Below are 57,671 nucleotides of genomic sequence, written 5' to 3'. Positions count from 1 at the left end.
CTGTCGTTGCGAGCACCTGCACCACATCCTGTGGCACGCCTGCTATCTTAAGCCCTGCATGGATACAGGCAGCGATGGCTTGGTTGGAGTGATACGCCTCAGAACCACCCCGCAAGATGATGGCATTACCCGATTTGATGGCAAGGCTTGCTGCCTCAATGGTGACATTTGGGCGAGATTCATAAATCATCCCGACGACGCCGAGCGGCACTCGCATCTTACCCAGCTGAATGCCTGATGGACGATAGGTCATTTGGCTGATTTCACCCACAGGGTCAGGCAGGACAATCACATCATCCAGCGATGCAATCATGCCATCAAAGCGTGCGTCATTGAGCACCAAACGGTCAAGTAATGACGCCTCAAGCCCATTATCCTGCCCTGCCTTGACATCAATGGTATTGGCATCCAGTACGGCTTGTTTTTGCTCAATCAACGCCTGCTTGATACAGCTTAGGGCGTGATTTTTGGTTTGGGTGTCGGCAGTAGCAAGCACAGCGGCAGCGGCTTTGGCTTGGCTACCGACCAACTTCATATAGCTTGGGACATCGGTGATGGTGGTCATGTCGGCATTTCCTTTGGGATTTTGGTCGTCATTGATAGAAATTATCAGATGCTATGATAGGCATTGTAAGCACTCTTGGGTAAAAATACCACCATTTTTGCGTGATTTATCGGATGTTCCTGTTAAATTTGCCGAATTTTGAATAGATTGTGCTAACTTTTCAGAAGTTTTTATGAAAAACATAGCAAAAAATGTGAAAAATATTTGCCTTTATCTCATTTTTGGGTAAAAATATGCTAGTACAATTTTTTCTGCGACCTATCTAGGACGGATGACAGTAGCAGGCTTTTGATTTGAATAACACAAACAGGATATTTCATGACCGATTCACGCCCCATTGCGCTCGATTTACAAGACATTCATAAAAGCTACGGCTCATTAGAAGTATTAAAAGGCGTTTCTTTGACCGCTCAAGATGGCGATGTCATCAGCATTTTGGGTTCGTCAGGTTCGGGCAAATCAACCTTGCTTCGCTGCATCAACCTGCTTGAGAACCCAACTTCGGGCAAAATCATCATCGGTCAAGAAGAGCTCAAACTCAAAACCAAAAATGGCGAGCTTGTGGCAGCGGATAATCGCCAACTCGAAAAATTGCGCTCAAAGATTGGCTTTGTATTCCAAAGCTTTAATCTATGGCCACACAAAACCATTTTACAAAACATCATCGAAGGCCCAACACAAGTATTAGGCATCAATAAAGATGAAGCCATCAAAGATGCCGAGCAGTTATTGACCAAGGTCGGTCTATTGGACAAAAAAGATGCCTATCCTGACAATCTGTCAGGCGGTCAGCGCCAACGAGTCGCTATCGCTCGTGCTTTGGCGATGAAACCACAGGTACTACTATTCGATGAGCCGACATCAGCTCTCGACCCTGAACTGGTCAATGAAGTGCTGGCTGTCATGCGTGAGCTGGCTGCCGAAGGTCGCACCATGCTGATTGTCACCCATGAGATGCGCTTTGCCCGTGAAGTCTCAAGCAAAGTGGTGTTCTTGCACCAAGGTCGCATCGAAGAGATTGGCACGCCTGAAGAAGTATTCGATCACCCAAAATCAGCCCGTGTGCGTGAGTTTATGGCGTCACATCGTTGATTTTTTTGCCCACCAACAAAAGGAATGTACCATGCTAAATCGTTTCGCCGCTTTCGGAATCATCAGCGCCATCGCACTTGCTGGCTGCAACCAAGACAAAGCCCCAGCAACTGATGCGCCAAAAGCTGACGCTGCCAAAACCGAACAACGCCACCTAAAAATCGCCACCGAAGCAGCCTACCCTCCGTTCAACGACACCGATGCCAGTGGCAAGATCATCGGCTTTGATGTCGATGTCATCAATGCAGTCTGCGCTGAGATGAATGCGCACTGCGAAGTCGTCGCCCAAGATTGGGACGGCCTAATCCCAGGTCTATTGGCAAATAAATACGATGCCATCATCGCTGGTATGTCTATCACGCCAGAACGCCAACAACAAGTGGACTTTAGCGAGCCATATTTTTCAAATACTATGATGTGGCTTGCCAAAAAAGATGGCAGCTTTGATCCAAATAACATCAAAGGTCTGGTTCTTGGCGGTCAGCGTTCTACCACTGGTGCTGACTACATCAGCAAAAACTATGATGGCAAAGACGGCAACACCGTACAGCTATATGACACCTACACCAATGCTTATCTGGACATGAAAGCAGGCCGTAACGCCGCCGTCATGGCAGAAAAAGCTTCAGCTTCTGACTGGCTAAAACAACCAGGTAACGAAGCCTTTGGTCTGGTCGGTAATGAGATTGACAACAATGACAACCTAGGTATCGCCGTGCGTAAAGGCGACGCCCTAAAAGCTGACATCGATGCAGCGCTTGCCAAAGTCAAAGAAAGTGGCAAATTGGCCGAAATCGAAAAAGCGTATTTTTAATCATCGCTTTGATCATCAGATTATTTAAGTTGTTTTTTACTTTGGGGTGGTGACTGCCATCGCCCCATCACACTCATTTTAGGAAGTTGTCATGAAATATACCCTTAAGTTTGCCACTACTCTACTTGCCGCTGCTGTACTGTCTGCGTGTGGTAATGATAAGCCTGAAGCCACAGCACCGACCGCCGCCCCTGAAGCAGGTTCAGCCAGTGCCGAAAAGCAAATTCGCATCGCCACCGAGTCTAACTTTAAGCCATTTAGCTATCTTGACACCCAAGGCAACCTAGCAGGCTTTGAGATTGACCTTGCCAATGCACTGTGCGAAGAGATGAAAGCCAAGTGCGAAATCGTCTCACAAGACTGGGACAGCCTAATCCCAAGCCTACAAGCCAACAAAGTTGATGCCATCATGGCAGGGATGTCAATCACCGAAGAGCGTCTAAAAGTGGTTGATTTTAGCGAGCCGTATTTTGATAATACTTTGGTATTGATCGGTAAAAAAGGCGATCCGACCACCATCAATGACATCGCAGGCAAAACTGTTGCCACACAGCAAGCCACCGTATCAGCCGATTATCTTGCCAAAAATTACCCACAAGCTACTGTCAAAACCTATGACAAGCAAGACAATGCTTATCTGGATTTGACCGCAGGTCGTGCTGAACTCATGCTATCTGACATCATGCCAGTGACCGATTGGCTAACTACCGAGCAAGGTCAAGGCTTTGAAATCAAAGGCGAACCGATCGATATCGGCGATATAGTCGGTATCGCAGTCCGCAAAGATGACGCCGAGCTCAAAGCTTCATTTAACGCCGCCTTGGCAAGCCTAAAAGCCAATGGCAAATATGCCGAAATCGCCGCCAAGCATCTTGGCGATACCGTTAAGGCACAATAAAACTGCAATCACCAACAGAATTCGATCCCATTGGATCATTCTGTTGGTATGATCATAATGTTTCACATGGAACAGGTTGCCGAACACCGTTGCACGACAAGCAACCTGTTCACAATCATATCAAGGAGAAGAGTAATGAAATTGACAAAATTTGGTCTAGCGGCAGCCGTGATTGGTGCGCTGACATTGACTGCGTGCGGTGGCGAAGATAAAGCTGCCAAAACCGAAGGTGAAGTACTGCGTATCGCTACAGAAGGTGCTTATGCGCCATTTAACTTCACCAATCCAGATGGTACTTTGGGCGGTTTTGATGTGGATATCGCCAATGCACTGTGCGACAAAATGCAAGTCAAATGCGAAATCGGCGCACAAGCTTGGGATGGCATTATCCCTGCGCTAAAAGCTGACAAATTTGACGCCATCGTCTCAGCGATGTCAGTCACGCCAGAGCGTAGTGAGCAAGTGGATTTTACTCAGCCGTACTACATCAACAGCCTAGTGTTTGTTGCCAAAAAAGATTCAAGCTTTGACCCAACATCAGCGACCGATATCGAATCAGCCAAAATCGCTGCTCAAGGCTCAACCTTTTCAAGCACTTGGCTGACCCAAACTTATCCAAACAGCAAACCACAGCTGTATGATACTTTGGACAATGCCTTTATCGATTTGGGCAATGGCCGTGCTGATGCGATGATTTCGGATAAGCTACCTGCATTGACTTGGCTAAAAACCGACCTTGGCAAGGATTTCGCCATCAAAGGGGATGACATCCAAAGCGATGACAAGCTAGCGGTTGCAGTCAATAAAGGCAATGCCGAGCTACTCAAGAAGTTTGATGATGCCATCGCCGCCATCAAAGCAGACGGCACTTATAAACAAATCGTCGTCAAGCATTTTGGTGAAGAAGGTATGCCAAAAGGCATGGAATAATCGCCAAAACCTGTGCCAAGATTTTGTTTCTTGATGCAGGCAAATTTGCTAAAATACGCCCGATGACTGTTTTTTGCGGTCATCGGGTGATTGAAAATTCATAAAGGTTTTCTCGTGTTTGAATTACAAGGCTACGGTCCGCTTTTAATCAAAGGCACCATACTTACCGTAAAGCTTGGACTTGCCAGTCTGATTTTTGGACTGATTTTCGGGCTATTGGGTGCGCTTGCCAAACTATCAGGCATTTGGATTTTGGAAAAAATCGCCAATGCCTATACTACGATTGTGCGTGGTATTCCTGAGCTGTTGGTCGTATTCTTTATTTTCTTTGGCGGTAGTGTGATTTTGGCTGCCTTGCTCAAGCAATTTGGCTACACGGGTCGTATCGACATCAGCCAATTTTGGGCAGGTGTGGCGGCATTGTCCATCATGTTTGGGGCATATGCTACCGAAGTCTTTCGCATGGCAATCCAAGACATCCCAAAAGGTCAATGGGAATCCGCCCAAAGTATCGGCATGAGCTCATTGCAGACCTTTCGCCGTATCATCTTGCCACAGATGTGGATGGTGGCACTACCGGGTCTTGGCAACTTAACCTTAGTGCTACTCAAAGATACCGCTTTGGTGTCATTGATCGGCTTACAAGACTTGATGTATTTTTCACAGCGTGCTGCCCAGTCCACTCAGCAGCCGTTTACTTTCTTTTTGGCAGCTGCCTTTATTTACTTGGCATTGACATCCATCATCACTGTCTTGATGATGTGGTTCGAAGATCGTGCCAACCCTGCGGCACGCTATGCCAAAAAACTTCGTAAGCTAGGGGGTAAATCATGAGCTGGAATTGGCAAGCGATTTTTGAGCATTTTCCCGAACTGCTCAAAGCCTCCATCACCACCATTGAGCTTGTGGTATTGAGCTGTGCACTGGGCTTAGTGTTTGGCGTGGCGTTGGGTCTGTGGCGACTATCACCAATTGCGTGGTTACGAGCCATCCCTGCGGCGTATATTTTCTTTTTTCGCGGTACACCGCTACTGGTGCAGATTTTCTTGATTTATTATGGTTTGGGTCAATTTGACGCTGTCAAAAACTCATTCTTGTGGGAACCTGTTTTTAGCAAAAACTACTGGTGCGCCATCATCGCCTTGACGCTCAACACCTCAGCCTATATCGCTGAAATCGTGCGTGGTGCTGTACAAGCCGTACCAAAAGGCGAGCTTGAAGCGGCTGACGCCATCGGTATGTCAAAATCCCAAAAATTAAAACGCATCACCCTGCCTCGTGCCTTTGGTATCATGATTCCTGCGTATAGCAACGAAGTGATTTTTATGCTCAAAGGCAGTGCTTTGGCAGCCTCAATCACTGTGGTTGAGCTGACGCACAAGGCGCGCGATATTATCGCCAAGACCTATCTGAACCTTGAGATGTTCTTTGCTGCTGGTGTGATTTATTTGGTGATTAGCTGGATTTTCTTATTTGGTTTTCGCCAATTTGAACGCCATATCAATCGCCACAAACGCTATGTGCCACCGAGCACCAAATCATAAGCATGGCTTAAATGGCTTAAATGGCTTAACAAAAAATACCGCTCATCATCACGATTGAGCGGTATTTTGTTGGTGAAGTTTAAGCTTGACCTGTCTGCACATCCACGCCAAACAGCGCATCCACCGCTTGATCGTCAAAGTGATATTCTTTGCCACAAAATCCGCAGTCCATCACCAAAGTACCGCCATGTGCCGCAACCAGTTGTTTGGCATCTTCTAGCCCAAGCTGCATGATTGCGCCTTGTGATTTTTCTGCCGAACAAGTGCAAGCAAAGTGCAGTGGCACACTTTCAGGCAGCACCACTTCTTCTTCATGGTATAAGCGGTACAAAATCTCATCAGCAGGCAAATCGGTGATTTCATCCGCTTTTAGCGTATTGGTCAAGACGGTCAAGCGATCCCACAAATCAGGGTCATTTTCTTTATCCGCATCGCTCTGTGGTAGCAGCTGTACAAGCACGCCGCCTGCGGTTTCATCATTGGTCGCAAGCTTGATGATGGTTGGGATTTGTGCTGATTGCTTTTGATAATGCGCCAAGCACTCGCCCAGATTGTCGCTCACTCGCTCGACAATCCCTTGATACGCTTCGCCCTTATCAGGATGGATACTGATAAACAGCACGCCTGCACCAAGCTCGGCAAAAGCTTGATTGCTCGTGGTCAATGACGCCCACAGCGCTTGATTGTCATCACCATCGGCATTAAAGCCTGCCAAAGCACGCACCGCACCTGTATGGTCGCACTCTGCCATTGCCCAATTAAGTTTGGCAGTATCATCCGAGCTTTGTAGCTGAATGGAGAGTTTGCCATCGATTTTGAGTGTACCAATCAATAGGCTTGCTGATACCAGCATCTCGCCAAGCAATGCTTTGATGGCGGTTGGATAGGCTTTTTGGGCGATGACGGTTTGGTAAGCGTCCGTTAGGCGTACCACATCCCCACGCACAACAGAGCCGTCAATAAAAAAGCGCTGGCGGTAATTTTCGGTATAAGTTGTCATAGTTTCATCCAAATCAATAAGATGCCTTTAATATGGGGATGATGGGCGATTTTGCAAATGTTTTGTCTCAAGGCGGTGCAATTTGGCTAAATTTTGCACAAAATTTGCAAATATTTGCAATTTGTCATAAGCATAGTCAAAATAAGCCGTGTGATTGGCGTGATTTTTCCTTATAATACATCAACTTTTATTTGGTTGTCTAATCAACCGACTTATTTATCATTGGAGTTATTATGCGTATTTTTCGTTCATTGATGCCTGTGGTGTTTGGCACTGCCCTACTATCAGCCTGTGGCGGTGATAAGCCAGCAGAACAACCTGCACCAACCGCAGAACCAACCAAAGCCGAAACCAGCGAAGCGCCAAAAACCACCGCAAGCGACCTACTTGAGCGTCTAAACAGTGGCGGCACGATTATCGTCGGCACCGAAGGCACTTATGCGCCATTTAGCTATCATGACGAAACTGGCAAGCTAACTGGCTATGATGTCGAAGTGACCCGTGCCATCGCCGATAAGCTTGGCGTAAAAGTTGAGTTCAAAGAAACTCAATGGGATGCGATGCTAGCAGGTCTGGATGCGGGTCGTTTTGACATGGTGGCAAACCAAGTCAATCTACAATCAGAAGAACGCAAAGCCAAATATGACGGCACAACCAACTACACCTACTCAACCGCTGTCGTACTTGCCAAGCCAGAAACGCAGGTGGCAAGCTGGGAAGACCTAAAAGGCAAAAAATCAGCACAATCATTGACGGTGAATTTTGGTAAAATCGCCGAAAAATACGGTGCGACACTTGAGCCAATCGAAGGTCTATCACAAGCCATCACATTGGTTCAACAAGGCCGTGCTGATGTTACCATCAATGACAAGCTGGCTGTGCTTGAATACTTCAAAGCCAAGCCTGACCACGGTCTAGCCATCAAGCTAGAAGGTGGCAAAGAGTATGAGCAAAGCTCAGGTATCGCCCTGCGTAAAGGCGAAGAAGCAGCCGTTGCCAAGCTCAATGACGCCATCAAACAACTACAAGATGACGGCACTTTGGCACGCCTAGGCGAGCAGTTCTTCGGTCAAGATGTCAGCAAGCCACAACAATAATCGCTGATTATCTCTTGGCATGGCATGGCATCGCCTAGCTGTGCCACGATACTGTTTTTATTCGACAAACCCAAGGCTAGTTGTAGTCTTGGGTGGAGTTTTTCTATGCTCACCACTTTACTGTCTTCGTTGCCGTTCATGACACCCGATCGAGCTCAGATTGTCATCAGCTCATTTTTGCCGATGGTAAAGGGTGCGATTTATTACTCAATCCCTTTGGCGATTGTGTCGTTTTTTCTGGGGCTTGTGATTGCTTTAGTTGTGGCGCTCATTCGCATTGTGCCACGCACCACACCTGTGCATCAGCTACTGTATGGCATGGCTGGCGTCTATATTTCTGCCATTCGTGGCACGCCCTTATTGGTGCAGTTGTTCATCATTTTTTATGGACTGCCAAGTCTTGGACTCAAGCTTGACCCTGTGCCGTCTGCCATCATTGCATTTTCGCTCAATGTCGGTGCTTATGCCGCCGAAACTGTGCGAGCGGCGATTTTGTCCATTCCAAAAGGTCAATGGGAAGCAGGTACAAGCGTCGGTCTTGGCTATATGCAGACCTTTCGCCATGTCATCTTGCCGCAGGCGTTTCGTGTCTCCATTCCGCCCTTATCCAACACCTTTATTAGCCTTGTCAAGGACACATCGCTAGCATCATTGGTGCTTGTGACCGAGCTATTTAAACAAGCGCAAATCATCACCGCGCGCAATTATGAATTTATGCTCGTGTATATCGAAGCTGCGCTCATTTATTGGGTGATTTGTCTTGTGCTCAGCTTTGCACAGACACGCCTTGAGCATCGCTTTGACCGCCATATTGCCAAATAGCCACGGGATTTAGGATTGATATGATACAAGTAACCAATATTCATAAGACATTTGGCGACAATGCCGTGCTAAAAGGGATTGATTTAACCATCAAAAAAGGTCAAGTGGTGGTTATCCTTGGGCCGTCAGGCTCAGGCAAGACGACTTTTTTGCGCTGTCTGAATGGGCTAGAGTTGCCTGACGCGGGGCAAATCCGCTTTGATGATGGCTCATTGACCGTCGATTTTGGCAAAAAATTACCCAAAGCCGACCTGCAAGCCTTGCACAAAAAATCCGGTATGGTGTTTCAGTCTTATAATCTATTCCCCCATAAAACCGCCCTACAAAATCTGATGCTTGGGCCTATCGTCGCCCAAAACCGCCCAAAAAGCGAAGTTGAGCAAGAAGCCTTGGCGCTACTTGCCAAAGTGGGACTGGCGGACAAAGCCAATCTATACCCTTATCAGCTCTCAGGCGGTCAGCAGCAGCGTGTCGGTATCGCAAGGGCACTTGCCATCAAGCCTGAACTGCTATTGTTCGATGAGCCAACATCAGCGCTCGACCCTGAACTGGTGCAAGATGTGCTTGCCACAATGAAACAGCTTGCCCATGATGGCTGGACGATGGTTGTGGTGACGCATGAGATTAATTTTGCCCGTGAAGTGGCGGATGTCGTGGTACTGATGGAAGGCGGACACATCATCGAAGCAGGTAGCCCCAAGCAATTATTCGAAGATTCAACCCATCCCCGCACCCAAAGCTTTTTACAACAAATTCGGCGTTAATCAGCCTATCTGCATTTATAAGCACACTGACAGCAGTGTGCTTTTTATTTGGCAAAATTTACCCAAATGATGAAAAAATTACAATGCGCCCTTAATATGACATGATATAATTAATCGGATTGATATTAGCAGACCGCTTAACGATTTGGGGTGGGATGTTTATGATTAATCTTTTTTGATTTGACATTTTTGATACTAAGGAACAGCTTATGTGCGGTATCGTTGGTGCTATTCGCACCCATCATAATGTGGTTGATTTTTTGACAGACGGGCTAAAACGCCTAGAATATCGCGGCTATGACTCATCAGGCATTGCCGTGCAGACCGAGACAGGGATTCGCCGTGTGCGTCGTGTTGGTCGTGTGGCTTTGATGGAAGAAGCCGCCAAAAACAAAGAAATCTATGGACATACCGGCATCGGTCATACGCGCTGGGCGACACATGGTGGTGTCACCGAGCCAAATGCACACCCACACATTTCAGCAGGGCTAATCTCGGTGGTGCATAATGGTATCATTGAGAATTTTGAAGCCGAACGCAGTCGCCTAGAAGCACTGGGCTATGTGTTTGAATCACAAACTGACACCGAAGTCATCGCCCACAGCGTGCACCACGAATACATCAATAATGGTCATGACCTATACCAAGCAGTACAGTCAGCCACTGCTCGCTTTCATGGTGCTTATGCCATCGCCGTCATCGCCAATGACAAGCCAAATCAAATGGTCGTCGCTCGTATGGGCTGCCCGCTACTGGTGGCGTTCGGTGATGATGAAATCTTTATCGCTTCTGATGTGTCGGCGGTGATTGCCTTTACTCGCCGAGTGACTTATTTAGAAGATGGCGACATTGCCCTACTTCACGCTGATGGTATCACCAAACTACTCGATAAAGACGGCAACGAGTCTGAACGCATCATCAAAATGTCTGAGCTATCACTTGCCTCGCTTGAGCTTGGCCCATACAGCCACTTTATGCAAAAAGAGATTTATGAACAGCCTCGTGCGGTGTCCGATACGGCTGAGATTTTCTTGGAAGGCGGCTTTATTGCTGAGAACTTTGGCGAAGACGCCCCAGACATCTTTGGCAAAATCAACAGCATCAAAATCCTTGCCTGCGGTACTTCGTATTATGCCGCTTTGACCGGCAAATACTGGCTTGAGAGCATCGCCAAAATCCGCTGTGATGTTGAGATTGCCAGCGAATACCGCTATCGTGATGTCATCGGTGATGAAAACGAACTCATCGTCACCATCAGCCAATCAGGCGAGACGCTCGACACGATGGAAGCGCTCAAATACGCCATGACCCAAGGGCATAAATACAGCCTATCGATTTGTAATGTCATGGAATCGGCACTACCACGCAGCTCAACGCTGGCTATCTATACCCGTGCTGGTGCTGAGATTGGTGTGGCAAGTACCAAAGCCTTTACCACACAGCTTGTAGTGCTATTTGGCTTGGCAGTGACATTGGGCAAAATCCGTGGCCATGTCAGCGATGAGACTGCTGAGCAATATGCCGAAGAGCTGCGCCTGCTACCGGGTAGCATTCAGCACGCCTTGAACCTAGAGCCACAGCTTGGTGCATGGGCACAAAAATTCTCCGCCAAACCATCGGCACTATTCTTAGGTCGTGGCATTCATTATCCAATCGCCCTAGAAGGCGCATTGAAATTAAAAGAGCTGACCTATATCCATGCCGAAGCTTATCCAGCCGGTGAGCTCAAGCATGGCCCGTTGGCACTCGTGGATGAGAATATGCCCGTCGTGGTCATCTCGCCAAACGATGGATTGCTTGATAAAGTCAAAGCCAATATGCAAGAAGTCAGCGCCCGTGGTGGTGAGCTATTTGTTCTATCCGACCTAGACAGTGATTTCACCGCTGGTGATGGCATCCATGTCATCCGCACTCCACGCCATGTCGGTGTGCTCTCGCCAATCGTTCATACCATCGGCGTACAGCTACTGTCTTATCATGTCGCCCTAGTGCGTGGCACAGATGTCGATAAACCACGTAACCTTGCCAAATCGGTGACGGTGGAATAGTCAGCTGATTAATAAAATCCAGTGAAGGATGATTCACTGGATTTTTTTGTTTTCATAATCGCTACATAGGGTTATCAGCATCTAAGGCTGCCACTTGATAAAATTGGATAACAGTTTGAGCCCTGCATTGTGGCTTTTTTCGGGGTGGAACTGGGTGATGAACAGATTGTCCCGAATGATGCTTGAGCAAAATTTCTCGCCGTACTCGGTGGTGGCGATGATCAAATCATCATTAGGTGCAGGATCGCAGTAGTAGCTGTGGGTAAAATAAAAATGCTCATGATTACAGCCATCCCACAGCACATGATCGGTATCAGCATCGACACGATTCCAGCCGACATGGGGGATTTTAATTGCATGACCATTTTCGACCCAAGTCTCATCAAACAAGCGCACCGCCCCTTTGATGATGCCAAGACATGGCACGTCGCCTTCTTCAGAATAATCAAACATCGCCTGCATACCGACACAAATCGCCATCACAGGCTTGGTTGCTAGCGCATCTTTGACCGCCACATCAATGCCATGCGCCACCATATTTGCCATCGCATCACGCATCGCACCGACACCGGGCAATAGGATTTTGTCCGCTGATTTGATGACTTTTGGGTCGCTTGTGATGACGACATCGCCACCAGCGACACTTAGGGCGTTTGCCACAGAATATAGGTTGCCCACGCCATAGTCGAGTAGCGCAATCGTTGGAGTAGTCATCATCGCTCCCTTATAGCATCTCTTTGGTTGATGGTAATTGGTTCAAGGCACGCTCATCGTACTCGACCGCCATGCGTAGCGCACGAGCGAGCGCCTTAAAGACACTCTCAATTTGGTGATGGCTGTTTTTGCCTTTTAGATTATCAATGTGTAGCGTGATAAAGGCGTGATTGACCAGCCCATAAAAGAACTCTGAGAACAAGTCCACATCCATCGTGCCGATGTGCGAGCGGGTAAATGGCACATCCATATGTAGCCCCGGGCGACCTGAAATATCCACCACGACACGGCTTAGGCTCTCATCAAGTGGTGCATAAAAATGCCCATAACGGCGAATGCCTTTTTTGTCGCCCAGTGCCGCTTTGAGCGCCTGACCGATGGCGATGCCGACATCTTCGACGCTGTGATGGTCATCGATGTGCGTATCACCCACGCATTTGACATCTAGGTCAATCAAGCCGTGGCGTTTGATCTGATCAAGCATATGATCCAAAAACGGCACGCCCGTATCGAGCACGCCTTGACCTGTGCCATCTAGATTGATGCTGACGCTGATTTGAGTTTCGGCGGTGTTGCGTGTGATGGTGGCGGTGCGAGCACTCATAAGTTACCCTTTGCTGACTTTTTTAAATAAGCCAATATTTTGGCATAAATTACCCACCTTGCCAACTGCTATCTTGATGAATTGATGATTTTATAAAATCAATGATGAAAATTGAGAAAAACTTTGGATAAATCGGTTGGTAATTTGTCATTTTGCCCCCATTTTCGTTATAATAGACGATTCATTTTTGAGACATTTTAAGAAATACAACGAGAAGATTATGGCACTATTACCGATTTTGGCTTATCCTGACCCACGCCTGCGTACCATCGCACAGCCTGTGGCGGTCGTGGATGAGACCATCAAAACCTTGATTGATGATATGTTTGAGACCATGTACGATGCTCGTGGTATTGGTCTTGCGGCGACACAGGTGGATCGCCATGTGCAGGTGATTGTGATGGATCTGGCAAGAGATGGCGAAGAGCCACAGCCACAGGTCTTTATCAATCCTACCATCACCCCACTGACCGATGAGACCAAGCCCTATCAAGAAGGCTGTCTGTCGGTGCCTGAAGTCTATGACGAAGTTGAGCGTCCTGCCCGTGTCAAGATCGATGCGCTTGACCGTGATGGCAAGCCATTTAGCATTGATGCTGATGAGCTATTGGCGGTGTGCATTCAGCATGAGATGGATCATTTAAATGGTAAGCTGTTTGTTGATTATCTATCGACACTCAAGCAATCTCGTGCCCGTGATAAGGTCAAAAAAGTGCTCAAAGCCCGAGAAAAACGCTAATTTTTCTAGTCTTGTAATACACAAAAACCCATCGCTTGATGGGTTTTTGCTTAGGCTGATGAATCAGTGGATTTGTACATAGTCTGAATCAATTTTTACCGTGCCGTTTTTCTTTTTATCCAGCTCGCCGGTGATGGTGATGTTTTTACCGACGATGCTTGCGCCACGCAGATCTTCATCGTCAATCTCTACTTGGATTTTGCCAGTGGCGTCTTGTAGCTCGTACTTTTCACGGCTAAGCTTGCGGGTGATTTGACCTTTGATGCTGACTTTGGTGTCATCATATAGGTTTTTGGCGGTGGCTGCGGTGGTCACTTGTGGCTGATAGTTGCGGTTGTAGTCATCGCCAGCTTGGGCGGCGCCCGATGCCAATACGGTGGTTGCTAGTAGCGCAGTTGATAGTTTTGCAAATAGTTTCATGGATAAGCTCCTAAAGTTTAATGAATGATTGTGTATCTTTCGATGTGTGTATTAAACCATAGTAAGCTTAAACTAAGCTTAAGGCGGGCAATTTGGATGTTAAATTTTTAAAATAATTGCTAAGCAGTTGATTTATCAATTATTTTTTTATTAAATACACTTGATGATCGCTCACAAGCCAAAGCAATTTTGCCAAATAGCTTATCCAAGCTGAATAAATCTTGGCAAAAGCTTAAGAAAATCACCTATTTTTTGCCCAAATGATTTATCTTTTTTTCAAACACACCCACAAAAAAAGACCTGCCACGCTGAGCAGGTCTTGTGATGCCGAATGAATTAGCCTTTGTGGGCGAATTTTGGATCGGCAGCTGCGGTAAATAGCACATCAGTTGATGAGTTCAGTGCTGTTTCGGCAGAGTCTTGCACCACACCGATGATAAAGCCGATGGCAACGACTTGCATGGCGATGTCATTTGGGATGTTAAATAGGCTACACGCCAATGGAATCAATAGCAATGAGCCACCTGCCACGCCTGATGCGCCACACGCCGCCAATGAGCCAAGCACCGCAAGTAGTAGCGCCGAACCAAAGCTGACTTCGATACCAAGCGTATGCGCCGCAGCCAAAGTCAGGACATTGATGGTGATGGCAGCACCTGCCATATTGATGGTCGCACCCAGCGGAATCGACATTGAGTAAGTATCTTCGCTCAAGCCAAGCTTACGAGCCAGGTTCATATTCACAGGAATATTCGCCGCTGATGAACGGGTAAAGAATGCTGTCACGCCAGATTCACGCAGGCAAGTGAACACAAGCGGATATGGGTTTTTGCGAGTGACTGCAAAGACAATGATTGGGTTAACCACTAGGGCAATGAACAGCATCGCACCGACCAACACCAACAATAGGCGGGCGTAGCCAATCAGTGCATCCACACCAGTTTCGGCAACCGTGCTTGCCACCAAGCCTAGAATACCAAATGGCGCTAGCGCAATAATCCACTTAACCACGCTCGTCACTGCCGTGCCAAGATCAGCAACCACTTGGCGGGTCGTCTCTGCCACATGACGCAGTGCCAAGCCAATCAGCACCGCCCAAGTCAAGATACCCATATAGTTGGCTTCTGCCAAAGATTTGACAGGGTTTGCCACAAGGTTCATCAAAAGATTAGTCAAAACTTCACGCAGGCTTTGTGGCGCTGCTTGCTCAGCTGCTTGCATATTGGCAAGTACAAGCTCGGTTGGGAACAAGAAGCTTGCGCCCACTGCCACCAATGCCGCCGAAAATGTACCAATCAGATACAGCATCAAAATCGGCTTGATGCGCACATCACTACCAACCTTATGACCAGATACCGCCGCCAACACCAGTACAAACACCAGCACAGGGGCAACCGCTTTTAGCGCACCCACAAAAATTGAGCCCAAAATCCCAAAGCTTAGACCCACACTCGGCGCAAAGACGCCAATCAGCGTGCCAATCACCAGCGCCACGACAATCATCGGCACCAAGCCCATGCGCAAATAAGCATCCACAATCGAACGCATACCAAACTCCTAAACAATCATTTGTTGGGCATCCACCCAGAAAATAAATAAGTGTACTATACCATTTTTTGGCAATAAAAACAGGATTTGTTGCACAATTATGACAAAACGATGCTGATTATGCGAATTTTTAGGTGGTTTTGCAAATTTATAAAGACTTTTATGATCAAGTAGTACACGGTTCAATCGGCACACCAAGCAGATCTAACGCCGTGAATATAAGCGGTATTTTGGGGTGTGTCCGAGAAGTGATGCCAATTAGTGCCTATCCCCCCAAAAACTGCCGTCTATAGGCTTGTGGCGATACTTGATAAATCTTTTTAAATTGTTCACGAAAAGCCGTCGCCGTGCCAAATCCGACATGTTCAGCGATTTGCTCAACAGATAGCGTATGACTTTCTAACAAATCTCGCCCTTGTTGCACCCGTGCATGAATCAGCCAATCATGAAACGACTGTCCCGTCGCACGGCGAAAATGCCGAGTAAAGGAACTACGGCTCATATTTAGGCGTTTTGCCAGCTCATCAATCGGGTAGGAATGCATGAGATTTTGGCGGATATGTGTCAATAATTCACCCATTGCTTGATGATGCTCGTAAACAGGCTCTTCAATATATTGAGCCTGTCCGCCCAATCGGTGTGGTGATACGACCAAAAGCCTAGCCACATGATTGGCAACTTTACGCCCAAACAATGACCGCACAATCGCAAGCGAACAATCCAGCCCAGCAACTGTACCTGCCGATGTTGTGATTTGCCCATCTTCAGCATATAAGGCATTTTCATCTAAATGCACGTTGGGAAATAAGGTTTTAAATACATCATTTTGATACCAATGCGTTGTTGCTTTTTTACCATCTAGCAATCCTGCATAAGCGAGCACATAAGTACCATAACACAGCCCAACAATTTTCTTGCCTTTGGCATAAAACCGCTGTAAGGCTTGTACCAATTCATCATCAGGCGGTGTGTGAATATCATGCCAACCGCACATAATTACCATATCACAATCATCAAGCAATGCCAAATCACCATCGGCTTGTATCAAAAATTTATTTTGATTCGCTAAACTACTGGGCGTGGCAATGATATGAATTTGACACAAAGCTTGATTATTTTCTTGACAATGGCTAAACACCATAAATGGTGCTGAAAAATGAAAAGGGCTAATCTCTGGATACAGAATCAAACCAATACGATAAGGTTTTTGCATAATTGACCCAAAACTTTCGTTATTTGATAAATAGGTCAATGGTAGCACAAATTTTAGGCTGATAAAATAGACATCATCAACACCATTGAATAATTTTGGAGAAAGCTATGTTTATCAAAAATGTTAAGTTTAAAAAATTCACTTTAGGTCTTATGTTAGCAAGCCTTGTTGGCTTAACTGCTTGTCAAGCGACATCACATCAGGTTATGACCAAAACAGTAAGCACTCAAACCAGTAGTGAATATCAACATATTCGTAATGCAACTGCTAAAATTGAATATGCAGGCAAAACCTTTTTGATTGACCCATATTTGGCAGAAAAAGGGTGTTATGCAGGATTTGAAGGCACGGTCAATAGCGAAAAACGCAATCCTTTGATTGATATGAAACAAAGCATTGATGAAGTGATTAAAGGTGTCGATGCAATTATTGTTACCCATACTCACGCCGACCATTGGGACGAAGTCGCCCAAGCCCGCTTACCAAAAGAGTTGCCGATTTTTGTCCAAAATGCAGGTGATGCTCGCATTATTCGTGAACAAGGCTTTAAAGATGTCAGAGTTTTGGGCAAAAATACGCAATTTGGCGATGTCTTATTGTCCAAAACTGGCGGACAGCATGGTACAGATGCCATGTATGCCATTCCACAAGTTGCAGAAATTGTAGGTGATGCGATGGGCGTTGTTTTTCAATCTCGTGGCGAAAAAACGCTGTATGTGGTAGGTGATACCATTTGGAATGATGAGGTCAATAGTGCCTTAAAATACTATCGTCCTGATGTGCTGGTGTTAAATACAGGCTATGCCCAGCTGCAAGGGTTTGATGGTAGTTTGATTATGGGAGTGGACGATGTGGCTCATGCTTATCAAGCTGTCCCCCATGCCAAAATCATCACGGTACATATGGACGCTGTGAACCACGCAACGGTCAGTCGTGAACAAATGCGTGAGTTTATCAAAACGCATAAATTTAGCGATAGAGTATTTGTCCCTGCAGAAAATGAGGTGATTAAGTTTTAAAACTATGGCTTAACCACATCACACACTGTCGCCACAATCGGCGGCATTGTTATTGGCGAGCATCGCTCATCTACCACTGTGCTGATTTTGGCGGTGGTATGGCACGGTGAAATTTACCAAAAATCACTTATTTTCCACAGCAAAACCTTGTATAATTGACAATCGGTCTTATTTAAGTCAAGAATTAATTTTGGACACTATTTGGACAAAGTCGCTATGAATACTGGGAATACTGGTCTGACCCTAACTGACAATGCCGCTGCCAAGCTTGCCAAGCTCAAAGCCGCCGAAGGCAATGACGCCTTGATGCTTCGTGTCTATGTGACAGGCGGTGGCTGTTCTGGCTTTAGCTATGGCTTTGATTTTGCTGAAGAATTGGGCGATGATGACGCCACCTTTGATAATGGTACTGAAGTTTTGGTGGTGGATTCATTGAGCTATCAATACTTGGTAGGCTCGATTATCGACTACACCGAAGGGCTCGAAGGCTCTCGCTTTATTGTCAATAATCCAAATGCCACCACCACCTGTGGCTGTGGCTCATCGTTCTCTATCTAAGGGCTTGTGTGCCGTTTTTGCCTATTGATATGCAAAAGCAGCACACAGCTACACCCCAAATTATTTTGCCAAGCGGTTTGCTTCTCTTTATAATAACAAGACAATCCAACAAGCAAACACCATAACATAAGAATTGCACCATGACTCAATCAACCTTTACTCTACCGACTTGGTTTGCACCGCATTTGGTTGCAGGGATGCAGCGTGGTATCGAAAAAGAAGGTTTGCGGATGCAGCCTGATGGCTATTCTGCCAAGACTTTTCACCCAGCCAAACTCGGCTCAAAGCTGACCCACCCTTATATCACCACCGATTATTCTGAAAATCTGCTTGAGCTCATCACCGACCCCAAGCCAACTATCAAACAAGCTTTGGATATGCTCAGAGATTTGCATGTACTCGTGCATCGCTCGCTTGAGAATGATGAGCTGATGTGGCCAATGTCGATGCCGTGTATGTCATCGGATACCGACAGTGATATTCCACTGGCGGACTATGGCACATCCAATATCGGTAAGCTTAAGACTCTATACCGCTCGGGGCTTGGCGTGCGTTATGGTCGCAAGATGCAGACGATTGCAGGACTGCATTATAATCTGTCTGTGGGCGATGATTTGTTTAGCGCATGGCACGCCGCCGATAATGATGGCAAGGATTTGGCAAGCTTTAAAAATGCCAAATATCTGGCACTGATTCGCAATTTTAAACGCCTAACGCCACTGGTGCTATACCTACTTGGTGCTAGCCCTGCGGTGTGTGGGACATTTTTGAGTGGGCGTACGCATAGCCTTGTCAGACTTGGCGAGACTTGCAGCTATTATCAGCCTGACGGTACGAGCCTACGCATGGGCAAGCTTGGCTACACCAACAGCGTCCAAGAAGATTTGGACATTCGCTATAATGACCTAGATGAATATATTCAAGGTCTGCGAAAAGCCATCGGCACGCCGTATGCCGACTTTGAAGCCATCGGCGTCGATGATGCGCAGGGCAATCCGATTCAGATTAATAGCCATATTCTACAAATCGAAAACGAATACTACAGCCCAATTCGCCCAAAACAAGCCACCAAATCTGGCGAGACACCAACGGCAGCACTGGCAGCACGGGGCATTGCTTATGTGGAATTTCGAGCCATTGACCTAGACCCGTATGTCGATATCGGCATCAGCGTGCCGACGGCGTGTTTCTTGGAAGTCTTGGCACTGTACTGCCTGCTCAATGAATCGCCTGCGCTACTGCCTGATGAAGAAAAACGCCTGAACAAAAACATCGAAACCGTCGTCAATCACGGTCGCCAAAGCGGTATCACCATCAGCACCGAGACTGGCGAGATTTGCCTGCATGATTGGATTGTCCATCATCTATCGCAGATGCAGCGTATCGCTGATGCCTTTGATGCGCATCATGGGGGCAATGACTACCGCAGTGCACTGGCGATGATGCAAGGCAAAGCCACCAATCCTGATTTTACGCTCTCCGCACAAATCGAAGCTGACTCACGCCGAGCCGGTGGCACATGGGCATTGGGTAAACTGCTTGCCCAAAAACATCAAGGCGAACTACTGCGTCATGCACTAAGTGCCGCCGACGAAGCCAAATTTGACGCCATCGCTGCCGAATCCATCGCCGAGCAAGCACGCCTAGAAGCGTCGGATACCATCGATTTTTATGACTATGTGCAAGCCTACCGCTAACTGGAGCACCCAATGAACCTAAGTTATCGCACCCTAAATGCCCTGCTTGTCGTCATGGCGGTCGTGGTCAGCGTCTTTGTCATCGCTTATCTACAAAATTATTTATTCCTTGACCCGTGTCCACTGTGCATCTTTCAACGGATTGGTCTGTGGATTTTGGGCGTGTTTGCGTTTTTGGCAGCCATATTTAATCCAAAAGGCAAAACCGTCCGCCTGCTATTTTGGCTAGGCGGCATGGCAGGCACGCTGTGGGGGCTTGGCGTTGCTGCTCGTCATACTTGGATTCATTATTTCCCATCGATGGAGATGGTCGAATGTGGCGCAGGGCTCAACTATATGATTGATACCATGCCAATGAGCGATGTCTTTTCAAAAGTCTTATTTGCCAAAGGTGACTGCACCATCATCGACTGGACGGTGCTTGGGCTATCCATCCCTGCACAGGCACTGATTATGTTTATCTTTGCCTTGGTCGTGCAAGGTGTGATTTTGAAAAAAATCTTAAAAAATCAACCGTAATTTTATCCATTTATTATTTTCAAGTTTTACAGTTTTAAAGGTCAATTATGCACATTCATATCCTTGGTATCTGTGGCACATTTATGGGGTCGCTTGCACTACTGGCTCGTGATCTGGGTCATACTGTCACAGGCTCAGATACCAACATCTACCCACCGATGAGCACACAGCTACAAGACGCTGGTGTGGAGATTTGGGAAGGATACAAAGCCGAACATCTAGACCCTGCACCGGATTTGGTGGTGGTGGGCAACGCCTGTAAGCGTGGCATGGAAGCGGTGGAGTATATGCTCGATCAGCACCTGCCTTATACCTCAGGCCCACAGTTTCTTTATGAACAAGTGCTAAAAAATCGCCATGTGCTTGCTGTCGCAGGTACGCATGGCAAGACCACGACCACGACCATGCTGTCATGGATTTTGCAGTATGCAGGGATTGATACGGGCTTTTTGATTGGTGGCGTACCACTCGTTGCCACCGAAGATGAACGCTTACAGCGTGCTTTTGCTCATTCTAGTCACTTGGGTGAGCAGTATTTTGTCATCGAAGCGGATGAGTATGATTCGGCGTTTTTTGATAAGCGTTCTAAGTTCGTGCATTATCGCCCGACGACTGCGATTTTGAACAACTTAGAATACGATCACGCGGATATTTTTGCCAATCTGGACGCCATTCAGACGCAGTTTCACCATATGATTCGCATGATTCCAAGCTCAGGGCAAATCATCATGCCATCAAATACCGACAGTCTAGAAGAGACCCTGGCCAAAGGCGTATGGACACCAGTTCTACGCACCGCCATCGACGGTGATGGTGATTGGCAGGCGACACTACAGTCAGCTGACGGCTCAGCATTTGGCGTACGCTTTGGCGATGAGATGGGTGAAGTACACTGGAGCATGAGTGGTCTGCACAATGTCAATAATGGCCTAGTCGCCATCGCCGCTGCACACCATATCGGCGTCAGCGTCGAGACAGCTTGTGCTGCACTATCAAGCTTCGGCGGCATCAAGCGCCGTATGGAGCTGATCGGTGATGTCAATGATATCTTGGTCTTTGATGACTTTGCCCACCACCCGACCGCCATCACCACGACACTTGATGGCGCTAAAAAACGCCTAGCCGACCGCCGCATTTGGGCGATTATCGAACCACGCTCAAACACCATGAAGCTTGGCAGCCATCGTGACAGCCTAGCGCCATCGGCATCGCTCGCTGATCAGGTGATTTGGTATGAACCAAAGGGCTTGACTTGGGGGCTTATCGATGCCATCGGCGATGCACCAAATCAGCTCGTGCTAGATAGTATCGATGCCATCATCGACCATATCAAGGCAAATGCCACCGCAGGTGATGCCATCATCATCATGTCAAATGGGGGTTTTGAAGGCATTCATGGTAAGATTGTGGCGGCACTCGCTTAATTTTATCCGTCTTATTTAGGCGCATCGACAAACAAACCCCGCCAACTTTCATCGGCAGGGTTTGTTTTTTTGCAATGATTTGGTTTGGCAAATCAAAAAATTAGGTCAGAACCAAATCAAGACTTGCTTAGTCAGGCTTTTTCAAACTTGTGACCTTCAAAAGCCTCAATCAATGCTCGCTCAGCATCCGTCCACGGCGTCTTTGACATGGTGCTGTCAGTGCGAACAATCACCGCCTCGCCCATCGCCACGACCGCCTGTTGGTCATGACTGAACACCGTGTATTCTTGCACAAGGCTCGTATTGCCAAGATGCTTGATACGCACGCCAATCAGCAAAGTATCTGGATAATTGACCGGACGGCGATACTGCATACTTGAGCCGGCCAAAATCGTCAGCAAATCCTCACGCTCATGCATGAGCCCAAGCGCACGCATATAGCTGATACGCGCCGACTCCGCATAACGATAATAGGCGACATTGTTTAGATGTTTAAAACTATCCATATCGCCCCATTGGACGGGTTGGACATGGACAACGGGAAATTCTGCCAAGCTGCTTGGGCGAGCATCGCCCACCAAAATCGGCTCAATAATATTATCAATCTTAAGCATAGCGTATCCTTACCATCAATTCATACAATTTGATTATGCCTTTGGCGGTGTGTAGCCTTGTGGCTTTTGATAATCAGCATTATCAAGAAATTTTTCACGCTGTTCGTTGATAAATGCTTTGGCGTTTGGGTCAATCATGCTGAGATGATTTTCGTTAATCAGCATGGTTTGTAGCTCAATCCACTCATTCCATGCCTTGGCAGACACGGTGTTTTGGATTTCTTGACCTTTGGCATTGGGAAATGGCGGATTTGGCAGTTTTGGCAAATTTTCTTTATATTTACGGCAAAACACCATGTGGTCAGCTGGGTTAAAGGTTTGCATAATCAGTACTCGTTAAAATTTCACTGATTATAACAAAATTTTGTGCCTTTGTGTCCATTCATCTGTCGCCTTGTGCGTACAAAAAATGCTATGATAGCCCTTTTGATGACAGCGAGTATCTTATGGGCAACCGATTATCTAAAATCACCACACGCACAGGCGATGATGGTACAACAGGGCTTGGCGATGGCAGCCGTCTATCCAAGGCGGATTTGCGTTTTGATGCGATGGGCATCATAGATGGGCTAAATGCTCAAATGGGGCTACTGCAAGCCTATTTGGCGGACAAACTACCTGCCGTCTGCGATGAAATCGGCACCATTCAGCATAAATTATTCAATATCGGCGGCGAAATCGCCCTACCAAACCACCAAGACATCGGCTATATCGCCATCACAGCAAGCGATGTGACACAACTTGAAAACTGGGCATCGACGCACAATGATGATTTACCCTATCTCAAGGAATTTATCCTGCCGGCAGGCTCGGTGGCAACCGCCCAAACGCACATCGCACGCAGTGTCTGCCGTGATGCCGAACGGCTTGTTATCCGCTTGCATGAGCGTGATGGCAATATCAGCGTGACGACTTTGCAGTATCTAAACCGCCTATCAGATTATCTGTTTATCCTAGCGCGCGTGGTGGCACGGCTAGATGGTGGGGCGGAAGTGTTGTGGCACAAATGATTGGCAAAAATATCTCCGCTAAGATTATCCATCACCCAAACTCTGGCACACCTGCACTGCGACTAAGTCCATAAGTGCCAAATTTGCCATCGCCCAAGCCATCGGCAGACTGCTTGCCGATGTGTAAAGCAAAATTATGCCCTGTGCTTTGGCTCTTGAGCTGAATATATGGCTCAATGGTCGCTTGGGTCTGATAGCCCTTTAAATGCTCTCGTGCAGTATCTACTGATACATCGTGGCGAGCCGCTTGATGTACAATACGCTCATCTAAAGACATTTTTGGAATGACTCGGTAATATTGTGAGAAACCCGTCACTTTATCCACAGGTACAGGGCGAATACTGGTGATATGCACATAATCAGTAAGCCGTTCCAACCATTTTGCAAGATTTAATACCTGCAATGCCTGTTCCGTTTGTGCAAAAATACGCACTTTAAACCCTAAAAAACCAATTTGTTTTTCTGGTTTTAATCGGTACTGCGGAAATGCAACACCGTAGGCGATTTTGCCATCATCATCTTGCTGTTCAACAAAGGCAAGATGGAGTTGGGTGTAGAGTTTACTCCACACCACATAAGTAGGTATCTCTTCGCAGGGAATAATGGTTAATTCTTGATAAAATTGCATTATTCTTTACTGTCCTTGCTAACCTTACTAAACACGCCACCACGAATTAGGTTACTCACTACATAAGCTTGCTCTTCTGGAGAAATTTCGTCATTTACCCAATTTATCATCAAAGTATATAAATCATTACCACTAGGGCGATATGCCTGTCCACGCTGAGTAACTGCACCATAAGGTTCAGCAGCAATTGGGAATTTAGCATCTTGTTCATACCATGTATCCACAGTACGCAAGGCATTACCAATTTTGACATTGTGCATCGCAGCTTGGTCTTTAATCTTAAATAAGGATTTGCGTTTTTCACCCATATTCATTTCTTGTGATGGGAATACATGCTGACCTGCACCCAATTTTACATAAGCATCAATGTGCATAAAGCAAAAACCTTGCTCATCAGCCAAACCTTGCTTGATGATATTTGTCAAAATGGTTAATTGCTCATCACTATCATTAAAATCATTTAATCCATAATCATAAGCATTAAACTCCAATACACTATCTTGTCCATCAACATTGACAATGATACGAACTTGTTCTGCACCTACTCGGTTACGCCACAAAAAGCGTCCATTAGCAATATTGGTCGCATAACGTTTTGCCAATTCATCCAACATGTCAGTTTGCTTAAATTCATTCACTTTTTCAACAATCGCTTGTTCAAAATCTGGCACATTGCATGCAAACGGCACACCCAAATTACCAATCACACGTAATGAAAAGCTAAGTTTTAGTGTATCATGCTCCAAGGGTAGATTTGCATCATCATTACTGGCAGATACGGGGTTGGGTTTAATTTTATTTTCATCAGAAATACCATGAGCACTTTGGGTAGAACGATTAAAACGTGGAATAATAGAAATCGGCTCCCATGATACATCTTGTTTGATATTATCCCAATTACCAGAAAACATTAAACCATCTGAATTTTCTAATTTACGTTCAAATGATAATAGGCTTGGTAATTCAATAGTACTACTCATATTAAGCTCCTTGTCGCTTATTAAAATTAATTAAAAATCATAATCATCAAATACTAAATTTGGCTCAGCATTTATGCTATCAATTTGACGTTGCTCACACAAATACCAATGTTCTTCATGGTGATAGTACCATAAAGCCCCTGCCAATCCTGCATAATCTTTGATGCGATGAGTGCTTTTGTATTCAGCCAAAGTATGCACGGCTTCTACAAAACATACTTGATCTTCAAGATTTTTACTTCGGCAATTAGCAATCTCTTTGGCATAAAAGACAGGGCTAATTGCTTTATAGCCACACATCATCGGTACAAAGTATCCTTTTTTAGGCTTGGGTAAATATGACCAAGTAGCTGATGTTTTATTGATTGGATTAAGATAATTTTGCCATTCATCAAATAAAGCTTTATTAGCTTTTAATATTTTTTTATTACTGTTGTGTTGCAAATTCTCAAAATAATCAATGACTATTTGTGGTGGCATAGATTGATGATAATCATGTTCTTGTAAGTGTTCTTGCCATGCTTGATAGACATCGGGATAATCTGTTATCACTTTTTCAAGATGTTTATCAATCAATACATGATTTGGACGTGCACAACTTTTAATACTTATAAAATCCATTAAAGCATCAAGCGTATCTTTATTTGGATTATCTTTGATATATTCTGCCAATACATCACTACGTTGATACAAAACAAAACTTGGTAATAAAGGACGCAATAATTGCCTAATGATTTTTTTATCACTATCATTATGATGTAATTGCCATAAATTTACTGAATCAATCTTGAAAACACTACCACCAGCAAAACGCTGACGATAAGCTGTTTGCATAATATGCTTAATAAATTCTTGCTCTATCGTAGGATAAATATCGCCTTCATAACGAATCAATAAAGATAATTCTACATTCATTTTTCCTTCTTCAATCACTGGTACCGTTTTGGATTTGTCACCATTACTCAATCCATATAAAGCAGGGGGATTTCGTGATTGTAAAAATTTAAGTGCATAATGCTCATTATAAAAGGTGCGTAATTGATAATCATGTACTAATACAGCACAGGCATTTAATTTAATATGGCTAAATTGCTCAATATTTTTTAATGAACGCTCTAGTGCATGTACATACCCCATCGCCGAAACAATACTAACACTACCATAGACCTGTCCTGCTACGGCATTCATATCTTGTACAAAAATATGCTGAATACTGATTAATTTCATCATAATCTCCAATTAAATCCATTGCTCAACATATTCTCGTAATCTGTCAGCAAATATTTTTCGCCATATCCGACTATGATCTTCACTTACACTAAAGTGTTTATCAGCATCACGCAATTTATTATTGAGCCAAAATACAAAATCTTGTACCAAATCCTTTTGCCACTCACTTTGTTTAAATGCCAAAAATAATTCATCATTTCTTTGACTATCCAAAAATAGTTGGTGTGCTATAGGTAACCTATTTTCAGTATGATTACTCCAACCACTAGGTAAGTTCCATAAGCTTTGAGCATAATCAAATACATCATCAATAATTGCATTTAACCAATTGATTATTCCTTGTAAGCGATGTGGCTCTTTAAAACTAATATTAGCTTTATCAAAAGTAATCAGCATCTGCTGTAAGCCAATAATATTTTCCTTACACATCCGATTGAGTGTGCGGTCAAAAAATAATGATTGATAGTATATTGGTGCTTTAGGCTGACTCTGCCATATTGGTGGGCTAGCACGAAACAGACGAATATTTCCTCCACGACTTCCATGATTAACAGATACATTTTGTGGCTGGCTAGCCACCGTTGAAAAGGTTAATGTATTCGGGATTTGTTCTAGAATATCTTGATGATATTTATTTTCCTGTTGCTGTTTTTCTATTTTTATACGAGCATCACGCACCTGTTTTTGAAAATAACGCTGATAAATTTCCTGAATTAAACTAGATGAATGTAAAATTACCAATTGATGATAACTATCATCAACAGGAAAATAAACTTGTTTAATCAATGCATCTGCCATCAAAGAGGGATTTAGTTTGTGATAAAAACCATCACCAACTTGTTTTAATTGCACTGCATCAAAAAATTTTGTCAATGGTGTGTAATTTCCTTGTTTTAATAGTACACCAAGTGGTACATCATCTATTGATAATAATAAAAATTTAGCAATTTTAGATAAACTGGCATTAGGATAAGCACCATCATAAATAGGCTTATCAACTTGACTAGTCGTCAAAAAACCTATTTTAGTATCAGAAATCGCATCAATAATTGCTGAACCACAACTGCTTGAATGGGTGAGTTTGGCAATATGTGTGGCGGGTGTGACACCATCAGCAAACAATAAAGCATAACGAATCCATAACTGATACAAATCTTGTTGTTGAATCAGCTCAATAGTAGATAAAGTATCGTCACTACCATCTAGCCACTCCTTGTGTATACACTGTTGGTATAGCGACTGGGCTGATGATAATGAGTTTTCAGTCAATTTAAGCTTTTCTGCTTGTTTTAGAATTTTGTTTAATTCTTTTTGTTGTTTGGTAAATTGTTCATCATTTAAAGAAATTGATATCGGCAACCTTGCCTTTGCAAGGCTATTTTTATATATCTCTACTTGCAGAACAGCTTGAATACTTGTCTGCTTGTTCTGCTCATTCAAACCATCTATATATGCTTTTATTTGTTCATACCATTGAGTTATCTGATTGTTGTACATTGACCACCTCTTTTTGAGCATTTTTTTCATTGTAGAGTAATCTACATTAAAAATCAATACCCATATTACATTTATTTAGTTTTTTAGTATCATCTTAATATTAGCTCAATACTTGGTAAAACTGTGTTATAATATTAAGACATTCATAGAGAGTGCTTAGAAAATATTACATTTATTTTTCAACCGCATAGGTTGCTTACATCTATGAGTCTATGGATTCATAGATACCCAATTGCTCATAAAATTCAAAAGATTTTACCGAATTTTGATAACAACTCACCACAAAACTACCATACTGCTGACTGACTTGGGCAAGACTTAGCGAATTACCTTGCTCTTGTAGCATTTGCTGAAGTTCTTGATAAATAGATACAGGTGATAAATTAAACCAAAAGTCACTACCTACACCTAAAGTAGGTTGTGAAACTTTGACAAAATGCAGCCCTATAGAACTTGCCGATTTAAACTGACTAATATCCTGACTTTGTTTAGGTTCACACCATCTAAACTCAAAATCAACAAATTCATTATCTATCCATAAATAACAAGTTTCATCTACTTTTCCTTTTGATTGACGGAACGGTTGGCGATAAGGCATTTCAGCTGTCCAATGTTGTTCGGTTTTCCACCAAAAATTCGCCCCTTCATTGTCAGAAAATAAACAACGACGTAATGCTACATGTTCATGCTCTGATAAATCATCAAATTGGTTTTGGGTGCTTAATTGCTTAAAATTCTGTGGTAACTGAATTTTAGGTACAGCCGTAATCGTTTGGTAGTGAGCCTGTTGCAAAATTTGATTTAATTCATGTGATGTTAAGGTCAAAGTGGAAGTTTCAAACCCCGGTCGATTAAAACAAATATTCTTTCCTTGTAATGCCTTAATATTTTTATTTAATAAATGAATATTGGCAACTTTTGGTTCAATATTTCGATGTCGTAATACACGTCCCGCCAGTTGTACTATAGAGCGAACTGAACTTGGCTCAACAATCGCCCAGTCATAATCATGGTCACGCCCCACTTCTGCAACAGGTGAAGCAATCACCACAAAAATATGATGTTTAGCAGTGCTATTCTGAATTTTTTGTTTTATATTGGAATGTTGCCAAATTTCATGAGATTCTTTACGTTTTAATAAACTATCCAATTGTTTTTCAATGTGCGAACGCAACAATAAAGGGTATCTACTATGATAAATACAATAATGAATTTGTGTATCATGTGGAGCATCTTTGGCAAGCAATGCCTTTGCTACAGCAATCATTGGATTGATATTTGCCATACGTACCAATCCAAATGAAATAGTCTTATCCATTACAATATTATTATCAGATACATTATTTGTGTGATGTTGACGATCTAACTCAATCATGCTATCAAAAATACAATTTGCTATTGATTGATAGATATTTTCATCATTCACTTTTGCAATATCTACAATTTTACCTAATCGTTTTGGGGCTACTTTTTCTAATTTTATAAGACGTTGATTAACAAATTTTTTATTGTATTTATCAAATTCTTTAATATTACTTATTAATTCTTGTTGTGGTTTGCATGATTCATCAAACCATGCACACTGGATATTGCCATCCCATTCAGACAAATTGGCTTTAGCAAAGGCTTTCCAGCCTGCTTGGTATGCTTCAAAGCAAGCATAAGCAAGCATTGGAGGCATAGTGGCTGTAGATAACAGAACACGACTCCCTAGCATACCCGCCCAATGTACCAATCTACATAATGCAGGTAAGTCATCTAAACCAAAATCATCGGGCTCATCAAGTATCAAATCACCACTTAATAAACGCAACATAGGTACAATTTGTTGTCCACCACGCACACCTTCTGTTGCACCAATCAAATGGTCAATCGTACAAACTAATACAGGAGCTTGTAGGAGTTTATTCGCCATTTTCTCTCCCTTTGTCCACTCATACAAGGCATGATGTTCATCTACACCTGTATAATGCACAAAAACCTCTGGATTGAGCGTTTCATCGGCTGATTCACTACCTAACGAGTGTGTTTGCTCCAATATAAAATTTCCTGCTTGTTTATTAGATTCATTAAGTTCAAATAAGCTCTTAACAGCAATCCCACCCACTGCAACAGATAGTTGATTATCATCAAGTCCTAATACCTGCTGAAACTCTCTACCAGTTTGTAGTGTTAATGTACGAAGTCCTAATGCAACACTAAAACGCACTTTACCTGTAGAACCGCCTAAGGCATACATAATTTTAGCATTTGCTAAAGTTTTACCACAGCCTGTAGATGCCATATTAATACCAAAAAAACCTTGTTTACTGGTATTTTCAGCAATATCTTTAGCTATTTTTTGTGCATCATTTTGCCATAGAAATTTTGTGTATTCTTTAGATACTTTGGCTGTTAAGTTTTCACTATCAAGTCCGAGTAGAGATTGGCGAAACTTTGGCAAAGCATCTATAATTTCTATTGCTGTTTTAGCTACGCCTATTAAATGCTCATCCAACTGCTGTTTATAATCTTTTTGACCATTTGGTTTGTAGTAAGTATTGGCATAAACGGTATAATTAGGGCTACGTCTACCAATTTGCTGTGTTTGTTCAAATGATAATGATGAAAAATAATGGTCAGCAAGCATCAGACTTAAGCGTGATAAATGTGATGTAAAAATATCTTGATGTAAATTACCAAAACTGCTACCTAATAATTGCTTTTTGGCTTGATCAGCATAATCACAAACCATCGCTCGCCAAATTGAGCTATGGCAAGGAAGTGATTTTTCAGCAAACTTCCAATTGTCTGGAATTCTCAATAGCTGTTCTGCATCTTGACAATTTGGAGAATTCCAAAGAGCCTCAAAATAATAATCAGCCCATTTATCTTGTTCTGATAATGATGGCTGTTTAAAATGCTTCCATGCAGGATAAACGGGTAGTTTATGATGTGCCACAATGAGCCAAGCAACAAGCTGCGCAAAAGGTAAGTGTGATAAGGTTTGGAGTGGGCTAGAATTAGAAAGTTCATCAATTCCATCTTTGATAATATTATCAAATTCATCAAATTGACCATCAATCAATTTATCCAACCATTCACCATCTGTTTGACAATCTTTTGCAATCGCCTCAAATAATCGTAGTGACACCCATTCATGACGATAAGGTTCAAATTTTTCAGTCTTGATTTTGGGATTAATTTTATCTTGAAATAAATGATTTGCTTTGCCAATATCATGAAATAATCCTGCTATTGCTGCGGCAACACGCATTATACCTTTATTATTCCATTGATAATTATCATAAAAATTAGACATATCTTGTTCCGTAATATTAACAGGCACCCAGCCCCATTCATTAAACTTATGACGATTGCCCACAATCCACAAAAGCTCGCTATGTTTGCGAGTATGAAAACGATAGCAACTCACCGCCGTACTTTTGCTAGCGGTACGAGAGAGCAATTTTTTGACCATTGCCAAACCGTCTTCGGTGATAACCGTTTGCCAAGTATTATCACCAATCCGATTGGCAAACGCATCTAATACTTGCCGAGTGCGTGGGAGTGCTCTCTTTTCACATTGAGAAATAAAGGTAACGATCATTTTATTTCCCTTGTTTAAAATATTGTGAAGCTAATTTTACTTGTTCGAACATCAAATCAAGTGCTTTATGTTGTGTGAATTTTTGCAAGATTTTTTGGCGAAATTCTTGTTCGCTAAAATCTTCTTTGGCACAAACAAATGCCCACGGCAACACAATCGCATCTTTAACCAAATCCGCCACATCAAACACCAATGCCCCACGCCGAGTTTTACCGTGCATGACTGCAAAACCATGTGGAATACCCAGCACCCAAAGCGTTGTCGCCCCTAATCCATATGCCAAATAGTTACCGTGATTTAAAAAATTATTGGCAAGATCGCCTGCATCAAAATTACGCTCAAAAGAGATCTGGCAGCGTGTGGCGGCTGCTTTGTAGAGCTGTTTGGTCATTTGTGCTTCGGTTAGCAGTAGCTCATTAACCGTGCTGATCGTAGGGATTTTATTTTTAAAGAACGCACAAGCTGCGGCGATGTCAGCGTCATCGCCATGAAAGCCCGCTTCATTTAATTCTTTGTCTTTTGACCAAATTTTTTGAATAAATTCAATGCGTTTATATTGAAATTCTTTGGCGATGGTGAGTCGCTTGACATCATCAAACCAAAAAGATAGCCAACCTTGGACATATTCAGTCGGACGATATTCACTTTGTGGACTCAGCCATTCAATCTCAGCACCCGAAAATAGCGGCGTCGCCCCACCCCCACAAAATCCGACCAAAACGCCCGCACTGGCAAGCATTCGCATCGCAGCTTGAGTAATAGATGTGCCTGTGCCGAGTAGAATACAAGTGGTATTGGCAATCGGGATATTATAATAATGATTTTCGTATTTGGTTTCGGTGAGATAGAGCACACGCCCGTCTTTTTGCATGACACGGCAATGCTCAAGATAAAAGATGTTGGCTCGTTTTGAATGTAAAATCGCTTTTAAATCAGTAGGCTTGAGCGTGTCCATGGCGTCAATTTCCTTTATGATGAGTTTAATTTAATCATACACACTATACGCTGTCAAGCGATAAAATGGCTAAATTATAAGCTTATAGTGTTCGTCCGCCGAATGAGTTATGCTATACTGAATTTGCCGTCGGATGATGATGGGTGTAAAAATACCTTTATTTTTGCAACTATTTAAAAACTTAATAAAATCAATAAGTTATAACTGGTCAATTTTTGATTGGGTAAAAAGGGTCAATCCATCATAAATGACTGTTATTTCTTAATTTTTTCAGTTATAATTACTCTTCACGACCGCATAGGTCGCTTAGAAAAAATAAAAAAATCTTTTTCACGCAAAATCCTTGCTTCACGACCGCATAGGTCGCTTAGAAAGCCTGAAGCTAAATATACACCTAGACAAGTTTCTTCACGACCGCATAGGTCGCTTAGAAAAAACATATGAGCCGACTTGAGCGCAGTATCTATCTTCACGACCGCATAGGTCGCTTAGAAATTGCGTTAATCTATAATGCTAGTAGCTGATTACTTCACGACCGCATAGGTCGCTTAGAAAGCCGAGCTGGTGCAGGCTGAGTTTATCAGCCCCTTCACGACCGCATAGGTCGCTTAGAAAGTCACGGCAAGCTACTTATCCCTGTGTACTATCTTCACGACCGCATAGGTCGCTTAGAAAAAGCTTCTAAAAATACTTTTTCTGCTTTTAGTCTTCACGACCGCATAGGTCGCTTAGAAAATAGACAGCAGACGATGCATCTAAAACTATTTACTTCACGACCGCATAGGTCGCTTAGAAAATAGATACATAATGGGTAACATTGCCAAGCCCCTTCACGACCGCATAGGTCGCTTAGAAAATCCCTGCGTTGGTGGCTTGGCAACATATCTGCTTCACGACCGCATAGGTCGCTTAGAAAACACAGCGGGCACGGCTGATGTTTGTTCGGCTCTTCACGACCGCATAGGTCGCTTAGAAAGTCTATGCGACTGTTTGACAGCTTAAGCTCGCCTTCACGACCGCATAGGTCGCTTAGAAAGTACTCTTATCCGCGGGGATGTATTGATAAACCTTCACGACCGCATAGGTCGCTTAGAAAGCCAAAAGTGGCAAAATCAGCTATGTGGCCACCTTCACGACCGCATAGGTCGCTTAGAAAATAATTATTCATGATTATTAATAAATTCATCACTTCACGACCGCATAGGTCGCTTAGAAAATCTTGTATGTGGACGCACTTAGGATGGCTTGCTTGACGGCCGTATAGGTCGCTTAGAAAAAGCACCAAATACCCATACAGCCAAATGTCAGCTTGACGGCCGTATAGGTCGCTTAGAAAATTTCTGTTTAGCCCTATCGAACATCAGATATACTCAGCGACTGCAAAATCACGCAGTCCGAACGCTCATCACCATGACAGACATCATGCCATGCTTGCAGGGTATCTATCATGGCTTGTAGCTGAGCGATTTTGGCGGTCAACTCATCGATATGCGCCGATGTCAGCGCCTTGACCGCACAGCTGGTGCGATTCGGGTCATCTTGGAGTGCGAGCAGTGCTTGGATTTGAGTCAACGAAAACCCCACCTGCCGAGCCCTAGCGATGAATGTCAATCGCTCAATCGCTGACTGCCCATAAGTGCGATAGCCTGATGCCGTGCGTGTAGCGGCAGGGAGCAGACCCGCTTTTTCATAGTCTCGAATTTGTTTGGCGGATAAGCCTGTTTGGGCGGCAGCTTGACTGATATTCATGATAATGCTTGACTTTGACATAGGGTTAAGGTCTATACTAACAGCACCATATATTTATTGCAACAGCTTAGGAGTTATCATGACCACAGTTTCAAAATCACTTATCGCCATCGCTTTGGCGACTGCCTTGAGCGCTTGTAATCAGCCTGCCACTGACACTACCGAGCAAGCACCACAAGCACAAGCTGACCAAAACAAAACAGGCACTCAAAATAACGCACATAATGCACACGCTCATCACGATACCGCCAAGCCTATGGCAGCGCACACCAATGAGTATATGCAGTCGATGAGCACCATGCACGATGCGATGATGGCAGCTGCAACCAAAGCCAATCCCGATGTTGCCTTCGTCGATGGTATGATTCCACATCACCAAGGGGCGATTGAGATGGCGAAAACCCAGCTTAAATACGGCAAAGATGCCACCATGCGTAAGCTTGCCCAAGACATCATCGATGCGCAACAAACCGAGATTGAGTTTATGCAAAATTGGCTCACCACTGTCAAAGACAAAGATGCCACCAATGCCGACAGCGAGCACGCCAAAGCTTATCTGGCTGATATGAGTATGCACGATGCGATGATGGCAGGGGTGCATCACGAAGATGCTGATATTGCCTTTGCCCAAGGGATGATTCCACATCATCAAGGAGCGATACAGATGGCAAAAACCGAGCTCAAATACGGTCAAGATGACCAAATCCGAAACCTAGCCCAAGGCATCATCGATGCCCAAGACCCAGAGATTGTCTTGATGAAAGAATGGCTTGCCAACAAGGGTATCGTAAGCAAATAAGCCAAAACTTGCTTAACCAATACCAAACAAAATGCCGATGAATTAGTCATCGGCATTTTTTTAGCACCTACGGCTTACCATTGATAACCGATACGCACGCCTGCATGACGCTGACGATCCATCTCTTCGCCATCAATCACGCCGGCATTGATGGATGCTGACCAGTTGTTGGCGGTAGCAGTCACGCCAAGCTCATGCGTGGTATAGCGATCGAAGTTTAGCGCAAGTGCATTGCCATTGACACGCACAGCATCGGCACGCTGATTGTGGCTGGCATCGGTGTAGGTGCTTGATACGCTTGGCACAAGCTGTACTTGACCGATTGTCATCGGATATGCCACCGACAGACCTGCTTGATAAGTCGTCAAACCCAGTGGTGAAGTGGATACAGCGGCATTATCCAGCGTATAATCCACGCCTGCCAAGCGATGATATTTGACACCTGCTGATGGGCGGATTTGCCAGTTATTGGCTTGATAAGTCTTGGCGACACTGAGCCCCACCGTGCTGATATCACGCTCAATCTTGGTGGATTTGTCATTCATCTCAATGGCGTTATCCGCTTGCCCCACACCTGCTTGTAGTGCACCAATCCAGCCTGATGGCGACTGCGCCTTGAGATAAGCGGTGGCAGATTTGAGCTTGCCATCACCTTGTGCACCATCAAAGGCAAGTGTCGAATCCACCGCCGAGAGCACCATGCCGGCACGCAGTGTATCACTCACTGCACCTTCGATGCCGAACTGCGTCATCGTGCTGTCATTGTGATAGCTACGATAATTATCCGAGTTTGATTTGGACGCTTGGGTATCATAGGCCACCCATACAGACAGTGGCTCGGATTTTGGTGTTACAAGCTCTTTATCAATAGCTCGTTCGGCTTGGAGCAGACTATTCACTTGGGCAGACAGCTCAGACAAGGCGGTATTTGAATAGCTACTGATGCCATCTTTTTGGGCGATATTGACCGTCTGTGCATCTAGCGCATTGGTCAAATCAAGCAGCTCTTCGGCTGATGTCAATCGCACCACTGCATTACACACTTCTTGCGATTGTGTTTTTAGGCAAATATCTTCTGCTTGCTTGAGCACATCTTTGACCATCAAATCCACCGCCTCAAGCTTGGATTGAGCATTTGCCTGCTGGTCTTGGGCGTGTGCTAGTGAGCGGTTGAGCGCCTCGATTGTCGTCTGTAGCTGAGTGTTGAGCGTTGTATAACTGCCTAGTTGCTTTTGTAGTGCCAACAGCTGATTGCGTGCTTGGATGCGTGCCGCAAAACGAATCCACGGCAAGCTGTTCAGATATGACTGCTGTGCATTCACACTTCGTTGTGTCTGTGCAATCGATGCCTGCACGCTTTGTTGTTCGGCAAGTGTGTTAATCACTCGGGTAGTCAGCTCATCAACCTCTTGGGCATACGCATCGGCAGATGCCTGTGCATCGGCAAGTAGTGCCTCGATTTGCTCATAATTGCGAGCGACTTGTACATCTCGGAGCGGACTGTATAGACGATAATCGTTGTTTTGGTTTTTTAGGATATAGCGATAAGCGCCCAGATCCACATAGCCATTTTCGAGCGAGACATTGAGCGCACTTGGGTCTTGGGCGTTATTGGTGATATTCAATAGGCTCAGCGGACTGATGGCAGTTGGCTCAGCGCCTGTATTTTGCATAGCTAACGAAAAATTACCCGTCGCCACGCCATTGACCGTCACACGATCGCCCACGCCTGCATCGGCATTGGTCAGATAATAAAACTTACCCTGCCCTGACAGATTACCATTGATGGTCAGGCTCTGATAGCGACTGTGGTTGTTGGCGGCATTGAGATCTACCGTACCGCCATTTAGCGCAAGATGCCCCACCGTGCTATCAGCGGTCATCTGCCATTGACCATCATGCTCAATGGTGGTGGTTGTGCCTTTGTCGGCGGTGATTTTGCCTGTCAGCACTGCCTTACCGATATGCAAGTCGGCATTGTGCCATAGGCGTGTATCCCCCGTCGCTTTGAGCGTTGGGATACTTTGATACACATCCGTACCCACAGTTGGCGTGGTGCAACTGATTGCCCCTGTATGGTCAGATCGCTGACACACAGGTGTCTTACCCTGCACAAAGCCAAGCTGTAATAAGCCATTTTGCGCTGCATAAAAATTACCCGTCGCAAGTGATGCATTACGCCCAAAAATCAGCTTGCCATCATGATTGACCGAGAATGCATTGGCACGATATTCACGATTAATCCAGTCATCATCTTTGATGATTTCTTGTTTGGTTTGATGATTGTAGGCATAGGGCACAGGTCTGCCTGTGAGTAGTACTGTGCCGTTATTGACTTTGAGCTCGCCATTGAGCCGTGCGCCACCTGTCAAGAATAAGCTGTCTTTGGCATCCGTCGGCTTAAAGGTGACATTCATTCTGCCATTAGTGCCTGCGGTCTCACCAAGCACCCCTGCAAAGGTCTGCACGCCACTGTCAAGATGCTGACGAGACAATACCGTTTGGATAGCACGCTGTTTATCACTGCCTAGATATTCCCAGTTGTCACTGCTGGTTTGGTTAGTTGGATAAAATGCGCCTGCATTGCCACCGGCTTTGAGCACAAAATAATCCGTGCGATTGCCTGCATGAGTATTGATATACTCATAGATATCTGCCCCTGCCGTACCCCACTTGCCCCAATCAAGCGACTGATAATCCTTAATCTTGATCACCGCATTGATGGCAGTCAGCTTATCACTGCCCAGATATTGCCAATGCTGATTACTGGTCTGATTGGTTGGGAAATAAGTGCCTGCATTACCGCCCGATTTTAGGATAAAGTAGTCCTTGCGGTTGCCTGCATGGGTGTTGATATATTCATAGATATCCGCACCTGCTATACCCCATTTGCCCCAAGTCAGCTCACCTGCCATCTTTTGGGTAAAGGCGGTATTGATGGCAGTATTCTTATCACTGCCGATATACTCCCAGCTTTGGTTGCTAGTTTGGTTGGTCGGGAAATAAGTCCCTGCATTGCCGCCTGATTTGAGGATAAAGTAATCCTTGCGGTTGCCTGCGTGGGTATTGATATATTCATAAATATCCGCCCCTGATGTACCCCACTGACCCCAAGTCAGTACATCACTACGCTTGGCGATGGCATCTGCTTGGCTTGACTGCACCCATGTCGCCACAGGATCAACTTTACCCAGACCACGAATGATGACATTGGCAGTGGCGGTGGTGTTGTGATTGACAAGCATAGCACCATCATCTTGACTTGAGATGGCTTTGGTATTAAAAGTCGTACCATTAAGATCCAAGCGACCACCACGATAGCCAAAGATGATGTTCTCTGGCACGACTTGATTGGCATCGCCCAATACCACCGTTGGGCGACCACTGACAATCTCAACACGATTGAACGCTTGCTTGTTGCCACGAGCATCAACTGCTGTTGCAAGCACGACCTTACCATCGCCGACACTGATATCGCCTGCATTGACCCCTGCGCCATTAACCATCAGCGTGCCTTTGCCAAGCTTGGATAAGCGGTCGCCTGCTGGGTTTTTAAGTTGCCAATTGACCGTCTTATTATCCGCCACGACCACGCCTGCACCCACCCAAGTAGTGCTCGGCAATCTGCCTTTGACCGTATAATCCGTCTCAAACTCAAGCGCACCTGCACCTTGATGCACTGGATTTACCACCACCAAAGTGCCTGCCTGACCGGTGAATTTGACCGATTTGCCTTGATTAAGCGCTAGCATTTCGGTACTGGTATTTAGGCTATCATCACCTTTAAGATTGACCGTCAAGGCTTGACCATTGCCCGTGATGCGACTGCTCGTGCCTGATGGCGTCCAAGTAAATGATGAACCTGCTCGGGTATTATCCACCGTACCTGCATAAGTCTCGGCAAGTTTTTGCGCCACAAAATGCGGTTTCATCGTCAAATACCAAAACTCATCGCTAGAGTAGCCACGAGTGACACCAATCACGCCCCATTGCTGTCTTGCGATGTCATACGCAAGTAGCGGTGAGCCACTATCACCCTGCTCAATGATGGTCGGCATGATGCCATTGGCGGTGCTCATATTACGCTGAAAGTTGATTGTGCTTACGCCTTGAGTTTGGCTAAAGTTCGGCACATTACCGCCGGTCAGATAGCGATACGCCCAAGCCAAATAAGTTTTTTCGTTATTCTCTGCACCTGTGCCGACATATTGTAGCCCTGAGCCTAGTCGTGCATAAGCTGAGAAACGATTGGGGTCTTGATAAGCGCTTTGGTGCTCGCCTGCATAATGCACAGGCATCGGCGCAACTTCCGTGACGAGCTTATGCAAGCGTGGTGCATGAAAATCGGTGGTGTTGGTAATGGTCGGGGTTAGGTTGTTACGCGCGACGATTTGATAATCAAAATCACGCTTTTGGGCATCTTTATGACCAAAATTCACCGTCGTATAGCCAGCATTGTGCGCCACACTGTTGATAAACTGTGGCTCGATCAGTGTGGCGATACCCACTTTATCGACCGCACCAAAATCAGGCATTGGCGCTGTCGTCATCATCGTGCCAAGCAATTGCCCTGATGTATTATAGATGGCAATATTGCGTGCACCTACGGCAAATTTACCCTTATTCTCGGCAAAATCTCGGGCATCTTGATAATTGATGTCGCTACGCACGACGCTGGCTTGAGCGTGACCAATCAAAATACTTGTAATCATCCATGCGAGTATCGATGGGCGGAATATTGTGGTGTATTTCATGGTATTTACTCCTATCAAATTGGCAAAAGTTATAATATATCATTTCTTTTAATAACTTTATCTTAATAAAGACGCCTTAATTTGATGGCTTTATTATAGCAAAATAACCGTAACACTTACTAGTAATCTTTTTAATTTTATGGACTTATCAGTCATTATTTTTTGATAGATAAGTTTGACTATACAAATATTAAATATTTTATTAGGTTTATCACATCTTAATAATAAGCATGGTTAAGCTTGGCTATTTTGTGTCTTAAATCATTCATTGCCGCCCCCAAACAAAAAAACCCATCAAGCAATCAGACTTGATGGGTTTGGCAAGTAGGATGGGCTTAATTATTTGCCAAGCCCTGCTTGCTGTAGCAGTGCGCCAAGACTGCCCATGGCTTTGGCAGGTTTGGCGACAGATTTAGGCTTATCTTGACGGTCTTGGCGAGGCGTACGCTCGGCTTTTTTGTTGTTCGCCGATTTGTCCGCTTTATCCACCTTGGCTGACTTATCCGCTTTGGCAGATTTGGACTGCTCAGATTTCATACTAAAGCCGATACGCCCACGGGCTTCATCCACCGAGATGACACGCACGGTGACGATGTCTTGGGGCTTGATGACATCAGCAGGGTTCTCGACATAGTCATCAGATAGCTCAGAGATATGCACCAAGCCATCTTGATGCACGCCAACATCGACAAAGCAGCCAAAGGCGGTGACATTGGTCACGACGCCTTCGAGCACCATGCCGACTTGTAGGTCTTTGATTTCATTGACATCATCACGGAATTTCGCCGTGCGAAACTCGCCACGGGGGTCGTGTGCAGGCTTGGCAAGCTCAGCGGTCACAGTGGCAAGCTGACTAAAGCTATCACTGCTGTCATTGAGTGCTTTGGCGGCAGTTTCGTTGCCGAGTACATCGCCAAGCGACTTGCCATGCTTTGCCAAAATCTCATACACCAAGCCATAACTCTCAGGATGCACGCCTGTGGCATCAAGTGGCTCATCACCATCTTTGATACGCAAAAAGCCTGCCGCCTGCTCAAAGGTCTTCACGCCCAGTCGTGGGACATTCTTAAGCTGTTCACGATTGACAAACGCACCATTGGCACGGCGATACTCGACAATCTGCTGAGCGACATTTTTGTTCAGCCCCGAGATATGCGCAAGAATGGCAGGGCTTGCGGTATTGACATCGACACCGACGGCATTGACGCAGTCTTCGGTGACTTTATCTAGGCTGGCTTCAAGCTCGGTCTGATTGACATCATGCTGATATTGACCGACGCCGATGGCTTTTGGCTCGACCTTGACAAGCTCGGATAATGGATCTTGTAATCGACGGGCAATCGACACCGCACCACGCACCGACACATCCAAGTCAGGCAATTCGCTTGATGCAATCTCACTGGCTGAATACACCGACGCACCCGCTTCTGATACCACAAGTGCCGTAGCAGGCAGGCTCTCATCACGAATCACAGATTTGACCAGTGCTTCGGTCTCACGGCTGGCTGTGCCATTGCCGATGGCGACTAGCTCGACATGGTGCGTGCGGATTAACTTTGCAATCTCGCTTTTGGCTTCATCAACTTTATTATAAGGATTAAACGGATACACCGTCTGCGTCGCTAGCACATCACCCGTGCTGTCAATCACTGCCATCTTCACACCATGACGGATACCCGGATCGACGCCAAGAATAACCTTGCGACCGGCAGGGGCGACCATCAACAGATGCTTTAGATTCTCGGCAAATACCGCAATCGCATCGGTCTCAGCCATCAAGCGACGCTCGGTCAATAAGCGATGCTCAATCTGTGCACGCCATTTGGCAGTCCAAAGTTTTTTGGCGGTGTCGTACAAAAACTCGCCATTATCCGCACTTTGATCCACCCCAAAATGCTGTGCAATCTTGGCAATAAACGGCTCATCTTCGCCATCGACATGAAGTACCAGCACATTTTGCTGACGACCACGCAACATCGCAAGCAGGCGGTGATTAGATAGCTTGGCAAATGGCTCGCTATGCTCAAAATAATCTTTGAATTTCTCGCCGACTTCTCGTTTTTCTTCGCCGATGAGCTCCGAGCGGATGGATGCGGTGGCATTAAAGCCGGTACGCACTTCATCAAGTAGCTCAAGCGCTGTCGCCCAGTCATCTAGGATAATCGCCTGCACACCGCCAAGCTGCTTATCATAATCATCAAAGCCCGCCTCAAAGCTCTCGCCCGTCTCATCGGTGAGCATCAAAGGCGCTGCAAAGCCTGCCAATGCCTCGCTTGGCTTTGCCCCTGCCAAAATCGCCTCAGCAATCGGCAATAGCCCTGCCAATTTTGCCTTGGCGGCGATTGAGCGGCGGCGTGGGCGATACGGCTGATAAATCTCTTCAAGCTCAAGCTTACTTGTCGCGGCATTGACACGCTCGGTCAGCTCATCATTGAGCACGTTTTGGGCAGCTAATAAATCCAAAATCTTTAAGCGGCGGCTAGCCAGCTCACGCTCAGCGACGAGTGATTTTTCGAGCATACGCAACAGCTCATCATCCAAACCGCCCGTTTGCTCTTTGCGGTAGCGAGCAATGAACGGCACGCTTGCGCCTTCATCAAACAGCTTGGCAAACGCCTGCACCTGCGATGCCTTGACGGCATGGTCTTTGGCAAGCTTCTCATAGATGGCTTGATGGTTAATTGGGTCAGTTACATCGGTCATAACATCAGTCATAATGGTTTTCTACAATGACGCCACATCAGGGCAAAACTCGCCCATTATAGCAAGTTTTGCCCAAAATTACCCCACAAAACGCACCCATAATGGCGTATTGGTTAAAAATTCATATCACCCTTGTTTAAAATTTGTTAAACCCCCATAAAAGTCGCAAGCATTTGCCCAAAGCCATGCTATGATAAAGCCATAAATTCACCCCCAGACTTTTGGCAAATTGACCAAAATTAACACAAAAATAGTTACATTTTTTTGTGCAATATTGTACACTAAGACAAAGGCAGTTCGCCGCTTGATTGTAAGGATAATGACATGACAGAGACCCTAGATAACATTGCTCATCGCATTTTGGTGGTCGATGACGACGCTCGCTTGCGTGCGCTACTACAACGCTTCTTGGAAGATGATGGCTATGTGGTGCGTGTGGCACATGATGGCAAGCAGATGGATAAGCTGCTTGACCGTGAGATGTTTTCGCTGATTGTACTTGACTTGATGCTCCCTGACGAAGACGGCATCGCCATCTGCAAGCGACTGCGTAACGACAACGCCGGCATCCCTATCATCATGCTCACCGCAAAAGGCTCGGATGCTGACCGTATCGCAGGGCTAGAAGCCGGTGCTGATGACTATCTGCCAAAGCCATTCAACCCAAAAGAGCTACTCGCTCGTATCAAAGCCGTGCTACGCCGTCAAAACCGCGAGCTACCCGGTGCGCCAAGTCAGCAGGTTGAAGTCGTGGAATTTGGCCCTTGGACACTGGATCTATCGACCCGTACGCTCAAGCGTGATGGCAATGTGGTGACACTGACCACGGGTGAATTTAGCGTACTAAAAGCCCTAGTTCAGCACCCACGAGAGCCACTGACCCGTGATAAGCTGATGAATTTGGCGCGCGGCCGTGAATGGGGTGCGATGGAACGCTCTATCGATGTGCAGGTCTCTCGCCTACGCCGCTTGATCGAAGACAATCCATCACAAGCTCGCTACATTCAGACTGTGTGGGGCGTGGGCTATGTCTTTGTCCCAGATGGTGCAGAAAGCTGATTTGACACGATCATCTAAGCAGTTAATTAATTGGGGCATTCGTTGCCCCAATTATTATTTATTCGTAAAATTATGGATAATGAATTAAAAATTTGTGATGAATGTGGTAGTTCATATTTTGCCAATTCATCCATCATGCAATCACTATGCCCAGAATGCGGTTTTATTTTATACAACCATCCTAAATGCAACCATGTATTCCATCATGGCAAATGTATAAAATGTGCTTGGAATGGAAATAAGAGCCAATTTATCAAAAACCTACCACCAAACTCTCAAGATGATTATTCATAATGTTGGGAAAATCCATGAACTTACAGCCAATCAGCGCTACGCCCACCACCATCGTCACAGGTTTTTTGGGCGCAGGCAAAACCACACTCATCAATCGGCTCATCCATCACAAAGCCTGTGATGAACGCTGGGCGCTATTGATTAATGAATTTGGCAAAATTGGTATCGATGGCGGCCTGATTGATAGTGATGACGGCATCGCCATCAAAGAAGTCAGCGGTGGCTGCATTTGCTGTAGTAGTCAGCTGCCGCTACAGATTGCCCTAGTGCGACTGCTTGGCACGCACAAGCCAAACCGTCTGATCATCGAACCGACGGGGCTTGCTCATCCTGATGAATTACTCAGTCAGCTGACCCAGCCCCATTGGCAAACAAGTCTCAACATCCGTGCTGTCATCTGCGTACTGTCAGGCACACAGTGGGCACAGGATAAATACCGTCAGCATGATGGCTATATCGCTCATGTACGCCACGCCGATGTGGTGGTGTGCAATCGCACTGATGATATCGATGTCGATGCGCTCACTGCTTGGATTGGCAAGATCAATCCGCAGGCGATGGTAGTATTTGGCATAGATGATATCGATGTCAAGGCACTGCTAAATACAGCGCACACGCCACGCACCCCAAGCGCCATCATCTCGCTTGGCTCAACTCTAGCACGCCCTGCCAGCACTGATACAGAGCAAGAGAGTGATGCCACGCTACCCTTTCGCTATCATGAGATGATGGGTGCGCATCATGTGGGCGGATGGCGACTGCCGAGTGATTGGCAGTTTGACAGCTATGAGCTCCAAAAATGGCTACTGTCTCGCCCAGACTATCTGCGTATCAAAGGCATCATCCATACCACCGAAGGCTGGCTAATGCTCAACATCGCCCCTGATGGCATCAGTATCAGCGATACCGATGAGAGAGCAGATAGCCGTCTTGAGATGATTTTTGGGCAGATGGTGGATGATGCCATGTGGCAGGCATGGGATGGGGAGTTGATGGGGATGGTGGTGCGCTAAATCGCTCTAGAAAAACAGCCAAATCACCACCAACACAATCACCACAAGCAAAATCAAACCCCCACAGCCGCCCGATGATCGCTTGGTGCTCGTGCGGCGGCGCTTGCTGGTGCTGGTATAAGACAGCCCCGTACCAGGAATGCCGACGGTGGTGCGACGACCCTTTTTACCCAGATTCATCGATGCGCCCTTACCGCCGAGTGATACGCTGTTTAGACCTTTTTTACTGATGTTGATTTTTACACCTGGCATCAACTTGATGCTTTTTTTGAAGCGAAATCCCATATTTATTTACCTTATTTATCAAATGATTATAGCAAAATAGCGTCTGGGCGATGCTACGCTGCGGTCAAATTTGCGCCATTCAATCCGATATTGCCCCATCACAGTAACTTGCTCTTTGACTGCACCAGTTGGCTTGTCAATCGTGCCTGTGAGCAGATATCGCTCACGAAAAAATCGATAAATACCGCTTTTAATCCGCCCAGATGTATAAAACTTTGGATCAGTCGCCACGCATAAACACGCCGTACTCACAAACCCCAATGCCTTTAACTCTTCCATAAAACGAATGTCTTTGACGCAGGCGTACATTTTCTCGGGCGCTTCGCCATTTGGGGTGAATTTTAGTTCAATGGCGTATTTTTCGGATAAATCGGCACTCAAAAGACAGATATCAATTTCTTTTTTGATGGTATCAGCATGACCTACCAAGCTTTTGATATTGCGCTCAAGCTGCACTTTATAAGTAGGCAAACGACTGCGCAAATAAAACCCCAATTCATGCTGTAGCATCGCTTCATTATAAAGCTCAAGATCATCATCTTTTGGTAAATACTGATGAAAAAATTCATCAATCAGCGCTTGCAAATCCAGCATCAACTCACCCAACTACCACGCAATATCATTGCCAAATGCCAAATTTTTTGAGCAAAAACAACATACCAATGACCGACAATCCCATCACCACACTAAATGCCGTCACACCAACTTTGCCACTGTCATACTCTTGTTTAAATCGCTTGTCCGCACGGCCTTTTTTGGTAGTGCGTGTATGATTGGGCGCAATAATCATGGCAATTGACGCTACCGCAAACCAAAACAGCACCGTTCTTGCTCTCCCAAGACCGCCAACCACATCAAACACCGATGATGCCACTTGACCATAAAGATAAGCATAAATCACCATCAAAATCGCAGCAATCAATGGCGATAAAAACATTCTATTCGCACAGATCGCCACCGCAATCATACAAAGCACAAACAGCGACAGCACAAGCCCAATGATAAACATCATCATCTCCCAACCGATTGATAGAAAAATACCCAAGCCACACTCTTGCTGCGACTTGGGCTTTTGCGTACAGGCTAATTATTTCAGTAGCTTTTTAAGCAAGCTTGCGATACCTTTTTGCTCAGTGCTACGAGCTGCACGGGCTTTTGCCATACGCTCAGCGACTGCTTTGCCTTCTTTGGTGCGCAAATCCACTTTGCCATCTGCACGGCGTTTGATGCTTGATGCCGCAGGCTTTTTAGCCGTTGTCTTGGCAGTGGTTTTGGCTGTAGTTTTTGCAGCAGGTTTTGCCGCTGCTTTTTCTGCTGCTTTGGCAGCTTTTGCTTTTGCTAGGCGAGCTTTTTTGGCACGCTCAACTAGCTCTTTATACTCTTTGGTACGCTTATCAACTTTACCACTGGCGGTTCTTTTTAGAGTGCTCATCGCATATTCTCCCTTGATTATTACTCTTCATCTTCGATAACTAGGTCGTCCATCGCATCGACAAAGTCATCAAAAATTTCGCTCGCACGGTCTTCAGAGACTTCTAGCACATCAGCAAATGCAAAATAATTTGCCAATTCATTAACGCTAATCACGCCATCAGCCGCTAGGACATTTAGGCAAATCAGCAATACCGCTTCTTGGTCAGCGACCGCTTCAGCTGCTTCGGCTAGATACTCATCAAACGCATCATCATCCATCGCTGCGATTTTGTCCACTTCGCTTGCTACAGCAGCATCAAGATCAGCAAAGCCCAGCTCATCAGCCAGACCGATAACACAGCCTTGAGCGATTTCGTCATACACGCCTTCACCAGCGATTACTGATGCACCTAGAAATGGTGCGATAACTTTGGTACTTAGTGCCATAATTTTTCCTTATCAATTAATAAAATTAGCCTGCCATCATATTGGTTACAGCATAACCAACCACTGCCAAGATGATGATAATCAGCCAGAACCACATCGGAATGCCGCCTTTTTTCTCTTCGGCGTATTCGTAGCGAGTCTCATAGCCTGCCGGTGCAGATTTGGATACTGTGCCGACACTGCCTGTGATGCCAAATTTCGCCATCTCAGCTTGCAAGCGCTCAAGGCTACCAGATGTCCACACTTTGTTGAACGCTACTTTTTGACCATTGCCCAAAGTCAGCCACTCGCCATCTTTGGTAAAGCATGCATTGCCATTGACGAACCAATCAGAAGTCTGCTGGGCAAGCTCGCTTTCGGTATAAAACAAATGGTCAATCCCCGCATCAGGGCAGATCGGTGATTTTGGGAATTTGGTGCGTAGCTCTGCTGCCGTGACCGATGGGTGCATCGCAACAAAAGCTGCCATCATGCCTAGCGCGGTGCGGTTTTGGCTTTTGCCAGTAACATGGGCTTTGGTGATTTTTTTACTCACAATCTTTCCTTTAATAGATATAAATTTGATTAAAATACAATGGTTTGGGTACTATTGTCGAAATCGATGACATAGCCTACTGTTGCTGATTTATCCACCAAGCCAACTTCGCCTGTGATGCCATGATCCGCCAACGCCGCCTGCAACTTCTCAAGGCTTTTTGCTGTCCAAACTTTGTTGAACGCCACATTTTGACCATTGCCAAGCTCAAGCCACTCGCCATCTTTGGTGAAACAGGCATTATCATTGATGAACCATTCGTTGCCACTAGCGATCATCTCATCGATTTCATCTTCGCTAAAGAACAGCTTTTCGATGCCTGCATCAGGGCAGATTTCTTTCATTGGGAATTGTTCGTTCAACGCATCTACAGTCACCGATGGATTTAGCGCAACAAAAGCTGCCATCATGCCTAGTGCGGTGCGGTTTTGGAATTTGCCAGTCACCTGTACTTCAACAGACTCAAAACAAATCTCAAAGCCAGCTGTCGCCGACTTATCCACCGAGCCAACTTCACCGGTGATGCCATAGTCCGCCAACGCCGCCTGCAACTTCTCAAGGCTTTTTGCTGTCCACACTTTGTTGAACGCAAGCTTGCGACCATTGCCCAAAGTCAGCCATTCGCCATCTTTGGTAAAGCACGCATTGTCATTGATAAACCATTCGTTGCCATCGGCTTGCTCTTGCTCAATTTCGCTTTTGCTATAAAATAGCTGGCTGATGCCCGCATCAGGGCAGACTGCTTTGGTGGTGAACATCTCTTTGAGCGCTGATGTATTTACCGCTGGGTACATGGCGACAAAAGCGGTCATCATACCAAGTGCGGTGCGGTTTTGATGCTTACCTGTAACTTGTGCTTTGATAATTTTCTTAGTCATGATTGATTTCCTGTTGTGAGATTTGCTTAAAATTTAACCAGCCAATTTATGCCAAAGCATCAATCAGCTTTGAACCAAATTGACGAGTGGTCCAGTTATCATCATAATCAAAGCCAATTGCTGCAGCGATGTCACGCAGTGCTGCTTTGGTATTGTCATACAACTGAAAGCTCTCGATACTACCGCTATCAAGCACCTGTACGCCATATTCGCCGATCTGAGCGATGTCATTTTCGCCATATTCTTTGATGAGTTTTGTGCCAAATTGACGAGTAGTCCATGTATCATCGTATTCAAAGCCCACTTCATCAGCGATGGCACGAAGGCTTGCTTTGACATTGTCAAACTTGCGTAGTACTTTGATGCTGCCGCTGACATCTTGAGTGATCAGATATTCTTGATATACGGCCGATTTTTTGGTCATGGCACCCATCCTCATTTGGACAAAAAATTTTTAACCAGAGATTGTTTTACTTGTTATGTCAATAACAAGTAAAAATAGTATACTATTTTTAAAAATTTCAAATTTTTTGGCGATTTTTGTAATGTATTGATTTTATTAATTAAATTTAAAAATTGTTCAAAATTTGTTCAAATTTTACGCACAAAAAAAGCGAACGCATGGTCGCATTCGCTTTTGGTGGGTTTTTGATGAGTTAGTCGTCAGCCTCTTGTTTTGGCGCAAGGCGAGTGACGAGCAGCTGGTCAATCTTATAATGGTCGATATCCACCACCTCAAATTTATAGCCCTCATGCTCAACCCAGTCCGCTAGGCGTGGAATCTTACGCAGGCGATACATGATAAAGCCTGCCAAAGTCTCATAATGATCCCAATCAGGAAATTCATCAATATCCAGTGCGTGCTTGACATCATCGATCGGGGTGATGCCATCGATGAACCACGAGTTTTCATCACGGCGGATAATCTGCTGATCCTCAGGCTCAGCCGATGCCCAGTCGCCCATCACTGTCATCATAATGTCCGACAGCGTAATCACACCGACCACGAGCGCATATTCGTTGATGACCACCGCCATTTTTTCGTTACTGGCGCGGAATTTATCGAGCAGCTCAGAGAGCGTCAGCGTATCAGGGATGATGAGAATATTGCGAATCGTCGATTCATTGAGCTGAAAAAACGACTGATTATTCATAATACGCACCAAGATATCCTTGGTATCGACATAGCCGATGACTTGGTCGATGTGCTCATTACACACCAAGAACTTGGAATACGGATAATCGGCAATCTTTTGGCGGATGCTGTCTTCGCTCTCATCAAGGGTGAAAAACACCACATCTTCACGAGCAGTCATCGACGATGGTACAGTCCGCTCTTCAAGCTCAAACACATTTTCGATAAAGTGCTGTTCTTGTTCCATCAGCACGCCTGCTTCAGCACCGGCATCGACGATGGCTGAGATATCATCAAAGGTGATGTTGTCATCTCGTGCGGTATTGACCTTAAAGATACGAAAGGTCAGATTGGCGATGGCATTGATAAACCATGCCAACGGTTTGACCGCTTTGATGGTCAGATTAATCGGATTAATCACTGCAAGCGCCACCTTTTCAGGATTAATCATGGCGATACGCTTAGGAATCAAATCAGCATAGAGAATGAACAGCAAAGTAATGATGATGAATGACGCAAAAAACGCAATGCTCTCAAGCCATTCGCCTTGATACACCATGCCAATCCAGTCGATGAAATAAGGACGCAGCGCACCCTCACCCACCGAACCGCCCAAAATGGCAACGGCGTTCAGACCAATCTGCGAAGTCGCAAAAAAGTCGGCAGAATTTTCTTGGAGCTTAAGCACCTTTTCGGCACGCTCATCGCCTGATTCGGCAAGTAGCTTAAGTTTGATTTTGCGAGCGCCTGCCAGTGCAATTTCTGAAATCGAGAAAAAGCTGGAAGTCAAAATCAGGGCTGTAATGATTAATAAATTTTGAAATAAACTCACGGGAATACCAATGGGTTTGTTAATGGTTATTTGGGCTGACAATCCACCACTTGCCCTTTGACACCTGATGCACTATCGGTCATCAGATACACATAGACCGACATGATGTCTTCGGGGGTCTTTAGTGTATAAGGGTCTTCACCAGGAAAAGCGTGTGCACGCATATTGGTGCGTGTCGCCCCAGGATTGATGCAGTTAAAGCGTAGGGCGGTCATGTTTTGGGTTTCTTGGGTAAAGATGGTGGTCATACCTTCAACAGACTGCTTGGAGAGTGCATACGCTCCCCAAAATGCACGAGGCTTGGCACCGACACTGCTACTGGTGAACACCACCGAGCCACTTTGGGCGGCTCGCAGTAGCGGAATTAGGCTTTGGGTCAGCATAAACACCGCTGTCGAGTTCACACGCATCACCTGCTCAAAGGTAATCGGGTCATACATTTCAAGCGGTGTCAAAGCGCCCAAAATCGCCGCATTGTGCAAGACACCATCCAAATGACCAAATTCTTTTTCGATCAGATTGGCAAGCTCTTGCATCTGGGCGAAACTTGCTTTTTCCAAATCCAGTGGCAAAATCGCAGGCTCAGCCAGACCTAAGCTTTCGATCTCATCATACACCGCTTCAAGCTTGGATTGGGTCTTGCCAAGCAGTAGCACGGTTGCACCGCATTTGGCATAAGTCAATGCCGCCACCTTGCCAATGCCATCGCCTGCGCCTGTGACTAGGATGATTTTATCTTTTAGGCTGTCTGCTTGATACTCAAAAGCACGCATCTTGTCATGCGTGTAGATTTGTTCTGTCATAATTTTCTACTATAACTGATAAAACGATACTTATAAACTAAAATGATTAATTCACCTAAATTTGCGCCAATACCCACTCACGCAGTACATCAGGCGTCTCAAGAATGGCATCAGCCCCCCAAGTATCAAGACTTGCCAAATCGTCTTTGGATAAATAACCAAACTTAGCAATCACCGTCGTCATCCCTGCTGCCTTGCCCGCTTCGATATCACGGTGATGATCTCCGATATAGATGCACGCAGTCGGATCGACCTTGATGGTATCGCACGCCAGATACATCGGCTCAGGGTCAGGCTTGGTATGCGTCACATCATCAGGGCAGACGAGCACCGCACAACGCTCGCTCAACTCAAGTCGCTCAAGCAAATTGGTCGCCAAATAGCGTGGCTTATTGGTGACAATACCCCAAGGAATTTGGCGGCCCTCAAGAGTGCTCAAGAGCGTCTCAAGCCCTGCAAAGACTTGACTATCGACACAAATATCCGCTTCATAACGATCCAAAAATGCCTGACGATACGCCAACAGCTCGGTATCATCATCGCTGACATCATGGAATTTTTCACCAAAAATCAGCTTCACCATCGCCCGAGCGCCTGCCGACACCTGCTCACGAATGGCAGCATCCGATGGCGCATCTCGTCCATCTTCACGGCATAAGTCTTTGATAATACGAATAAAATCAGGTGCGGTATCAATCAGTGTCCCATCTAGGTCAAACAAGACCGCTTGCAGTTTTTTCATCAGTTACTCGCTTGGCTTGATAAATGCCATCATGTAGTTCACATCGACATTGCGATTAGACAGCCAATAGTGCTTGGTGATGGGGTTATAATGCAGTCCTGTCATGTCAAATCGGCGAAAGCCTGCACGCATCGCCATCTGATCAAGCTCAGCTGGGGTGATGAATTTGTGATAATCATGCGTGCCTTTATCGACGAGATTGAGCACATATTCAGCGCCGACGATGGCAAATAAATAAGACTTAGGATTACGGTTAATCGTGCTCATCACGCACACGCCGCCTGGTTTGGTCAAATCAAAACACGCCTGCACGATCGCTGATGGATCAGGCACATGCTCTAGCATCTCCATGCAGGTCACCACATCATACTGCTCAGCTTCTTGGCTTGCCAAGACTTCAGCGGGCACACAGCGAAACTTAAGCGTATCGCTCATACCCGTCTTATCGGCATGGATGGCGGCGGCTTTTAGGTTCTCATCGCCCAGATCCACACCCAGCACGCTTGCGCCACGCACTGCCATCGAGTGCGCCAAAATCCCACCGCCGCAGCCAATATCCACGACTTTTTTGCCCTGTAGTGGCGAGCCTAGATGCTCATTGGTGCGATCTTCGATCCAGTTTAGACGCAGTGGATTGATGTCATGCAAGGACTTAAACGCCCCCATACGATCCCACCACTCATCGGCAAGTTTGGTGAATTTGCCAATCTCATCAAAGTCAGCATTATTGGCGGTTGTGGCTTGGTTGTGTTGCATGAGACACCTTAATTGTTTTTCAATTTCAAATAGTACCATCTTAGCATTTTTTGTGGTTTTTGACTACTTTATTCGCCTGTATTGCTGTTGCAAAATGGTTATTTTATTGCCATTGATCATCGATAATGACGCAAGCACATACATACGCCAAGCTTACCCATCTTGCCAAAACCTGCACGATTTTTGCCGATTTTGCACCAGCTTGAGCCAAATACATAAAAATTTACACAAACTGCAACGATTTATTAAGAAAACAGTTGCCACATTTGCCCCAAAATACGCTAAACTATACGCTGTTTGAATTTGTCATCGTGCCGAACCGCACACAAGGCAGGTTCACCCAGTTTTGGCGATTTTTGCCTGATTAAGGAAACATTGTATGAAATTTGCACTCAAAACAACATTACTTGCGACTGCTGTTGGTCTTGCGACACTTAGCCATGCCAATTTCGTTGAAGGTAAAGATTATCAAGTTTTATCAAACCCTGAAACCATCGCCGGTGATGTGATTGTCGTGCGTGAGTTCTTTTGGTATGGCTGCCCACACTGCTACAACCTAGAACCGCATATGCAAAAATGGGCAAAAACTCGTGCCAAAGATGTGGCATTTTTCCAAACCCCTGCTGCGCTAAACTCACAATGGGAAGTGGCGGCTCGTGGTTTTTATGCCGCACAGCAGCTTGGCGCACAAGAAAAAACGCATCAAGCACTATTTGACACCGTCCACAAAGATGGCAACCGCCGTGTCATCGGCACGCAAGAAAACCTAGCCAACTGGTATGCCTCTCAAGGCGTGGACAAGGCAAAATTTAACAGCCTATATAATTCATTCGCCGTCACCACCAAAATTGAGCGTGCCAAAGCTGGTGCGATGCGCTATCAGCTGACTGGTGTGCCTGCGGTCGTGGTACATGGCAAATATGTGGTCTCAGGCGAAGACGCCAAAGTGCCACAAGTCGTTGATTTTCTAGTGAATAAAGTGCGTGAAGAGAAGAAGTGATCTGACCGCGCCAAACAAAAAGCTCAAACCACACGGTTTGAGCTTTTTTTGATGGGCATCTAGTGCGTCGCCACAAATTCATCGAGCAGTTCAAATAGACGGTGAATCTCATCCACCGTGCTATAATGCAAAAATCCCACACGCAAAAATCCAGTCTCAACCAAGCCCAACTGTCGCACCACATCCAACGCATAAAAATTACCACACGGCAGTGCAACATTATGCTCGCCAAGCCACTGACTGACTTGTTTTGGGTCGATGAGTTGCCCATCTTTCATCAGATTAAAAGCAAAAGTCGGCGTACGCTGAACGGTATCCGCCTTGCCATACAGCTTGATATAATCTCGCTTACCCACCGCCTGCAAAAACACCTGCCCAAGACCATTCTCATGTGCCATGACACGCTGATACGCCTGTGCTAGGCGAGTCCTGTCATCGCCTGCATCATCACCTGACAAAGTCGCCCAGTACTCAAGCAGTGCCACGATGGATGTTTGCGCTTCGAACGACTGCGTGCCCTGCTCCCATGCATTAGGCAGCGCATCGGTCGCTGGTTCTACCTTATAAAAACGATTTTGACTCATCAATGACGGCTTCATATAGCCGATACCCAGTCGTGCTGCCCCAATCTTGTACGCCGATGCAAACAGCACATCACACTCCATCGCCGTCACATCGATAAGTTCATGCACGATGGCGTGCACCGCATCGACACTGACGAGCGCACCAACTTGATGTGCCTTAGCGATAATAGGTGCAATGTCTGTCTTAGTGCCAAGCACATTGGATGCCAAAGACACCGCCACCAAGCGAGTCCGCTCATCAATCAGCTGATCCAGCGCTGACAAATCAAGCTTACTGCCATCTGCCACGAGCGGTATCTTACGCACCGTCACGCCACGATCTTCGGCGGCTGTCTGCCAAGATGACACGTGCGAAAAATGATCCATACAGCTTAGTACAATATTATCGCCCGCCTGCCAATCTTGCGACAGCGTCCGTGACACATGGAACATCAAGCTCGTGGCATTAAGCCCAAAAAACACCGCATCACTTGGGCAATTGAGCCAAGTTGCCACCTTTTGGCGAGCCTTTTCATTGGTCTGCGCCGTCACTCGCCCTGCGTGCGCAAAGCCGCCCAAGTTACTATTAAAATGATACAGATAATTTGCCATCTGATCGACGACGACCTTAGGCAGTTGACTACCACCGGGGCCATCAAACAGCAGGGGCAATTGTCCTTTTTCATCCGCCATCGCAAGGCCCAAGAACCCTTGACGGATACGAGCAACATCATACATGATACTATCCTTTTTGTGAGTGATTTGGGCTATTTTACAGACTCATCGCACGCCGTCAAGACGAACAAATCCCAATAGCCTTGCCCTGATTGCTTGGGTGTGACATCGCCAGCACTGTGCCACAGCTGCTTGTCATTAATCACACAAAAATCCCCCGCGGACGGGTCAAGCATCGCCATCGGTGCATCATCGGTTTTATTTTGCCAAATAAACAGCTCGCCACCTGTGACATTGTGGCGTGCCATCGTGAATACCCCCACATAATCAAAGCCATCTTGATGGATGCCTTCGGGCGTGGCGACGGCATTATTATCCGCATCTTTGGCAAGAATACGCATCTGATGCACGGCGATTTGGCTAAGCTGTGGCAGATTGGTCACTTTGGCAAAAGTCGCCATCATCCGCCCAAAGTCCGCATCCGTGATGGTCGCATCGGTCAAATCATCATAGTGGCGTGCGACATTACCCTGAAACTCATTTAGGCTGTCATCTTGGACAAAGGCGGTATTGGCTTGCTTGACAAGCTGATGCGCCTGTCTGTCATACTCAAAAACCGAATAACGGCGCAAACGATAGCTACCGTCCTTGTAGTCACTCGGTGTCAGCGTGTCAAACGATGCTAGCATCGCAGCGGCATCGGTCAGTGGCAAGGTGTCGATATGATAAGTCAAAGGCGTGTGAATTGTATGGCTCATGCGTCGTCCTTTTTGCATTTTTTTTACATTGGTGGGTGTTGGTCAAGGCAGGGCTTGCGTTGCTTGATTGGCAGTACAAGTCTGTGCTTTTTTTGGCAATTTGACCAATTCATTCTAAAAATTTTTGTCCAATATAACAAAAAGTAATCAAATACGCAAGTATCAGCTCATTACCACGCCCTGCACGCAATCATCAACAGCCATCAGCATCTTGTACGAAAATGCTTACACACATTGCCGTCATCTGCCACTAGGTTTATACAGGCAAATTTGCGATACTATGCACACAGCAAGGAGATGGCAAATGGATAGGCCAACAAGGATGACCGCTGTATCTAGGATAGACTAGCAAGGATGGGTATCGCCCAAGCAGGACAAGTAATAAAGCCACATGAACCCAAATTTCATGTGGCTTTATTGCTGATATCTATTTTTTCTATTTTCATCGCCCGCCCAACATCTTGGGCAGGTTTGTCACTTAGGCCTTGAACTTATCGCCCACCAGTCCTTTGACAGTATTTAGGATGTCAGCAGGCAGTACGACGGTTTTGGCATTGTCCGACTGTGCTATCTCATTCATCGCCTTGATGTACTGCTCACCGAGCAAATACACGACAGGCATCTCTTTGCCATCCATCGCCTGTGAGATCAGACGGATCGACTCTTCTGAGCCGCGAGCGAGCACGACTTGCGCTTCGGCATCACGGCGAGATGCTTCAAGACGGCCATCCGCTTCCAAGATGGCAGCTTGTTTTTGGCCATCGGCACGAGTGACCATCGCACGGCGTTGGCGTTCGGCGGCAGCTTGTTCTTCCATCGCCAGCTGCATGGTCGCTGATGGCTTGATGTCTTGGATTTCCACTGTCTTTAGGGTGATGCCCCAGTCGGCGATATCATCGCTGATGGCGTGCTTGAGCTGTGCTTTGATCTGATCACGACTGGATAATGCCGCATCCAGATCCATCTCACCGATGATCGAGCGTAGCGATGTCTGCACCAGATTGCGGATGCCGTGTTCATAATTTTCGATGCCGTAGACCGCATATTCTGGCTGTACAATGTTGATGTATGCCACGGCATTGGCGATGATGACGACATTGTCACGAGTGATGACTTCTTGGCTTGGGATGTCAAGTACGATGTCTTTGGTGGTGACTTTGTACGCCACCGCATCGACATAAGGAATGATAAAATTCAGCCCCGGCTCAAGTGTCTGATGATATTTACCCAGTCGCTGTACGATCCATTTTTCGCCCTGTGATACTAAGCGCACCCCTTTGTAGATGGTGAATACCACAAAAATAATCAGCACCAAAACCACACTACTCACGCCAAACATACACTCTCCTTAATTTCCCCAAAAACTTGCCAAGATAGCAAAATTAATCAAGACGCTCAATTGGTTATTTTCTAGCGACCACAAGCTCATTGCCTATAACACCTGTGACGATGACTCGCTCACCCACTACCAACGCCTGACCATCTGCGGTGCGGCACAGCCACTCGTCAGCACCAACTTTTGGCACCGTAAATCGCACTCGCCCCACACAGCCATCATGCACAGCTTGGCTAATCATACCGATCTCACCGATGATGACCGAACCGCCCAAGCCTGCTTTGGTGCGATTTTTGATGCGTGGCTGTACAAACCAAAACCACAGCGCACAGCAAACAATCGACAGCCCAAGCCAAATCATCACCTGCCCAAGCAGTCCCATCGGCACAAGCCAAATGATCAGCGCTGTCATCAATGCCGCCACGCCAAACCACAAGGCTGCAAAGCTTGGCAAAAACAGCTCCAAAGTCATCAATAATAAGCCTGCAACCACCCATTGCCACGGCTGCAATCCCATAAGCTCTCCTTAATAGTAAAGCCAGTCAATCAGTCTAGCGCACCCAAGATTTGTAGTGGCATGGTCACCACATCAAATGCCAAAGCAAATGGC

Annotated in this window: 55 protein-coding genes and 1 CRISPR repeat array (1 of these 56 running past the window's edge); of the genes, 21 read left to right on the top strand and 34 right to left on the bottom strand. The window is 45.7% G+C overall.

Annotated features, from left to right (window positions below; all coding sequences use genetic code 11):
* Positions 1–565: the 5' portion of a glutamate-5-semialdehyde dehydrogenase gene (locus Q0N89_RS00275; protein ID WP_294032821.1), read on the bottom strand. 719 nt of this gene lie to the left of the window's left edge; only the first 565 of its 1,284 coding nucleotides appear in the window; its start codon is at positions 563–565; the stop codon falls past the left edge of the window.
* A 318-nt stretch (positions 566–883) separates the two neighbouring features.
* Between Q0N89_RS00275 and Q0N89_RS00270 the strand changes: the two genes are divergently transcribed.
* The 6 genes from Q0N89_RS00270 to Q0N89_RS00245 all read left to right on the top strand — a co-directional run bounded on the left by Q0N89_RS00270 (position 884) and on the right by Q0N89_RS00245 (position 5,843).
* A complete protein-coding gene (locus Q0N89_RS00270; protein WP_294032820.1) occupies positions 884–1,657 on the top strand; it encodes an ABC transporter ATP-binding protein in 774 nt (257 codons plus the stop codon).
* Between the two features lie 31 nt (positions 1,658–1,688).
* Positions 1,689–2,471 (top strand): transporter substrate-binding domain-containing protein, encoded by a 783-nt coding sequence (locus Q0N89_RS00265; RefSeq protein ID WP_294032819.1) that lies wholly within the window; start codon positions 1,689–1,691, stop codon positions 2,469–2,471.
* Positions 2,472–2,562: 91 nt separating this feature from the next.
* Positions 2,563–3,369: a transporter substrate-binding domain-containing protein gene (locus Q0N89_RS00260; protein ID WP_294032818.1), complete on the top strand. Its 807-nt coding sequence runs from the start codon at positions 2,563–2,565 to the stop codon at positions 3,367–3,369.
* A gap of 135 nt (positions 3,370–3,504) precedes the next feature.
* Positions 3,505–4,299 (top strand): transporter substrate-binding domain-containing protein, encoded by a 795-nt coding sequence (locus tag Q0N89_RS00255; RefSeq protein ID WP_078253689.1) that lies wholly within the window; start codon positions 3,505–3,507, stop codon positions 4,297–4,299.
* A 114-nt stretch (positions 4,300–4,413) separates the two neighbouring features.
* Positions 4,414–5,133: an ABC transporter permease gene (locus tag Q0N89_RS00250; RefSeq protein ID WP_078253688.1), complete on the top strand. Its 720-nt coding sequence runs from the start codon at positions 4,414–4,416 to the stop codon at positions 5,131–5,133.
* A complete protein-coding gene (locus Q0N89_RS00245) occupies positions 5,130–5,843 on the top strand; it encodes an ABC transporter permease (protein WP_078253687.1) in 714 nt (237 codons plus the stop codon). The genes Q0N89_RS00250 and Q0N89_RS00245 overlap by 4 nt, the downstream gene beginning before the upstream one ends.
* Positions 5,844–5,922: 79 nt before the next feature.
* Here the strand turns inward: Q0N89_RS00245 and Q0N89_RS00240 are convergent, their stop codons facing one another.
* Positions 5,923–6,843, bottom strand: coding sequence for an Hsp33 family molecular chaperone HslO (locus Q0N89_RS00240; protein WP_294032817.1), 921 nt, complete (start codon positions 6,841–6,843; stop codon positions 5,923–5,925).
* 233 nt (positions 6,844–7,076) lie between these two features.
* Here Q0N89_RS00240 and Q0N89_RS00235 point away from each other — a divergent pair, with 233 nt between their 5' ends.
* The 4 genes from Q0N89_RS00235 to glmS all read left to right on the top strand — a co-directional run bounded on the left by Q0N89_RS00235 (position 7,077) and on the right by glmS (position 11,574).
* The gene (locus Q0N89_RS00235) at positions 7,077–7,940 is read left to right on the top strand and encodes an amino acid ABC transporter substrate-binding protein (RefSeq protein ID WP_294032816.1); all 864 of its coding nucleotides are present in this window, start codon (positions 7,077–7,079) and stop codon (positions 7,938–7,940) included.
* Positions 7,941–8,078: 138 nt separating this feature from the next.
* Positions 8,079–8,762 carry an amino acid ABC transporter permease gene (locus Q0N89_RS00230; RefSeq protein ID WP_294032893.1) on the top strand — a complete coding sequence of 228 codons (684 nt, stop codon included), beginning with the start codon at positions 8,079–8,081 and terminating at the stop codon, positions 8,760–8,762.
* 20 nt (positions 8,763–8,782) lie between these two features.
* Entirely contained in the window at positions 8,783–9,526 is a 744-nt protein-coding gene (locus Q0N89_RS00225; RefSeq protein WP_078253684.1) for an amino acid ABC transporter ATP-binding protein, read from the top strand.
* Positions 9,527–9,735: 209 nt separating this feature from the next.
* Entirely contained in the window at positions 9,736–11,574 is a 1,839-nt protein-coding gene (gene glmS, locus Q0N89_RS00220) for a glutamine--fructose-6-phosphate transaminase (isomerizing) (RefSeq protein ID WP_294032815.1), read from the top strand.
* An 81-nt stretch (positions 11,575–11,655) separates the two neighbouring features.
* Here glmS and hisH read toward each other — a convergent pair whose 3' ends face one another.
* Positions 11,656–12,288, bottom strand: a complete 633-nt coding sequence (gene hisH, locus Q0N89_RS00215; RefSeq protein WP_294032814.1) for an imidazole glycerol phosphate synthase subunit HisH — start codon at positions 12,286–12,288, stop codon at positions 11,656–11,658.
* A gap of 10 nt (positions 12,289–12,298) precedes the next feature.
* A complete protein-coding gene (gene hisB / locus Q0N89_RS00210) occupies positions 12,299–12,892 on the bottom strand; it encodes an imidazoleglycerol-phosphate dehydratase HisB (protein ID WP_294032813.1) in 594 nt (197 codons plus the stop codon).
* 220 nt (positions 12,893–13,112) lie between these two features.
* Between hisB and def the strand changes: the two genes are divergently transcribed.
* Positions 13,113–13,631, top strand: a complete 519-nt coding sequence (gene def / locus Q0N89_RS00205; RefSeq protein WP_078254587.1) for a peptide deformylase — start codon at positions 13,113–13,115, stop codon at positions 13,629–13,631.
* Positions 13,632–13,694: 63 nt separating this feature from the next.
* Here def and Q0N89_RS00200 read toward each other — a convergent pair whose 3' ends face one another.
* The 3 genes from Q0N89_RS00200 to Q0N89_RS00190 form a co-directional block, all read right to left on the bottom strand.
* A complete protein-coding gene (locus Q0N89_RS00200) occupies positions 13,695–14,051 on the bottom strand; it encodes a NirD/YgiW/YdeI family stress tolerance protein (protein ID WP_294032812.1) in 357 nt (118 codons plus the stop codon).
* A gap of 336 nt (positions 14,052–14,387) precedes the next feature.
* Positions 14,388–15,599: a serine/threonine transporter SstT gene (gene sstT / locus Q0N89_RS00195; RefSeq protein WP_294032811.1), complete on the bottom strand. Its 1,212-nt coding sequence runs from the start codon at positions 15,597–15,599 to the stop codon at positions 14,388–14,390.
* A gap of 265 nt (positions 15,600–15,864) precedes the next feature.
* Entirely contained in the window at positions 15,865–16,812 is a 948-nt protein-coding gene (locus tag Q0N89_RS00190; protein ID WP_294032810.1) for a GlxA family transcriptional regulator, read from the bottom strand.
* A 206-nt stretch (positions 16,813–17,018) separates the two neighbouring features.
* On the opposite strand from Q0N89_RS00190, the gene Q0N89_RS00185 reads away from it, so the two are divergent.
* The 5 genes from Q0N89_RS00185 to mpl all read left to right on the top strand — a co-directional run bounded on the left by Q0N89_RS00185 (position 17,019) and on the right by mpl (position 22,029).
* The gene (locus tag Q0N89_RS00185; RefSeq protein WP_294032809.1) at positions 17,019–17,831 is read left to right on the top strand and encodes an MBL fold metallo-hydrolase; all 813 of its coding nucleotides are present in this window, start codon (positions 17,019–17,021) and stop codon (positions 17,829–17,831) included.
* Positions 17,832–18,047: 216 nt separating this feature from the next.
* On the top strand, positions 18,048–18,389 hold the full coding sequence (gene erpA / locus Q0N89_RS00180) for an iron-sulfur cluster insertion protein ErpA (RefSeq protein ID WP_294032808.1): 342 nt from the start codon (positions 18,048–18,050) through the stop codon (positions 18,387–18,389).
* A 140-nt stretch (positions 18,390–18,529) separates the two neighbouring features.
* Complete coding sequence (gshA, locus tag Q0N89_RS00175) at positions 18,530–20,086, top strand: glutamate--cysteine ligase (RefSeq protein WP_294032807.1); 1,557 nt, start codon at positions 18,530–18,532, stop codon at positions 20,084–20,086.
* Between the two features lie 12 nt (positions 20,087–20,098).
* Positions 20,099–20,605 carry a disulfide bond formation protein B gene (locus Q0N89_RS00170; protein ID WP_294032806.1) on the top strand — a complete coding sequence of 169 codons (507 nt, stop codon included), beginning with the start codon at positions 20,099–20,101 and terminating at the stop codon, positions 20,603–20,605.
* A 47-nt stretch (positions 20,606–20,652) separates the two neighbouring features.
* A complete protein-coding gene (gene mpl, locus Q0N89_RS00165) occupies positions 20,653–22,029 on the top strand; it encodes a UDP-N-acetylmuramate:L-alanyl-gamma-D-glutamyl-meso-diaminopimelate ligase (RefSeq protein WP_294032805.1) in 1,377 nt (458 codons plus the stop codon).
* Positions 22,030–22,160: 131 nt separating this feature from the next.
* Here mpl and Q0N89_RS00160 read toward each other — a convergent pair whose 3' ends face one another.
* Together Q0N89_RS00160 and Q0N89_RS00155 are read right to left on the bottom strand one after the other, a co-directional pair.
* The gene (locus Q0N89_RS00160; RefSeq protein ID WP_294032804.1) at positions 22,161–22,643 is read right to left on the bottom strand and encodes a thioesterase family protein; all 483 of its coding nucleotides are present in this window, start codon (positions 22,641–22,643) and stop codon (positions 22,161–22,163) included.
* 33 nt (positions 22,644–22,676) lie between these two features.
* Positions 22,677–22,967 carry an oxidative damage protection protein gene (locus Q0N89_RS00155; protein ID WP_294032803.1) on the bottom strand — a complete coding sequence of 97 codons (291 nt, stop codon included), beginning with the start codon at positions 22,965–22,967 and terminating at the stop codon, positions 22,677–22,679.
* Positions 22,968–23,089: 122 nt separating this feature from the next.
* Between Q0N89_RS00155 and Q0N89_RS00150 the strand changes: the two genes are divergently transcribed.
* The gene (locus tag Q0N89_RS00150; RefSeq protein ID WP_294032802.1) at positions 23,090–23,653 is read left to right on the top strand and encodes a cob(I)yrinic acid a,c-diamide adenosyltransferase; all 564 of its coding nucleotides are present in this window, start codon (positions 23,090–23,092) and stop codon (positions 23,651–23,653) included.
* 31 nt (positions 23,654–23,684) lie between these two features.
* Here the strand turns inward: Q0N89_RS00150 and cas6f are convergent, their stop codons facing one another.
* The 7 genes from cas6f to cueR form a co-directional block, all read right to left on the bottom strand.
* Complete coding sequence (cas6f, locus tag Q0N89_RS00145) at positions 23,685–24,281, bottom strand: type I-F CRISPR-associated endoribonuclease Cas6/Csy4 (protein WP_294032801.1); 597 nt, start codon at positions 24,279–24,281, stop codon at positions 23,685–23,687.
* Entirely contained in the window at positions 24,281–25,261 is a 981-nt protein-coding gene (csy3, locus tag Q0N89_RS00140; RefSeq protein WP_294032800.1) for a type I-F CRISPR-associated protein Csy3, read from the bottom strand. The genes cas6f and csy3 overlap by 1 nt, the downstream gene beginning before the upstream one ends.
* A gap of 30 nt (positions 25,262–25,291) precedes the next feature.
* Positions 25,292–26,488: a type I-F CRISPR-associated protein Csy2 gene (locus Q0N89_RS00135; protein ID WP_294032799.1), complete on the bottom strand. Its 1,197-nt coding sequence runs from the start codon at positions 26,486–26,488 to the stop codon at positions 25,292–25,294.
* Positions 26,489–26,500: 12 nt separating this feature from the next.
* Complete coding sequence (locus Q0N89_RS00130) at positions 26,501–27,988, bottom strand: type I-F CRISPR-associated protein Csy1 (RefSeq protein ID WP_294032798.1); 1,488 nt, start codon at positions 27,986–27,988, stop codon at positions 26,501–26,503.
* Positions 27,989–28,190: 202 nt separating this feature from the next.
* A complete protein-coding gene (cas3f, locus tag Q0N89_RS00125) occupies positions 28,191–31,577 on the bottom strand; it encodes a type I-F CRISPR-associated helicase Cas3f (protein WP_294032797.1) in 3,387 nt (1,128 codons plus the stop codon).
* 1 nt (position 31,578) lies between these two features.
* Positions 31,579–32,532: a type I-F CRISPR-associated endonuclease Cas1f gene (gene cas1f, locus Q0N89_RS00120; protein WP_294032796.1), complete on the bottom strand. Its 954-nt coding sequence runs from the start codon at positions 32,530–32,532 to the stop codon at positions 31,579–31,581.
* 285 nt (positions 32,533–32,817) lie between these two features.
* Positions 32,818–33,868: direct repeats of the CRISPR family, unit length 28 nt; unit sequence CTTCACGACCGCATAGGTCGCTTAGAAA.
* A 14-nt stretch (positions 33,869–33,882) separates the two neighbouring features.
* Positions 33,883–34,281 carry a Cu(I)-responsive transcriptional regulator gene (cueR, locus tag Q0N89_RS00115; protein WP_294032795.1) on the bottom strand — a complete coding sequence of 133 codons (399 nt, stop codon included), beginning with the start codon at positions 34,279–34,281 and terminating at the stop codon, positions 33,883–33,885.
* 79 nt (positions 34,282–34,360) lie between these two features.
* Here cueR and Q0N89_RS00110 point away from each other — a divergent pair, with 79 nt between their 5' ends.
* Positions 34,361–35,080: a DUF305 domain-containing protein gene (locus Q0N89_RS00110; RefSeq protein WP_294032794.1), complete on the top strand. Its 720-nt coding sequence runs from the start codon at positions 34,361–34,363 to the stop codon at positions 35,078–35,080.
* Positions 35,081–35,154: 74 nt separating this feature from the next.
* Here the strand turns inward: Q0N89_RS00110 and Q0N89_RS00105 are convergent, their stop codons facing one another.
* Positions 35,155–39,834 carry a S6 family peptidase gene (locus Q0N89_RS00105; RefSeq protein ID WP_294032793.1) on the bottom strand — a complete coding sequence of 1,560 codons (4,680 nt, stop codon included), beginning with the start codon at positions 39,832–39,834 and terminating at the stop codon, positions 35,155–35,157.
* Positions 39,835–40,173: 339 nt separating this feature from the next.
* Positions 40,174–42,537, bottom strand: coding sequence for a Tex family protein (locus Q0N89_RS00100; RefSeq protein WP_294032792.1), 2,364 nt, complete (start codon positions 42,535–42,537; stop codon positions 40,174–40,176).
* 324 nt (positions 42,538–42,861) lie between these two features.
* Here Q0N89_RS00100 and ompR point away from each other — a divergent pair, with 324 nt between their 5' ends.
* Together ompR and Q0N89_RS00090 are read left to right on the top strand one after the other, a co-directional pair.
* Entirely contained in the window at positions 42,862–43,596 is a 735-nt protein-coding gene (gene ompR / locus Q0N89_RS00095) for a two-component system response regulator OmpR (RefSeq protein WP_078254708.1), read from the top strand.
* 308 nt (positions 43,597–43,904) lie between these two features.
* Positions 43,905–44,903: a GTP-binding protein gene (locus tag Q0N89_RS00090; RefSeq protein ID WP_294032791.1), complete on the top strand. Its 999-nt coding sequence runs from the start codon at positions 43,905–43,907 to the stop codon at positions 44,901–44,903.
* A 6-nt stretch (positions 44,904–44,909) separates the two neighbouring features.
* Here the strand turns inward: Q0N89_RS00090 and Q0N89_RS00085 are convergent, their stop codons facing one another.
* From Q0N89_RS00085 to ubiG, 12 genes are all read right to left on the bottom strand, one after another.
* Positions 44,910–45,188, bottom strand: coding sequence for a DUF4236 domain-containing protein (locus Q0N89_RS00085; protein ID WP_294032790.1), 279 nt, complete (start codon positions 45,186–45,188; stop codon positions 44,910–44,912).
* A gap of 18 nt (positions 45,189–45,206) precedes the next feature.
* Positions 45,207–45,782, bottom strand: a complete 576-nt coding sequence (locus tag Q0N89_RS00080; RefSeq protein WP_294032789.1) for a hypothetical protein — start codon at positions 45,780–45,782, stop codon at positions 45,207–45,209.
* Positions 45,783–45,807: 25 nt separating this feature from the next.
* Positions 45,808–46,233, bottom strand: a complete 426-nt coding sequence (locus Q0N89_RS00075) for a hypothetical protein (protein WP_294032788.1) — start codon at positions 46,231–46,233, stop codon at positions 45,808–45,810.
* A gap of 42 nt (positions 46,234–46,275) precedes the next feature.
* Positions 46,276–46,620, bottom strand: a complete 345-nt coding sequence (locus tag Q0N89_RS00070) for a hypothetical protein (RefSeq protein ID WP_294032787.1) — start codon at positions 46,618–46,620, stop codon at positions 46,276–46,278.
* Positions 46,621–46,640: 20 nt separating this feature from the next.
* Positions 46,641–47,048 (bottom strand): hypothetical protein, encoded by a 408-nt coding sequence (locus Q0N89_RS00065; protein WP_294032786.1) that lies wholly within the window; start codon positions 47,046–47,048, stop codon positions 46,641–46,643.
* A 25-nt stretch (positions 47,049–47,073) separates the two neighbouring features.
* Positions 47,074–47,583 (bottom strand): hypothetical protein, encoded by a 510-nt coding sequence (locus Q0N89_RS00060; RefSeq protein ID WP_294032785.1) that lies wholly within the window; start codon positions 47,581–47,583, stop codon positions 47,074–47,076.
* 29 nt (positions 47,584–47,612) lie between these two features.
* On the bottom strand, positions 47,613–48,461 hold the full coding sequence (locus tag Q0N89_RS00055) for a hypothetical protein (RefSeq protein ID WP_294032784.1): 849 nt from the start codon (positions 48,459–48,461) through the stop codon (positions 47,613–47,615).
* A 46-nt stretch (positions 48,462–48,507) separates the two neighbouring features.
* Positions 48,508–48,885, bottom strand: a complete 378-nt coding sequence (locus tag Q0N89_RS00050; protein WP_294032783.1) for a hypothetical protein — start codon at positions 48,883–48,885, stop codon at positions 48,508–48,510.
* Between the two features lie 232 nt (positions 48,886–49,117).
* The gene (locus Q0N89_RS00045) at positions 49,118–50,428 is read right to left on the bottom strand and encodes a hemolysin family protein (protein WP_294032782.1); all 1,311 of its coding nucleotides are present in this window, start codon (positions 50,426–50,428) and stop codon (positions 49,118–49,120) included.
* 26 nt (positions 50,429–50,454) lie between these two features.
* Complete coding sequence (locus Q0N89_RS00040; protein WP_294032781.1) at positions 50,455–51,231, bottom strand: YciK family oxidoreductase; 777 nt, start codon at positions 51,229–51,231, stop codon at positions 50,455–50,457.
* A 55-nt stretch (positions 51,232–51,286) separates the two neighbouring features.
* Entirely contained in the window at positions 51,287–51,976 is a 690-nt protein-coding gene (locus Q0N89_RS00035; protein WP_294032892.1) for an HAD-IA family hydrolase, read from the bottom strand.
* Positions 51,977–52,729 (bottom strand): bifunctional 2-polyprenyl-6-hydroxyphenol methylase/3-demethylubiquinol 3-O-methyltransferase UbiG, encoded by a 753-nt coding sequence (gene ubiG / locus Q0N89_RS00030; RefSeq protein ID WP_294032780.1) that lies wholly within the window; start codon positions 52,727–52,729, stop codon positions 51,977–51,979.
* Positions 52,730–53,108: 379 nt separating this feature from the next.
* On the opposite strand from ubiG, the gene Q0N89_RS00025 reads away from it, so the two are divergent.
* Complete coding sequence (locus Q0N89_RS00025) at positions 53,109–53,729, top strand: thiol:disulfide interchange protein DsbA/DsbL (RefSeq protein WP_294032779.1); 621 nt, start codon at positions 53,109–53,111, stop codon at positions 53,727–53,729.
* A 59-nt stretch (positions 53,730–53,788) separates the two neighbouring features.
* Here the strand turns inward: Q0N89_RS00025 and Q0N89_RS00020 are convergent, their stop codons facing one another.
* The 4 genes from Q0N89_RS00020 to Q0N89_RS00005 all read right to left on the bottom strand — a co-directional run bounded on the left by Q0N89_RS00020 (position 53,789) and on the right by Q0N89_RS00005 (position 57,578).
* Positions 53,789–55,030, bottom strand: a complete 1,242-nt coding sequence (locus Q0N89_RS00020; RefSeq protein WP_294032778.1) for a cysteine desulfurase-like protein — start codon at positions 55,028–55,030, stop codon at positions 53,789–53,791.
* A gap of 29 nt (positions 55,031–55,059) precedes the next feature.
* Complete coding sequence (locus tag Q0N89_RS00015) at positions 55,060–55,725, bottom strand: 2OG-Fe dioxygenase family protein (RefSeq protein ID WP_294032777.1); 666 nt, start codon at positions 55,723–55,725, stop codon at positions 55,060–55,062.
* Positions 55,726–56,203: 478 nt separating this feature from the next.
* On the bottom strand, positions 56,204–57,064 hold the full coding sequence (locus Q0N89_RS00010) for an SPFH domain-containing protein (protein ID WP_294032776.1): 861 nt from the start codon (positions 57,062–57,064) through the stop codon (positions 56,204–56,206).
* A gap of 64 nt (positions 57,065–57,128) precedes the next feature.
* Positions 57,129–57,578 carry an NfeD family protein gene (locus Q0N89_RS00005; protein ID WP_294032775.1) on the bottom strand — a complete coding sequence of 150 codons (450 nt, stop codon included), beginning with the start codon at positions 57,576–57,578 and terminating at the stop codon, positions 57,129–57,131.
* Positions 57,579–57,671: the final 93 nt, after the last annotated feature.

Origin of the sequence: uncultured Moraxella sp. (assembly GCF_945873075.1) — a bacterium.
Lineage (GTDB): Bacteria > Pseudomonadota > Gammaproteobacteria > Pseudomonadales > Moraxellaceae > Moraxella.
Note: the sequence above shows the minus strand (reverse complement) of the source record. Positions and strands in the feature narration are given on the sequence as shown.

Excerpts from the sequence above, each read along its gene's own strand:
- Q0N89_RS00270 (WP_294032820.1), top strand. The coding sequence starts at position 884 with ATGACCGATTCACGCCCCATTGCGCTCGATTTACAAGACATTCATAAA.
- Q0N89_RS00265 (WP_294032819.1), top strand. The coding sequence starts at position 1,689 with ATGCTAAATCGTTTCGCCGCTTTCGGAATCATCAGCGCCATCGCACTT.
- Q0N89_RS00260 (WP_294032818.1), top strand. The coding sequence starts at position 2,563 with ATGAAATATACCCTTAAGTTTGCCACTACTCTACTTGCCGCTGCTGTA.
- Q0N89_RS00255 (WP_078253689.1), top strand. The coding sequence starts at position 3,505 with ATGAAATTGACAAAATTTGGTCTAGCGGCAGCCGTGATTGGTGCGCTG.
- Q0N89_RS00245 (WP_078253687.1), top strand. The coding sequence starts at position 5,130 with ATGAGCTGGAATTGGCAAGCGATTTTTGAGCATTTTCCCGAACTGCTC.
- Q0N89_RS00240 (WP_294032817.1), bottom strand. The coding sequence starts at position 6,843 with ATGACAACTTATACCGAAAATTACCGCCAGCGCTTTTTTATTGACGGC.
- Q0N89_RS00235 (WP_294032816.1), top strand. The coding sequence starts at position 7,077 with ATGCGTATTTTTCGTTCATTGATGCCTGTGGTGTTTGGCACTGCCCTA.
- Q0N89_RS00230 (WP_294032893.1), top strand. The coding sequence starts at position 8,079 with ATGACACCCGATCGAGCTCAGATTGTCATCAGCTCATTTTTGCCGATG.
- Q0N89_RS00225 (WP_078253684.1), top strand. The coding sequence starts at position 8,783 with ATGATACAAGTAACCAATATTCATAAGACATTTGGCGACAATGCCGTG.
- glmS (WP_294032815.1), top strand. The coding sequence starts at position 9,736 with ATGTGCGGTATCGTTGGTGCTATTCGCACCCATCATAATGTGGTTGAT.
- hisH (WP_294032814.1), bottom strand. The coding sequence starts at position 12,288 with ATGACTACTCCAACGATTGCGCTACTCGACTATGGCGTGGGCAACCTA.
- hisB (WP_294032813.1), bottom strand. The coding sequence starts at position 12,892 with ATGAGTGCTCGCACCGCCACCATCACACGCAACACCGCCGAAACTCAA.
- def (WP_078254587.1), top strand. The coding sequence starts at position 13,113 with ATGGCACTATTACCGATTTTGGCTTATCCTGACCCACGCCTGCGTACC.
- Q0N89_RS00200 (WP_294032812.1), bottom strand. The coding sequence starts at position 14,051 with ATGAAACTATTTGCAAAACTATCAACTGCGCTACTAGCAACCACCGTA.
- sstT (WP_294032811.1), bottom strand. The coding sequence starts at position 15,599 with ATGCGTTCGATTGTGGATGCTTATTTGCGCATGGGCTTGGTGCCGATG.
- Q0N89_RS00190 (WP_294032810.1), bottom strand. The coding sequence starts at position 16,812 with ATGCAAAAACCTTATCGTATTGGTTTGATTCTGTATCCAGAGATTAGC.
- Q0N89_RS00185 (WP_294032809.1), top strand. The coding sequence starts at position 17,019 with ATGACCAAAACAGTAAGCACTCAAACCAGTAGTGAATATCAACATATT.
- erpA (WP_294032808.1), top strand. The coding sequence starts at position 18,048 with ATGAATACTGGGAATACTGGTCTGACCCTAACTGACAATGCCGCTGCC.
- gshA (WP_294032807.1), top strand. The coding sequence starts at position 18,530 with ATGACTCAATCAACCTTTACTCTACCGACTTGGTTTGCACCGCATTTG.
- Q0N89_RS00170 (WP_294032806.1), top strand. The coding sequence starts at position 20,099 with ATGAACCTAAGTTATCGCACCCTAAATGCCCTGCTTGTCGTCATGGCG.
- mpl (WP_294032805.1), top strand. The coding sequence starts at position 20,653 with ATGCACATTCATATCCTTGGTATCTGTGGCACATTTATGGGGTCGCTT.
- Q0N89_RS00160 (WP_294032804.1), bottom strand. The coding sequence starts at position 22,643 with ATGCTTAAGATTGATAATATTATTGAGCCGATTTTGGTGGGCGATGCT.
- Q0N89_RS00155 (WP_294032803.1), bottom strand. The coding sequence starts at position 22,967 with ATGCAAACCTTTAACCCAGCTGACCACATGGTGTTTTGCCGTAAATAT.
- Q0N89_RS00150 (WP_294032802.1), top strand. The coding sequence starts at position 23,090 with ATGGGCAACCGATTATCTAAAATCACCACACGCACAGGCGATGATGGT.
- cas6f (WP_294032801.1), bottom strand. The coding sequence starts at position 24,281 with ATGCAATTTTATCAAGAATTAACCATTATTCCCTGCGAAGAGATACCT.
- csy3 (WP_294032800.1), bottom strand. The coding sequence starts at position 25,261 with ATGAGTAGTACTATTGAATTACCAAGCCTATTATCATTTGAACGTAAA.
- Q0N89_RS00135 (WP_294032799.1), bottom strand. The coding sequence starts at position 26,488 with ATGAAATTAATCAGTATTCAGCATATTTTTGTACAAGATATGAATGCC.
- Q0N89_RS00130 (WP_294032798.1), bottom strand. The coding sequence starts at position 27,988 with ATGTACAACAATCAGATAACTCAATGGTATGAACAAATAAAAGCATAT.
- cas3f (WP_294032797.1), bottom strand. The coding sequence starts at position 31,577 with ATGATCGTTACCTTTATTTCTCAATGTGAAAAGAGAGCACTCCCACGC.
- cas1f (WP_294032796.1), bottom strand. The coding sequence starts at position 32,532 with ATGGACACGCTCAAGCCTACTGATTTAAAAGCGATTTTACATTCAAAA.
- cueR (WP_294032795.1), bottom strand. The coding sequence starts at position 34,281 with ATGAATATCAGTCAAGCTGCCGCCCAAACAGGCTTATCCGCCAAACAA.
- Q0N89_RS00110 (WP_294032794.1), top strand. The coding sequence starts at position 34,361 with ATGACCACAGTTTCAAAATCACTTATCGCCATCGCTTTGGCGACTGCC.
- Q0N89_RS00105 (WP_294032793.1), bottom strand. The coding sequence starts at position 39,834 with ATGAAATACACCACAATATTCCGCCCATCGATACTCGCATGGATGATT.
- Q0N89_RS00100 (WP_294032792.1), bottom strand. The coding sequence starts at position 42,537 with ATGACCGATGTAACTGACCCAATTAACCATCAAGCCATCTATGAGAAG.
- ompR (WP_078254708.1), top strand. The coding sequence starts at position 42,862 with ATGACAGAGACCCTAGATAACATTGCTCATCGCATTTTGGTGGTCGAT.
- Q0N89_RS00090 (WP_294032791.1), top strand. The coding sequence starts at position 43,905 with ATGAACTTACAGCCAATCAGCGCTACGCCCACCACCATCGTCACAGGT.
- Q0N89_RS00085 (WP_294032790.1), bottom strand. The coding sequence starts at position 45,188 with ATGGGATTTCGCTTCAAAAAAAGCATCAAGTTGATGCCAGGTGTAAAA.
- Q0N89_RS00080 (WP_294032789.1), bottom strand. The coding sequence starts at position 45,782 with ATGCTGGATTTGCAAGCGCTGATTGATGAATTTTTTCATCAGTATTTA.
- Q0N89_RS00070 (WP_294032787.1), bottom strand. The coding sequence starts at position 46,620 with ATGAGCACTCTAAAAAGAACCGCCAGTGGTAAAGTTGATAAGCGTACC.
- Q0N89_RS00065 (WP_294032786.1), bottom strand. The coding sequence starts at position 47,048 with ATGGCACTAAGTACCAAAGTTATCGCACCATTTCTAGGTGCATCAGTA.
- Q0N89_RS00055 (WP_294032784.1), bottom strand. The coding sequence starts at position 48,461 with ATGACTAAGAAAATTATCAAAGCACAAGTTACAGGTAAGCATCAAAAC.
- Q0N89_RS00050 (WP_294032783.1), bottom strand. The coding sequence starts at position 48,885 with ATGACCAAAAAATCGGCCGTATATCAAGAATATCTGATCACTCAAGAT.
- Q0N89_RS00040 (WP_294032781.1), bottom strand. The coding sequence starts at position 51,231 with ATGACAGAACAAATCTACACGCATGACAAGATGCGTGCTTTTGAGTAT.
- ubiG (WP_294032780.1), bottom strand. The coding sequence starts at position 52,729 with ATGCAACACAACCAAGCCACAACCGCCAATAATGCTGACTTTGATGAG.
- Q0N89_RS00025 (WP_294032779.1), top strand. The coding sequence starts at position 53,109 with ATGAAATTTGCACTCAAAACAACATTACTTGCGACTGCTGTTGGTCTT.
- Q0N89_RS00020 (WP_294032778.1), bottom strand. The coding sequence starts at position 55,030 with ATGTATGATGTTGCTCGTATCCGTCAAGGGTTCTTGGGCCTTGCGATG.
- Q0N89_RS00015 (WP_294032777.1), bottom strand. The coding sequence starts at position 55,725 with ATGAGCCATACAATTCACACGCCTTTGACTTATCATATCGACACCTTG.
- Q0N89_RS00010 (WP_294032776.1), bottom strand. The coding sequence starts at position 57,064 with ATGTTTGGCGTGAGTAGTGTGGTTTTGGTGCTGATTATTTTTGTGGTA.
- Q0N89_RS00005 (WP_294032775.1), bottom strand. The coding sequence starts at position 57,578 with ATGGGATTGCAGCCGTGGCAATGGGTGGTTGCAGGCTTATTATTGATG.